At 66.2% G+C, this 53985-nt stretch carries 65 protein-coding genes (2 of these 65 running past the window's edge); 28 read left to right on the top strand and 37 right to left on the bottom strand.

Features of this window, described 5'->3' with window-relative positions; genetic code table 11:
• A protein-coding gene (locus C8E02_RS09250) for an ABC transporter substrate-binding protein (protein WP_047966859.1) crosses the window boundary here: on the bottom strand, positions 1-45 show its 5' portion. Its footprint begins 1548 nt before the window's first position; the window shows 45 of its 1593 coding nt (coding positions 1-45); its start codon is at positions 43-45; its stop codon lies off the left edge, out of view.
• Between the two features lie 382 nt (positions 46-427).
• On the opposite strand from C8E02_RS09250, the gene C8E02_RS09245 reads away from it, so the two are divergent.
• Complete coding sequence (locus tag C8E02_RS09245; RefSeq protein ID WP_047966860.1) at positions 428-1351, top strand: LysR substrate-binding domain-containing protein; 924 nt, start codon at positions 428-430, stop codon at positions 1349-1351.
• 62 nt (positions 1352-1413) lie between these two features.
• Here the strand turns inward: C8E02_RS09245 and C8E02_RS09240 are convergent, their stop codons facing one another.
• Positions 1414-2535 carry a beta-ketoacyl-ACP synthase III gene (locus C8E02_RS09240; protein ID WP_120810540.1) on the bottom strand — a complete coding sequence of 374 codons (1122 nt, stop codon included), beginning with the start codon at positions 2533-2535 and terminating at the stop codon, positions 1414-1416.
• 266 nt (positions 2536-2801) lie between these two features.
• Between C8E02_RS09240 and iscR the strand changes: the two genes are divergently transcribed.
• The 10 genes from iscR to udk all read left to right on the top strand — a co-directional run bounded on the left by iscR (position 2802) and on the right by udk (position 10176).
• Positions 2802-3287, top strand: coding sequence for a Fe-S cluster assembly transcriptional regulator IscR (gene iscR, locus C8E02_RS09235; RefSeq protein WP_047966862.1), 486 nt, complete (start codon positions 2802-2804; stop codon positions 3285-3287).
• A gap of 25 nt (positions 3288-3312) precedes the next feature.
• Positions 3313-4530: an IscS subfamily cysteine desulfurase gene (locus tag C8E02_RS09230; protein ID WP_047966863.1), complete on the top strand. Its 1218-nt coding sequence runs from the start codon at positions 3313-3315 to the stop codon at positions 4528-4530.
• A 58-nt stretch (positions 4531-4588) separates the two neighbouring features.
• On the top strand, positions 4589-4972 hold the full coding sequence (gene iscU, locus C8E02_RS09225; RefSeq protein ID WP_047966864.1) for a Fe-S cluster assembly scaffold IscU: 384 nt from the start codon (positions 4589-4591) through the stop codon (positions 4970-4972).
• Positions 4973-5019: 47 nt separating this feature from the next.
• A complete protein-coding gene (gene iscA / locus C8E02_RS09220; protein ID WP_047966865.1) occupies positions 5020-5343 on the top strand; it encodes an iron-sulfur cluster assembly protein IscA in 324 nt (107 codons plus the stop codon).
• An 87-nt stretch (positions 5344-5430) separates the two neighbouring features.
• Positions 5431-5976, top strand: coding sequence for a Fe-S protein assembly co-chaperone HscB (gene hscB / locus C8E02_RS09215; protein WP_120810539.1), 546 nt, complete (start codon positions 5431-5433; stop codon positions 5974-5976).
• Between the two features lie 67 nt (positions 5977-6043).
• Positions 6044-7903, top strand: coding sequence for a Fe-S protein assembly chaperone HscA (hscA, locus tag C8E02_RS09210; protein WP_120810538.1), 1860 nt, complete (start codon positions 6044-6046; stop codon positions 7901-7903).
• Positions 7904-7955: 52 nt separating this feature from the next.
• Positions 7956-8297, top strand: coding sequence for an ISC system 2Fe-2S type ferredoxin (gene fdx, locus C8E02_RS09205; RefSeq protein ID WP_047966868.1), 342 nt, complete (start codon positions 7956-7958; stop codon positions 8295-8297).
• A 27-nt stretch (positions 8298-8324) separates the two neighbouring features.
• On the top strand, positions 8325-8519 hold the full coding sequence (gene iscX, locus C8E02_RS09200) for a Fe-S cluster assembly protein IscX (RefSeq protein WP_047966869.1): 195 nt from the start codon (positions 8325-8327) through the stop codon (positions 8517-8519).
• A gap of 271 nt (positions 8520-8790) precedes the next feature.
• Positions 8791-9426, top strand: coding sequence for a glutathione S-transferase family protein (locus tag C8E02_RS09195; RefSeq protein ID WP_047966870.1), 636 nt, complete (start codon positions 8791-8793; stop codon positions 9424-9426).
• Between the two features lie 135 nt (positions 9427-9561).
• On the top strand, positions 9562-10176 hold the full coding sequence (gene udk / locus C8E02_RS09190; RefSeq protein WP_047966871.1) for a uridine kinase: 615 nt from the start codon (positions 9562-9564) through the stop codon (positions 10174-10176).
• Between the two features lie 227 nt (positions 10177-10403).
• Here udk and C8E02_RS09185 read toward each other — a convergent pair whose 3' ends face one another.
• The 12 genes from C8E02_RS09185 to flgB are packed head-to-tail and all read right to left on the bottom strand — an operon-like array spanning position 10404 to position 20128.
• Positions 10404-11441: a hypothetical protein gene (locus C8E02_RS09185; protein WP_120810537.1), complete on the bottom strand. Its 1038-nt coding sequence runs from the start codon at positions 11439-11441 to the stop codon at positions 10404-10406.
• Between the two features lie 13 nt (positions 11442-11454).
• Positions 11455-12366, bottom strand: coding sequence for a flagellar hook-associated protein FlgL (gene flgL, locus C8E02_RS09180; RefSeq protein WP_047966872.1), 912 nt, complete (start codon positions 12364-12366; stop codon positions 11455-11457).
• A 10-nt stretch (positions 12367-12376) separates the two neighbouring features.
• Entirely contained in the window at positions 12377-13750 is a 1374-nt protein-coding gene (flgK, locus tag C8E02_RS09175; protein ID WP_120810536.1) for a flagellar hook-associated protein FlgK, read from the bottom strand.
• A 9-nt stretch (positions 13751-13759) separates the two neighbouring features.
• On the bottom strand, positions 13760-14188 hold the full coding sequence (locus tag C8E02_RS09170) for a flagellar biosynthesis protein FlgJ (RefSeq protein ID WP_120810535.1): 429 nt from the start codon (positions 14186-14188) through the stop codon (positions 13760-13762).
• Positions 14188-15288: a flagellar basal body P-ring protein FlgI gene (locus C8E02_RS09165; RefSeq protein WP_120810534.1), complete on the bottom strand. Its 1101-nt coding sequence runs from the start codon at positions 15286-15288 to the stop codon at positions 14188-14190. The genes C8E02_RS09170 and C8E02_RS09165 overlap by 1 nt, the downstream gene beginning before the upstream one ends.
• A gap of 8 nt (positions 15289-15296) precedes the next feature.
• Complete coding sequence (flgH, locus tag C8E02_RS09160; RefSeq protein WP_120810533.1) at positions 15297-15941, bottom strand: flagellar basal body L-ring protein FlgH; 645 nt, start codon at positions 15939-15941, stop codon at positions 15297-15299.
• Positions 15938-16726, bottom strand: coding sequence for a flagellar basal-body rod protein FlgG (flgG, locus tag C8E02_RS09155; protein ID WP_120810532.1), 789 nt, complete (start codon positions 16724-16726; stop codon positions 15938-15940). Before flgG ends, flgH begins: the two co-directional genes overlap by 4 nt.
• 14 nt (positions 16727-16740) lie before the next feature.
• Positions 16741-17466, bottom strand: coding sequence for a flagellar basal body rod protein FlgF (locus C8E02_RS09150; protein WP_120810531.1), 726 nt, complete (start codon positions 17464-17466; stop codon positions 16741-16743).
• A gap of 2 nt (positions 17467-17468) precedes the next feature.
• Complete coding sequence (locus tag C8E02_RS09145) at positions 17469-18659, bottom strand: flagellar hook protein FlgE (RefSeq protein ID WP_120810530.1); 1191 nt, start codon at positions 18657-18659, stop codon at positions 17469-17471.
• A gap of 6 nt (positions 18660-18665) precedes the next feature.
• On the bottom strand, positions 18666-19352 hold the full coding sequence (locus C8E02_RS09140; RefSeq protein WP_120810529.1) for a flagellar hook capping FlgD N-terminal domain-containing protein: 687 nt from the start codon (positions 19350-19352) through the stop codon (positions 18666-18668).
• Positions 19352-19765: a flagellar basal body rod protein FlgC gene (flgC, locus tag C8E02_RS09135; protein WP_047966881.1), complete on the bottom strand. Its 414-nt coding sequence runs from the start codon at positions 19763-19765 to the stop codon at positions 19352-19354. The genes C8E02_RS09140 and flgC overlap by 1 nt, the downstream gene beginning before the upstream one ends.
• A gap of 3 nt (positions 19766-19768) precedes the next feature.
• A complete protein-coding gene (flgB, locus tag C8E02_RS09130) occupies positions 19769-20128 on the bottom strand; it encodes a flagellar basal body rod protein FlgB (RefSeq protein ID WP_047966882.1) in 360 nt (119 codons plus the stop codon).
• A gap of 130 nt (positions 20129-20258) precedes the next feature.
• Between flgB and flgA the strand changes: the two genes are divergently transcribed.
• The gene (gene flgA, locus C8E02_RS09125) at positions 20259-20984 is read left to right on the top strand and encodes a flagellar basal body P-ring formation chaperone FlgA (RefSeq protein ID WP_120810528.1); all 726 of its coding nucleotides are present in this window, start codon (positions 20259-20261) and stop codon (positions 20982-20984) included.
• Positions 20985-21047: 63 nt separating this feature from the next.
• Here flgA and C8E02_RS09120 read toward each other — a convergent pair whose 3' ends face one another.
• From C8E02_RS09120 to C8E02_RS17435, 9 genes are all read right to left on the bottom strand, one after another.
• Entirely contained in the window at positions 21048-21752 is a 705-nt protein-coding gene (locus tag C8E02_RS09120) for a glucosaminidase domain-containing protein (protein ID WP_120810527.1), read from the bottom strand.
• The gene (flgN, locus tag C8E02_RS09115) at positions 21739-22170 is read right to left on the bottom strand and encodes a flagellar export chaperone FlgN (RefSeq protein WP_120810526.1); all 432 of its coding nucleotides are present in this window, start codon (positions 22168-22170) and stop codon (positions 21739-21741) included. Before flgN ends, C8E02_RS09120 begins: the two co-directional genes overlap by 14 nt.
• A gap of 2 nt (positions 22171-22172) precedes the next feature.
• Positions 22173-22436 carry a flagellar biosynthesis anti-sigma factor FlgM gene (flgM, locus tag C8E02_RS09110; protein ID WP_120810525.1) on the bottom strand — a complete coding sequence of 88 codons (264 nt, stop codon included), beginning with the start codon at positions 22434-22436 and terminating at the stop codon, positions 22173-22175.
• Positions 22437-22520: 84 nt separating this feature from the next.
• Positions 22521-23204 (bottom strand): Crp/Fnr family transcriptional regulator, encoded by a 684-nt coding sequence (locus C8E02_RS09105; protein ID WP_120810524.1) that lies wholly within the window; start codon positions 23202-23204, stop codon positions 22521-22523.
• 239 nt (positions 23205-23443) lie between these two features.
• Entirely contained in the window at positions 23444-24433 is a 990-nt protein-coding gene (locus tag C8E02_RS09100; protein WP_120810523.1) for a flagellar motor protein MotB, read from the bottom strand.
• 13 nt (positions 24434-24446) lie between these two features.
• Positions 24447-25310, bottom strand: coding sequence for a flagellar motor stator protein MotA (gene motA, locus C8E02_RS09095; protein WP_047966889.1), 864 nt, complete (start codon positions 25308-25310; stop codon positions 24447-24449).
• Positions 25311-25349: 39 nt separating this feature from the next.
• The gene (locus C8E02_RS09090) at positions 25350-26048 is read right to left on the bottom strand and encodes a FliA/WhiG family RNA polymerase sigma factor (protein WP_120810522.1); all 699 of its coding nucleotides are present in this window, start codon (positions 26046-26048) and stop codon (positions 25350-25352) included.
• 3 nt (positions 26049-26051) lie between these two features.
• Positions 26052-26525, bottom strand: coding sequence for a flagellar basal body-associated FliL family protein (locus C8E02_RS09085; protein ID WP_047966891.1), 474 nt, complete (start codon positions 26523-26525; stop codon positions 26052-26054).
• Positions 26522-27196, bottom strand: a complete 675-nt coding sequence (locus C8E02_RS17435) for a flagellar hook-length control protein FliK (protein ID WP_170152133.1) — start codon at positions 27194-27196, stop codon at positions 26522-26524. Before C8E02_RS17435 ends, C8E02_RS09085 begins: the two co-directional genes overlap by 4 nt.
• Here C8E02_RS17435 and C8E02_RS17430 point away from each other — a divergent pair.
• Positions 27195-27653, top strand: a complete 459-nt coding sequence (locus C8E02_RS17430) for a hypothetical protein (protein ID WP_170152132.1) — start codon at positions 27195-27197, stop codon at positions 27651-27653. The genes C8E02_RS17435 and C8E02_RS17430 overlap by 2 nt on opposite strands.
• On the opposite strand, the gene C8E02_RS09075 is transcribed toward C8E02_RS17430, so the two are convergent.
• From C8E02_RS09075 to fliE, 9 genes are all read right to left on the bottom strand, one after another.
• On the bottom strand, positions 27628-27915 hold the full coding sequence (locus C8E02_RS09075) for a hypothetical protein (RefSeq protein ID WP_120810520.1): 288 nt from the start codon (positions 27913-27915) through the stop codon (positions 27628-27630). The genes C8E02_RS17430 and C8E02_RS09075 overlap by 26 nt on opposite strands.
• Positions 27902-28294 carry a flagellar export chaperone FliS gene (gene fliS / locus C8E02_RS09070; protein WP_047968392.1) on the bottom strand — a complete coding sequence of 131 codons (393 nt, stop codon included), beginning with the start codon at positions 28292-28294 and terminating at the stop codon, positions 27902-27904. Before fliS ends, C8E02_RS09075 begins: the two co-directional genes overlap by 14 nt.
• A 14-nt stretch (positions 28295-28308) precedes the next feature.
• A complete protein-coding gene (gene fliD / locus C8E02_RS09065) occupies positions 28309-29658 on the bottom strand; it encodes a flagellar filament capping protein FliD (RefSeq protein WP_342766774.1) in 1350 nt (449 codons plus the stop codon).
• 78 nt (positions 29659-29736) lie between these two features.
• Positions 29737-30183, bottom strand: coding sequence for a flagellar FliJ family protein (locus tag C8E02_RS09060; protein ID WP_120810518.1), 447 nt, complete (start codon positions 30181-30183; stop codon positions 29737-29739).
• On the bottom strand, positions 30180-31490 hold the full coding sequence (fliI, locus tag C8E02_RS09055; RefSeq protein ID WP_120810517.1) for a flagellar protein export ATPase FliI: 1311 nt from the start codon (positions 31488-31490) through the stop codon (positions 30180-30182). The genes C8E02_RS09060 and fliI overlap by 4 nt, the downstream gene beginning before the upstream one ends.
• 1 nt (position 31491) lies before the next feature.
• Positions 31492-32184 (bottom strand): flagellar assembly protein FliH, encoded by a 693-nt coding sequence (gene fliH, locus C8E02_RS09050; RefSeq protein ID WP_120810516.1) that lies wholly within the window; start codon positions 32182-32184, stop codon positions 31492-31494.
• Positions 32181-33242 (bottom strand): flagellar motor switch protein FliG, encoded by a 1062-nt coding sequence (locus C8E02_RS09045; RefSeq protein WP_047968388.1) that lies wholly within the window; start codon positions 33240-33242, stop codon positions 32181-32183. The genes fliH and C8E02_RS09045 overlap by 4 nt, the downstream gene beginning before the upstream one ends.
• Positions 33226-34920 carry a flagellar basal-body MS-ring/collar protein FliF gene (fliF, locus tag C8E02_RS09040; RefSeq protein WP_170152131.1) on the bottom strand — a complete coding sequence of 565 codons (1695 nt, stop codon included), beginning with the start codon at positions 34918-34920 and terminating at the stop codon, positions 33226-33228. Before fliF ends, C8E02_RS09045 begins: the two co-directional genes overlap by 17 nt.
• A gap of 13 nt (positions 34921-34933) precedes the next feature.
• Positions 34934-35272, bottom strand: coding sequence for a flagellar hook-basal body complex protein FliE (gene fliE, locus C8E02_RS09035; protein ID WP_047968386.1), 339 nt, complete (start codon positions 35270-35272; stop codon positions 34934-34936).
• A gap of 262 nt (positions 35273-35534) precedes the next feature.
• Here fliE and C8E02_RS09030 point away from each other — a divergent pair, with 262 nt between their 5' ends.
• Genes C8E02_RS09030 through C8E02_RS09000 form a run of 7 tightly spaced genes read left to right on the top strand, consistent with a single transcriptional unit; the run spans position 35535 to position 41780 of the window.
• Positions 35535-36389 (top strand): FliM/FliN family flagellar motor switch protein, encoded by an 855-nt coding sequence (locus C8E02_RS09030; protein ID WP_120810515.1) that lies wholly within the window; start codon positions 35535-35537, stop codon positions 36387-36389.
• 3 nt (positions 36390-36392) lie between these two features.
• The gene (gene fliN / locus C8E02_RS09025; protein WP_047968384.1) at positions 36393-36746 is read left to right on the top strand and encodes a flagellar motor switch protein FliN; all 354 of its coding nucleotides are present in this window, start codon (positions 36393-36395) and stop codon (positions 36744-36746) included.
• The gene (fliP, locus tag C8E02_RS09020) at positions 36743-37501 is read left to right on the top strand and encodes a flagellar type III secretion system pore protein FliP (protein ID WP_120810514.1); all 759 of its coding nucleotides are present in this window, start codon (positions 36743-36745) and stop codon (positions 37499-37501) included. Before fliN ends, fliP begins: the two co-directional genes overlap by 4 nt.
• Positions 37501-37773 (top strand): flagellar biosynthesis protein FliQ, encoded by a 273-nt coding sequence (gene fliQ / locus C8E02_RS09015; protein ID WP_120810513.1) that lies wholly within the window; start codon positions 37501-37503, stop codon positions 37771-37773. Before fliP ends, fliQ begins: the two co-directional genes overlap by 1 nt.
• 5 nt (positions 37774-37778) lie before the next feature.
• A complete protein-coding gene (gene fliR, locus C8E02_RS09010; RefSeq protein WP_120810512.1) occupies positions 37779-38558 on the top strand; it encodes a flagellar biosynthetic protein FliR in 780 nt (259 codons plus the stop codon).
• Positions 38551-39693, top strand: a complete 1143-nt coding sequence (gene flhB / locus C8E02_RS09005; RefSeq protein ID WP_120810511.1) for a flagellar type III secretion system protein FlhB — start codon at positions 38551-38553, stop codon at positions 39691-39693. The genes fliR and flhB overlap by 8 nt, the downstream gene beginning before the upstream one ends.
• Positions 39690-41780, top strand: coding sequence for a flagellar biosynthesis protein FlhA (locus tag C8E02_RS09000; RefSeq protein ID WP_120810510.1), 2091 nt, complete (start codon positions 39690-39692; stop codon positions 41778-41780). Before flhB ends, C8E02_RS09000 begins: the two co-directional genes overlap by 4 nt.
• On the opposite strand, the gene C8E02_RS08995 is transcribed toward C8E02_RS09000, so the two are convergent.
• From C8E02_RS08995 to C8E02_RS08985, 3 genes are all read right to left on the bottom strand, one after another.
• Positions 41755-42726 (bottom strand): hypothetical protein, encoded by a 972-nt coding sequence (locus C8E02_RS08995; RefSeq protein WP_120810509.1) that lies wholly within the window; start codon positions 42724-42726, stop codon positions 41755-41757. The two genes, C8E02_RS09000 and C8E02_RS08995, sit on opposite strands and share 26 nt — an antisense overlap.
• A gap of 90 nt (positions 42727-42816) precedes the next feature.
• Positions 42817-43647, bottom strand: a complete 831-nt coding sequence (locus tag C8E02_RS08990) for a flagellin N-terminal helical domain-containing protein (protein WP_047967765.1) — start codon at positions 43645-43647, stop codon at positions 42817-42819.
• A gap of 107 nt (positions 43648-43754) precedes the next feature.
• Positions 43755-43970 (bottom strand): hypothetical protein, encoded by a 216-nt coding sequence (locus tag C8E02_RS08985; protein WP_120810508.1) that lies wholly within the window; start codon positions 43968-43970, stop codon positions 43755-43757.
• 38 nt (positions 43971-44008) lie between these two features.
• Here C8E02_RS08985 and hmpA point away from each other — a divergent pair, with 38 nt between their 5' ends.
• From hmpA to C8E02_RS08950, 7 genes are all read left to right on the top strand, one after another.
• Positions 44009-45349, top strand: coding sequence for an NO-inducible flavohemoprotein (hmpA, locus tag C8E02_RS08980; RefSeq protein WP_342766775.1), 1341 nt, complete (start codon positions 44009-44011; stop codon positions 45347-45349).
• A 52-nt stretch (positions 45350-45401) separates the two neighbouring features.
• Complete coding sequence (locus tag C8E02_RS08975; RefSeq protein ID WP_047967768.1) at positions 45402-45851, top strand: RrF2 family transcriptional regulator; 450 nt, start codon at positions 45402-45404, stop codon at positions 45849-45851.
• 231 nt (positions 45852-46082) lie between these two features.
• On the top strand, positions 46083-46310 hold the full coding sequence (locus C8E02_RS08970) for a DUF2798 domain-containing protein (RefSeq protein ID WP_047967769.1): 228 nt from the start codon (positions 46083-46085) through the stop codon (positions 46308-46310).
• 311 nt (positions 46311-46621) lie between these two features.
• Positions 46622-48043 (top strand): alanine/glycine:cation symporter family protein, encoded by a 1422-nt coding sequence (locus C8E02_RS08965; RefSeq protein ID WP_120810506.1) that lies wholly within the window; start codon positions 46622-46624, stop codon positions 48041-48043.
• A 314-nt stretch (positions 48044-48357) separates the two neighbouring features.
• Positions 48358-48564 (top strand): helix-turn-helix domain-containing protein, encoded by a 207-nt coding sequence (locus C8E02_RS08960; protein ID WP_120810653.1) that lies wholly within the window; start codon positions 48358-48360, stop codon positions 48562-48564.
• Between the two features lie 182 nt (positions 48565-48746).
• Positions 48747-49826 (top strand): hypothetical protein, encoded by a 1080-nt coding sequence (locus tag C8E02_RS17525; protein ID WP_211329208.1) that lies wholly within the window; start codon positions 48747-48749, stop codon positions 49824-49826.
• Positions 49827-49904: 78 nt separating this feature from the next.
• On the top strand, positions 49905-50597 hold the full coding sequence (locus C8E02_RS08950; RefSeq protein WP_147424477.1) for a hypothetical protein: 693 nt from the start codon (positions 49905-49907) through the stop codon (positions 50595-50597).
• A gap of 152 nt (positions 50598-50749) precedes the next feature.
• Here the strand turns inward: C8E02_RS08950 and hemN are convergent, their stop codons facing one another.
• Positions 50750-52159: an oxygen-independent coproporphyrinogen III oxidase gene (gene hemN, locus C8E02_RS08945; protein WP_047967771.1), complete on the bottom strand. Its 1410-nt coding sequence runs from the start codon at positions 52157-52159 to the stop codon at positions 50750-50752.
• Between the two features lie 111 nt (positions 52160-52270).
• On the opposite strand from hemN, the gene fnr reads away from it, so the two are divergent.
• Positions 52271-53017, top strand: coding sequence for a fumarate/nitrate reduction transcriptional regulator Fnr (gene fnr / locus C8E02_RS08940; protein WP_047967772.1), 747 nt, complete (start codon positions 52271-52273; stop codon positions 53015-53017).
• Between the two features lie 89 nt (positions 53018-53106).
• Here fnr and C8E02_RS08935 read toward each other — a convergent pair whose 3' ends face one another.
• Positions 53107-53985, bottom strand: partial view of an efflux transporter outer membrane subunit gene (locus tag C8E02_RS08935; RefSeq protein ID WP_120810504.1) — the 3' portion only. 504 nt of this gene lie beyond the right edge of the window; 879 of the gene's 1383 nt are visible here — the last part of the coding sequence; the start codon falls outside the window, past its right edge; its stop codon occupies positions 53107-53109.

The following is a 53985-nucleotide window of genomic DNA, read 5'->3' as shown; positions in this document are numbered from 1 at the left end:
GGCAGTCAGACCGGCGGCCAGCAAAAGGTGTTTAGCAACTCGCATAGTTTCTCTATTCCTTATTGTGTTTTTAATGACGGCGTTGATACGCCTCCATGTTCCGGGCTGACGGGCCGCTCGTTTTCCGCTGCCATCCTGATGGACGACCGCGGCAAAGCCCTTCCCGATTACGACATGCAACTAACAAGCCGATAACGTTCTACGTGAATGGCTGGCAGCAGCATGTTTGAGTTGACTTTATACCGATCGCTGCAACGGAGCATCAGAAAAAGCACACCTCAGCCCAAGTAAAAAAACTGCGAACCGGGCAAAGTCTGCCGGCTGCGGCGCAGTATTTCACAGCCAACCTATCACATCCACTAAGTTATTATCATCATCAATGTGATTTTGTTATAGGATTTTGCTTTCACTTTTCCAGGGCCGCGGCATGATCCGTTTTCGCCAAATTGAGGCATTCCGCTCGTTAATGGACACCGGCACCACGGTGGGCGCGGCGCGGCGCATGCACATCACCCAGCCGGCGGTCAGCCGCCTGATCGCCGACCTGGAGGCCGACCTCGGCTTCCGCCTGTTCAACCGCACCAAGGGCCGCATGGAGCCGACCACCGCGGCGGTGCGCTTCCAGCTGGCGGTAGAGGAGAATTTCCTCGGCCTCGAACGCCTGCGCAAGGCCGCCGAAACCATCCGCAAGGACGAGACCCAGGCGCTGAGCGTCGCCTGCATGCCGGTACTGTCCACCACGCTTTTGCCGTTGATTTTAAAAGAGTTTTTCAGAATGCAGCCGGACGTACCGGTCAACATCGACTCGGTCGGCAATGCCGAGGTACTGGTGCGGCTGCAGGACCTGAAAGTGGACGTCGCACTCAGCCTCGCCTTCCCCGCGATCGCCGGTATCGAGGTGGAACCGATCCTGCAGGCGGAGGTGCTGTGCGCGCTGCCGGCCGGACACCGGCTGTGCGACAGGGACGTGATCACCCCGGCCGACCTCGCCGGCGAGAACGTGATCGGCTGGATACCCAACCGCCCGCTCAGTCAGGGCCAGGAAGACAAGTACTTCCCGCAAGGCATTGAAAAACCTAGGTTTCCGATCCGCACCCACACCTCGCACACCCGCTACGCGATGGTGGCACACGGTCTCGGCGTCTCCATTGTCGAGCCGTTCGGCGCCCAGGTATGGGAGAAACATGGCGTTGTCGTAAAGCCATTCCAGACCGAGGCGACCCACGATTACGTGCTGGCCTACCCCAGCACCGGCCGCCGCTCCACTCTGGTGCATGACTTCCGTACTGCCACCATGAAAGTGATTCAGGACCCGGCGCTGGTGCCGTGGCAACATGCCGCCAACCACTAAAAAAAGCCGCAAAAAATGCCACCATAAACTGTGGCATTTTAGTGACACTTAAATTTTGCCACTCAGCATTTGCGCAGGATCACGCTACCCACCGAGTAACCGGCACCGAACGACGACAGTACGCCAAGGTCGCCGGCGGCCATGTCTTCATGATGCAGGTGCAGCGCGATCACCGAGCCGGCGGAGCTGGTATTGGCGTAGCGATCCAGGATCACCGGCGCCTCGTCGGCAGCGGCGTCGCGCCCCAGCACGCGGCGCGCAATCAGCTGGTTCATGCTCAGGTTGGCCTGGTGCAACCAGAAGCGCTTCACGTCGCCAGGCTGGATGGCCTGGCTGTCCAGATGCGCGACGATGTGTTCGCCCACCATCGGACACACCTCTTTGAATACCTTGCGCCCCTGCTGCACAAACAGCTTGTCCAGTGCGCCGATGCCGCGCTCGTCACAACGATTGAGGAAGCCGAAGTTGTTGCGGATATTGTTGGAGAACAGCGTCGCCAGCTTGCAGTCCACCACCTCGAAGCGCTGTGCCGCCGTGGCCAGCTCGGCGCGCTCCAGCAGCACCGCGGTGCAGGCGTCGCCGAAGATGAAATGACTGTCACGGTCGCGGAAGTTGAGGTGCGCCGAGCAGATCTCCGGGTTCACCATCAGCACCGCGCGCGCCTGGCCGCTGGCAATGGCGCCCACCGCGGTCTGGATGCCGAAGGTGGCCGAGGAGCAGGCGACGTTCATGTCGAAGGCGTAGCCGCTGATGCCCAGTGCCTGCTGCACCTCGATCGACAGCGCCGGGTACGGCCGCGGCATATTGGAGCAGGCCACGATCACCATGTCGATGTCGGCCGCCGTGCGCCCGGCGCGTGCCAGTGCCTCGCGCGCGGCCGCCACCGCCATCTCCGCCTGCACCGACAGCGCGTCGTTGTCGCGCTCCGGCAGCGATGGCGCCATGCGCCGGCTGTCGAGCACGCCGGCGGCGTCCATCAGGTAGCGCTGCTTGATGCCGGAGGCCTTCTCGATGAATTCGGCGCTGGATTCGGTCAGCGCCGCGATCTCGCCGCCGGCGATCTGCGCCGCGTGGGCGGCGTTGAAGTCGGCGACGTACTGGTTGAAGGCCACCACCAGGGCCTCGTTGCTGACGGCGTGGGGCGGGGTAAACAGGCCGGTGCCGCTGATGACAACCTTATACATAGAGAATCCTTCGGCGTGTGCGCTATGACAGCTAAAATTCAAACAATTGTTTGTGCGAATCATACACCAGTCGCGGCGGAAAAATCCCGGCCACGCGCAGCAAAGCGCGTTATAATCACGCGCTAGCCTGCCCCGGCCCTTGCGGCCAACCCTTGCCAGACGGCACTCCCGATACCACAGTCCCGTGGAACCAAGACCCGTAATAGTTGACTAAATTACTCGGATTTAGGGTATAATCGCCACAACTATTCAGGGAGCCTTTCACCATGCGCTTGACCACCAAAGGCCGCTTTGCCGTAACAGCCATGCTGGACCTCGCCCTGCGCGAAGCAAACGGTCCGGTGACGCTGGCCGGCATCAGCGAGCGCCAGGGCATTTCCCTGTCGTATCTCGAGCAATTATTTGGCAAGCTGCGCCGCTCGCAGCTGGTAGACAGCGTGCGCGGCCCCGGTGGCGGCTACACGCTGGCGCGCACCGTGCAGGAAATCTCCGTCGCCGACATCATCGTCGCGGTCGACGAATCGGTGGATGCCACCCAGTGCGGTGGCCGCGAGAACTGTCACGACAACCACCGCTGCATGACACACGACCTGTGGACCAACCTGAACCTGACCATTTTCGACTACCTGTCAAAGGTCAGCCTGGCCAGCCTGGTCGACGCGCAGCGCGCCAAAGAAACCTGCGTAGTAATAGATCAACGCCCACAACGCCGTAATGGCACCTGTAGCGAGCCTCTCGCCGGCACCATCTGACCGTCGACCTCGTGGAGAACCCGTAATGAGCGAGCTGAAACACCCCATTTACCTCGATTACTCCGCGACCACGCCGGTCGACCCGCGTGTGGCGGAGGTAATGATCCCGTTCCTGACCGAAAACTTCGGCAACCCGGCATCGCGTAGCCACGCCTACGGCTGGACCGCCGAGGAAGCGGTGGAAAACGCCCGCGCCCAAGTCGCAGCCCTCGTGAACTGCGATCCGAAAGAAATCGTGTGGACCTCCGGCGCCACCGAATCGATCAACCTCGCGCTGAAAGGCGCCGCCCAGTTCTACAAGAGCAAGGGCAAGCACCTGATCACGCTGAAGACCGAACACAAGGCCACGCTGGACACCATGCGCGAGCTGGAACGCCAGGGCTTCGAGGTCACCTACCTCGACGTGCAGGACAACGGCCTGCTCGACCTCGCGGCACTGGAAGCGGCGCTGCGTCCGGACACCATCCTGGTCTCCGTGCTGTTCGTGAACAACGAAATCGGCGTGATCCAGGACATCCCGGCCATCGGCGAAATGCTGCGCAGCCGCGGCATCCTGCTGCACGTGGATTCGGCGCAGGCCACCGGCAAGATCGACATCGACCTGGACAAGCTCAAGGTCGACCTGATGAGCTTCTCCGCGCACAAGACCTACGGCCCGAAAGGCATCGGCGCGCTGTACATCCGCCGCAAGCCGCGCGTACGCCTGGAAGCGCAGATGCACGGCGGCGGCCACGAGCGCGGTTTCCGCTCCGGCACCCTGGCCACGCACCAGATCGCCGGCATGGGTGAGGCCTACCGCATCGCCCGCGAAAGCATGCACGCCGAGAACGAGCGCATCCGCATGCTGCGCGACCGCCTGTGGGCCGGCCTGCAAGGCATCGAGGAAACCTACCTCAACGGCGACATCGACGCCCGCGTGCCGCACAACCTGAACGTGAGCTTCAACTTCGTCGAAGGCGAAAGCCTGATCATGGCGATCAAGGACCTGGCGGTATCGTCCGGCTCCGCCTGTACCTCGGCCTCGCTGGAACCGTCCTACGTGCTGCGTGCACTGGGTCGCAACGACGAACTGGCGCACAGCTCGATCCGCTTCTCCATCGGCCGCTTCACCACCGAAGCCGATGTCGACTACGCGATCAAGCTGCTACAGGAAAAGATCGGCAAGCTGCGCGAAATGTCCCCGCTGTGGGAGATGTTCAAGGACGGCGTCGACCTCAACAGCATCGAATGGGCTGCACACTAACAGATGGCATGATGCGGCCAACCTTGCACCGGCCGGCCGCATCGACAAGGAGAAAATCATGGCATACAGCGACAAGGTAATGGACCACTACGAGAACCCGCGTAACGTGGGGGCTTTTGACAAGGGCGACGAATCGGTCGGCACCGGCATGGTCGGCGCCCCGGCCTGTGGCGACGTGATGAAGCTGCAGATCAAGGTCAACGAACAGGGCGTGATCGAAGACGCCAAGTTCAAGACCTACGGCTGTGGCTCCGCCATTGCCTCCAGCTCGCTGGTGACCGAATGGGTCAAGGGCAAGACGCTGGACCAGGCGATGGCGCTGAAGAACACCGAAATCGCCGAAGAACTGGCCTTGCCACCGGTCAAGATCCACTGCTCGATCCTGGCCGAAGACGCGATCAAGGCGGCCGTCGCCGACTACAAGCAAAAGCACGCTAAATGATTCCGGGCGGCCGTGGCCGCCCTCTTAATCCTGAAGGCAAACGCACTATGGCTATCACGCTTTCCGAAAACGCCGCCCGTCACGTCAGCAACTTTATCGCCAAGCGCGGCAAGGGTCTGGGCGTCCGCCTCGGCGTCAAGACTTCCGGCTGTTCCGGCATGGCCTACAAGCTGGAGTTCGTCGATGTCGCCAGCGATGACGACATCGCGTTCGAGAGCTTCGGCGTCAAGGTGTTCACCGACGCCAAGAGCCTCGCCTACCTTGACGGCACCGAGCTGGACTACACCAAGGAAGGCCTCAACGAAGGCTTCAAGTTCAACAACCCGAACGTGAAAAACGAATGCGGTTGTGGCGAGAGCTTCAACGTCTGATTTCCTTGCCGCGCTGACGGCCCCTGTCTGACAGGGGCCGCTGTCGCGTCCCGAGCCCGCCTCGGGTGTTGCCCGCAGAAAGCCTCCATGACCGCCGACCTGTTCTCCGACTTCCAGCAGGACCACTTTGCCCTGTTCGGCCTGCCGCGCCGCTTTGCGCTGGACGGCGCCGCGCTGGACACGCTGTGGCGTACCGCCGCGGCGCAGGTGCATCCGGACCGTTTCGCCAGCGCCGGCGATGCCGAAAAGCGCGTCGCACTGATGGCCGCCACCCGCGTCAACGAAGCCTACCAGACGCTGAAATCGCCGCTGGCGCGCGCGCGCTACCTGCTGCGACTGGCCGGTGTCGACACCGCCGAGGAAACCAACACCAGCATGCCGCCGGCGTTCCTGATGGCGCAGATGGAGTGGCGCGAAGCGATCGAGGACGCCCGCCACGGTCATGACGTCGACGCGCTGGAACGGCTATCGCGCCAGCTGCGCCAGGACGTGCGCGCGATGGAAGACGAACTGGGCATCGCGCTGGATGAGCAGCACAACCACGCCAGCGCCGCGCTCTTGGTGCGCAAGCTGCGCTTTCTGGAAAAGCTGGATCAGGAAATCGGCGACGCCATCGAGGCGTTGCTGTTTTGAGCATACCCAAGGTTGGCCGCAATACCGCGGCCAGCCCGGATCATTGAATAAAGAGTAGCTAGCAGCCATGGCCCTACTGCAAATCGCCGAACCCGGCTTATCCGCCGCCCCGCACCAGCACCGTCTGGCGGTCGGGATCGACCTTGGCACCACCAACTCGCTGGTCGCCACCGTGAAAAGCGGTGCCGCCACCGTGCTGCCAGACGAACACGGCCGCAGCCTGCTGCCGTCGGTGGTGCGCTACCGCGAAGACGGCCGCACCATCGTCGGTTTCGAGGCACAGGCGGAACAGAGCCGCGACCCGAACAACACCATCGTGTCGGTGAAACGCTTCATGGGCCGCGGCCTGGCCGACCTGCTGGACGTGGCGCGCAGCCCGTACCGCTTCGTCGACGCGCCGGGCATGGTGCAGCTGGTGACCCGCGCCGGCCACAAGAGCCCGGTGGAAGTGTCCGCCGATATCCTGCGCAGCCTGCGTGAACGCGCCGAGGCCAGCCTCGGCGGCGAGCTGATCGGCGCGGTGATCACCGTGCCGGCCTACTTCGACGACGCGCAGCGCCAGGCGACCAAGGACGCCGCGCGTCTGGCCGGCCTCAACGTGCTGCGCCTCCTGAACGAGCCGACCGCTGCCGCCATCGCCTACGGGCTGGATAACGGCGCCGAGGGCACCTATGTGGTGTACGACCTCGGCGGCGGCACCTTCGACGTGTCGGTGCTGGCGCTGACCCGCGGCGTGTTCGAGGTGCTGGCAACCAGCGGCGACTCCTCGCTCGGAGGCGACGACTTCGACCACCGCATCTACTGCTGGATCCTGGAACAGGCCGGCCTGCACGGCCTGTCCGCGCACGACACCCGCCTGCTGCTGACCCGCGCTCGCGAGGCGAAGGAAGCGCTGACCGAGCACGCCGACACCCGCATCACCGCGCTGTTGTCCGACGGCCAGACCATCGACCTGCAACTGTCGCAGGCCACCTTCCACGCCATCAGCAAGACGCTGATCGACAAGACGCTGCTGCCGGTACGCAAGGCGCTGCGCGACGCCAAGATCGGCGCCGAGGACGTCAAGGGCGTGGTGATGGTCGGCGGCGCCACCCGCATGCCGCAGGTACAAAAAGCCGTCGGTGATTTCTTCGGCACCCCGCCGCTGACCAACCTCGACCCGGACAAGGTGGTGGCGCTGGGCGCCGCCATCCAGGCCAACGTGCTGGCCGGCAACAAGGGCGACGACGAGTGGCTGCTGCTGGACGTGATCCCGCTGTCGCTGGGGCTGGAAACCATGGGCGGCCTCACCGAGAAGATCATCCCGCGCAACAGCACCATCCCGATCGCGCGGGCGCAGGAATTTACCACCTTCAAGGACGGCCAGACCGCCCTCTCCGTGCACATCCTGCAGGGCGAGCGCGAACTGGTGTCCGATTGCCGCAGCCTGGCCAAGTTCGTGCTGCGCGGCATTCCGCCGATGGTGGCCGGCGCCGCGCGCATCCGCGTTACCTTCCAGGTCGACGCCGACGGCCTGCTGGCGGTGACCGCACGCGAGATGATCTCCGGCGTCGAGGCCAGCATCGAGGTGAAACCGTCCTACGGCCTGTCCGATGACGAGATCACGCGCATGCTGAGCGACTCGATCGCCCACGTCGCCGACGACATCAACGCGCGCAAGCTGCGCGAGGCGATCGTCGACGCCGACAGCCTGCTGGACGCGCTGGACGCTGCACTGGCCAGCGACGCCGACCTGCTGGACGACGGCGAGCGCGCCACACTGGACGCCGCGATGCAGGCACTGCGCGACGCCATCGCCGCCGAGAGCACCAAGGACATCAACGCCTGCTCGCACAAGCTCAACCAGGCCAGTGAACCGTTTGCCGCGCGCCGCATGGATCGCAACATCCAGCGCGCGCTGACCGGCAAGAACATCGAAACCCTGTAAGCCTTGCGGCCAACGTTGGCCGCAACGCAGAACGACACCAGAAGGATTGACCATGCCGCGTATCATTGTGCTGCCACACGCCGACCTGTGCCCCGAGGGCGCCGTGCTCGACGATGTCGCCACCGGCACCACCGTGTGCGAAGCCCTGCTCGCCCATGACATCGAAATCGAACACGCTTGCGAGATGTCCTGCGCCTGCACCACCTGCCACGTCATCGTGCGCGAAGGCTTCAACTCGCTGCCGCCGTCCGACGACCTGGAAGACGACATGCTGGACAAGGCCTGGGGGCTGGAAGCGCAGTCGCGCCTGTCCTGTCAGGCCATCGTCACCAGCGAGGACCTGGTGGTGGAGATCCCGCGCTACACCATCAACCACGCCCGCGAACACCACTGAGCCACGCCGCATCCAAGGAGACGCGCCATGAAATGGACCGACATCAACGATATCGCCATCGAACTGTACGAGGCGCATCCGGACATCGACCCGACCACCATCCGCTTCGTCGAGCTGCACAACTGGGTGGTAGACCTGCCCGGTTTTGACGACGACCACAGCCGCGGTGGCGAAAAGGTGCTGGAAGCGATCCAGCAGGCCTGGATCAACGAAGCCGACTAGCGCCTGTTCAAAGTCTCGCGCGCTCACGCGAGACAAGGCGAAAACGGCAGAGGAAGCGCGTTTATCCAGATATAAACCCGCATGCCGAGGCCGTTTTCAACGCCGTATCGCCCCCTGTCGAGAGCAGTCGCTGCAGACATTGAACAGACCCTGACAACGTTGGCCGCAACAGCCGTCACGCCCTGCCCGCCCCGGCAGGGCGTTTTGCTTGTCCTGATGCCGGTGCTGGGCTGTAATGCAGCATGACCCTCAATCCTGCACTGGAGCCATCATGCTGACCCTCGTCATCGGCAACAAGAACTTCTCGTCGTGGTCGCTGCGGCCGTGGCTGGTACTGAAACAGCTGGGCGAGCCGTTCGCCGAGAAACACATCCACCTCTACCACCCGGACAGCAAGCAGCAGCTGCTGGCCGCCAATCCCGCCGGCAAGGTGCCGGTGCTGTTCGACGGCCTGCTGCGGGTGCACGACTCGCTGGCGATCTGCGAATACCTCGCCGAGCTGTTCCCGGCGGCGCGGCTGTGGCCGCAGGAACGCGCCGACCGCGCCGAGGCGCGCGCCATCAGCGCCGAGATGCACGCCGGTTTCACCGCGCTGCGCAGCGAGATGCCGATGAACGCCTGCCTGCGTACCCAGCTGCAACCGTCCGCCGACTGCGCCGCCGACATCGCGCGCATTACCGCCATCTGGCGCCAGCTGCGCCAGCGTTTCGTCGCCGACGGCGACTTCCTGTTCGGCCACTTCGGCATCGCCGACGCCATGTTCGCGCCGGTGGTGCTGCGCTTTGTCAGCTACGGCGTGACGCTGGACCCGGTATCGCAGGCCTACGCCGACAGCCTGCTGTCGCTGCCGGCCATGCAGCAATGGCTGGATGAGGCGGAACTGGAGCAGGCCGCCACCGACGCCTGACCATGCCGTTGCCAGAAAACAGCCGGCCACGGCGTTTTTCTGGCATATCCGGCCAGCAATGACGCATTGCCGATGGAGAAGTTGGCGGCAAGTCATTAGAATGGCCGGTTTTTCATTTCGATCGGGCACAGACAAATGACGACTCCGTTCATCATCGGCGTCGCTGGCGGCAGCGGCAGCGGCAAAACCACGGTGACCCGCAAGGTGCTGGAAACCATAGGCGCAGAGATGGCGGCGGTGATCGTGCAGGATGACTACTACCGCGACCAGAGCCACCTCAGTTTCGAGCAGCGCCTCGCCACCAACTACGACCACCCGCACGCCTTCGACTGGCCGCTGCTGATCGAGCACATCGACGAGCTGCGCTGCGGCCGCGCCATCGAGATGCCGAGCTACGACTTCACCAACCACACCCGCGCCAGCCGCACCGTGACCATCCAGCCGGCGCCGGTGATCGTGATCGAGGGCCTGTTTCCGCTGTACGACGCCGCACTGCGCGAGATGATGTCGCTGAAGATCTTCGTCGACACCGACGCCGACGTGCGTTTCATCCGCCGCCTGAAGCGCGACATCGCCGAGCGCGGTCGCACCACCGACAGCGTGATCGAGCAGTACCTGGCCACGGTGCGCCCGATGCACAACCAGTTCATCGAGCCGACCAAGCGCTTTGCCGACGTGATCCTGCCGCACGGCGCCAACGATCCGGCGGTGGATATCATCACCACCAAGGTGGCCAGCCTGATCGCCTGAGAACCTGTTCAATGTCTGCTGTGCTTCGGCGATACGGCGTTAAAAACGCCTTCGGAATGCTCATTTACTACTTGTAAACTCCGCTTCCTCAGTCGTTTTCGCCTTGTCTCGCTCTAGCTCGCGAGACTTTGAACAGGCTCTGATGCACCAGCGCACACGCGACAAGGGCGTGTCTCCGTCACGGAGGCACGCCCTTTTTTTGCGGCCAACCTTTGCCGCGCCGTCGGCTACGGCAACGCCAGCAGTGACAGCACGCGGTAACGGCTGACGCCCAGCAGCGCCGGCACCACCTCGTACAGCCCCGACTCGCTGTCCGGCGTGTTGAAGCGGGCATTGAAATCGTTGACGAAGCCGTCGGCCCACAGCTGTTCGCTCATCTGCGACAGCTGCGCGATGGCGTGGCGCACCTCGGCCATCGCACGACTGATGGCGGCGCGCGACAGCTGCAGCTGGTCCAGCGCGCGCAGTACCTTCTGCAGCGTCTGGCGGGTGCCGGCATGGTCGGCGCTTTGCCACTGCTGCGGCTGCAGCGCCTGCTCCGTCGGCTGCAGTTTCAGGTGCTGCGGCTGGCCGGCGGGGAAGCGGATGCCGCCGCCGCGCAGGCTGAAACGCTCGCGCACGCCCTGCCACGCCGTTTCCGCCACCGAAAACTGCAGCTGCCCCTGTTCGTCCAGCTGCGGCTGGATGCCGGACGGCGCCAGCGCGCGACCGAGCGCGGCCAGCAGCGCCGCTTCGCTCAGCGGCTCGCCGACCTTGACCGCCGCCGGGCCGCTGCCCGGCTCGCCGCTGAAGAACACCAGCGTTTCCGGTGCGCCCTGGGTCAGGTTGGCGATTTCCAGGCCGCGCACGGTGAAGGTCTGCCGCGCGTCGGCGGCGAGGCGGAACTGCAAACGGCTGTCGAGACTGCCGCCGCTGGCCGCGCCGCGCCGCGACCACTGCTGCGCCACCTGCTCGATGCCGCGCGCCAGCCGCGCGCTGTCCACCCGCCGCTGCGTCAGCTGGCCGCTGAGTTCGCCTTTCAGCGCCTCCAGCTGGCCGGCCAGGCCGTCGACAAAGCCGAGCGCGCGCTGCGCCGCGGTCAGTTGCTGGTTGAGCTGGCTGCTGTAGCGCCAGTGATCGCCGCCGCTGCGCGGCAGTGACGGCGACGGCGTGCTGGCGGGGGTGGCCGGCGCGGCGCCGGCGTTGCTGGCCGGGGCCGGACTGCCGGCGCCGGGACGTGCCAGCGGCTGGCGCGGGCTGTCCAGATGAAGCGAAGAGCGACTCATGGTGCGGCCAACCTTACAGCACGTCGAACAGCGTCAGGCTGCTGACGCGGCCGTAGGCCTTCTGGCTGGACTGCAGCGCCAGCATGTAGCTGTTCATGTTGATATTGGCCTGCGCGTAATCCAGGCTTTCCAGCTGGGTGATGCTCTGCTGGTTGGAAAGGCTGACGTTGCCGTGGTTATCGGCCATCATCTGCAGCGTGTTCTGGCTGCTGCCCAGTTGCGAGATCTTGCTGGTATTGCGGTTGTGCGCCACGTCCAGCGCCTGCAGCGTGGCGCTCAGCTGGCTGCCGGTGGCCGGGTCCTGCGGGTTCAGCGCCGGGTCCTGCAGCACGGCGATGGTCGCGTCCAGGCTGTTGAGGAAGTCCGGCAGGTGTTCCAGCGTCACGTTGGCGGCCTGGGTCACGCCGTGGCCGACCATCACCTGCTGCGGCAGGCTGTTGCCAGTGAAGCTGTAGCGGCTGCCGGCCGGCTGCGCCGCATCGAGGCTCAGCGCCGGCTGCGCGATGGCGGTGCCGGAGAACAGGTAGCGCCCCTCCTGGTCCTTGCTGTTGGCGGCGTAGAACAGGCTGTCGCGCAGGCTCTGCAGCGGCCCGGCCATGTCGCGCAGGTCCTGCGCGGTGTAACTGCCTTCCAGCGTCATCAGCAGCAGGTCGCGCACGTCGAGCATGTCGCGCCCCATGCCGGCCAGATAGGACTCGTTCACCGACAGCTTGCTGCGCACGCTGGCGATGTTGTCACGGTACTGCCCCAGCGCCGCCTCTTCCCGCCCCAGGCGCAGCAGGCGCACGCTGGCGATCGGGTCGTCGGACGGCAGCAGCAGGCGCTTGCCGGACGACATCTGCTGCAGCAGCTCGGCGGTCTTGGCGCTGGTCTGGTCCAGCGCCAGGCTCATGGCGGTGTGGTACTGGGTACTGGCGATGCGCATCGGCGGCTCCTTACAGCATGGCCAGCGTGCTGTCGAACAGCTCGTTGGCGACGGCGATCACTTTCATGTTCGCCTGGTACATTTTCTGGAATTCGATCAGGTTGACCGCTTCTTCGTCGTTGTTGACGCTGCTGGTCGACTTCCAGCTGCTCTCCGCCTCGGCGCGCACCACCTCGGCGGTGCTCAGCGCCGCCTTGTTCTGCTGGCTGTCGATGGCGAGGCGGCCGGTGAGCTGCGAGTAGGCGTCGCTCAGCGTCACGCTGCCAAGGCCGGGGATCACCACCGGCTGGTCCTTCACCGCGATCAGCGCCAGCAGGTTCTGGCTGTCGCCGGCGGCGGTGGCGTCGCCAGAAAAACCCAGCTGCGACGACTGGATCGCGGCCAGCTGCAGCATGCCGTCGGCGCTGGCGGCGTCAAACACGAACAGCGGTGCGCCAGGGTTGCCGGCCATGTCGAAACCGGCGGCCAGCTGGCCGTTGACGCGGTCGGCCAGTTCCTGCGCCAGCGTGCTCACCGCCGCCACCATCGGGCGCAGCACCGCGCGTTCGTAGTGGTTGAGGCCGCCGAGCTGGCCGCCGACATTGTCATTGGCCAGCACGAAGGTTTCCTGCGCGAAAGCCAGCGTCACCCGCTGCGAGCCGTCCGGCTGCGTGCTGCTGGCGAGCAGAGCGGCGGTGTCGCCCATCACCAGCGGCTGGCCGCTGCGCAGGGTCAGGCTCTTGCTGCCGTCCGGCTGCGACATCACCCGCACGTCGACCAGCGCCGCCAGCTGGTCGATCTGGCGGTCGCGCTCGTCGAGCAGGCCGGAGGTGTTGACTTGCGACGACTGCGCCGCGGCGATCTTGGCGTTGAGGGCCGCGATATTGCCGGACAGGCTGTTGATCTGGGTCAGCGTGGCGCCGCGCTGTTCGTTGACCGACGCCTGCTGCGTGGCATAGACGCGGTTGAGGTGGTTGACGCGCTGCGCCAGCGCACCGGCCTCGCTGATCACCTGGTCGCGCAGCGGGCTGGAGCCGACATCGGCGCTGACCGCGTTCAGCGCGGCGTAAAACTTGTCGAGGCCCACCGACAGGCTGCTGCCGCTGTTGCCCATCACCTGTTCCAGCTGGGTGTAGTACGGACGCGCTGCGCCCAGCTCGCCGCGGCTGGCCGCCGCCTGCCACAGCTGCAGGTTCTTGTAGTCGTCGCTGAAGCGGCGGATGGCGCTGACATCGACGCCGGAGCCGGCACTGTGCGGATCGCCGGCATTGGGCACCAGCGTGGCCAGCACCACGCCCTGGCGCGAGTAGCCGGGGGTCATCACGTTGGCGATGTTCTGGCTGACGGTATTGAGCGCGGCCTGGGCGGCGGCGGTACCGGACAGCGCGTTGTGCACCATGCGCATAGCGTAACCTTACTGACGGAATGGGAGATTCACCGGCATCGCAAAGGCAGCAAGTTCGCTGCCGGCGCCGGCCTGTACTGGGGAATAAGCGACCGCCGCCGGCGATTCCTTAAGTGGCGGCGCCGCATTTTGCGGCAGCAGCTGCGCGATCAGCACCTCGCTGATGCCGAAGCGGCGCTCGCGCGCCAGCTGCTCGGCAATCGCCATGTCGGCAAAATCGAGCATGTCGCTGTTGATGCTGTCGGCAAAGATGCTGTCCGGCCCAGCCATGCTGCGCGTCGCCTTGCGCATCTGCGCCAGCATCTCCTTGATGAACAGCGCCTCGAAGCCTTCCGCCGCGCGCTCGACCTGCTGCCGCTGCGCCGGGGCGATTGCCGTCGCGCTGTCGGCCGTTGCGGCCAACGTTGCGCCGCTGTCAGGGGAAAAAACCGTTTCCATCAGATCACCACCAGTTCGCCGTCGATGGCGCCAGCCTGGTCCAGCGCCTGCAGGATGGCCATGATGTCGTCCGGGGTGGCGCCGGTGCTGTTGACGGTGTCGATGATGCTCTGCAGCCGCGCGCCGGCCGGCCACTGGAACATGCGGCCCTCGCCCTGCTCCACCCGCAATTGCGATTCTGGCACCGTGGTCGTGGTGCCGTTGCTGAAGGCGCCGGGCTGGCTGACCTGCTGCCGCTCGGAAATCACCACCTTCAGGCTGCCGTGCGATACCGCCGCCGGGCGTACCGTCACCCCCTGGCTGACCACCACGGTGCCGGTGCGCGAATTGAATACCACCCTGGGCAGCTCGCCGCCGACGTTGATGTTCAGCGCCTGCAGCCGTGCGACGAAGGCGACGCGCGCGGTCGGGTCCGCCGGTGCCTGCACCTCGATGGCGGTGGCGTTGCGGGTGCTGGCGATGCGGCCGAAGCGCTGGTTGATGGCGTTGACCACGTTGGTGGCGGTCTCGAAATTGGGTTTCTTCAGGCTGAAGTGGACGCTGGGGCCGCTGTCGAAATCGCTGGCGATCTCGCGCTCCACCGAGGCGCCGTTGGGAATGCGGCCGGAGGTCGGGGTGTTGACGGTGATGCTGGAGCCGCTCTTGCCCTGCGCCGACAGCCCGGCGATCACCACATTGCCCTGCGCCAGCGCGTAGATTTCGCCGTCGGCGGCGCGCAGCTGCGTCAGCAACAGGGTGCCGCCGCGCAGGCTCTTGGCGTCGCCCAGCGACGACACCGTGACGTCGATGGTCTGGCCGCGGCGGTAGCCGGGCGGCAGCACCGCGCTGACCGTCACCGCCGCCACGTTCTTCACTTTCGGATCGGCCTGCTCGCCCTGCTGCAGGCCCAGCTGTTTCAGCAGGTTGGCCACCGCCTGGCCGGTGAACTTGACCTGCGAATTGTCGCCGCTGCCGTCGAGGCCGACCACGATGCCGTAGCCGATCAGCTGGTTGTCGCGGATGCCCTCGACGTGCACCAGGTTGCGCAAGGGTTGCGCCTGCGCCGGGAGGAGGCTGCCGCACAGCAGCAGCGCGAACAGCACGGAAAGAAGTTTCGGCATGATTTCTCTTAGAACGGCATCCACGGACTGGTAAAGAAGCGCGTCAGCCAGCCGGGGGCGTTGGCGTCGCTGAGCGCGCCGCGGCCGGAATAGGCGATGCGGGCATTGGCGATGCGCAGCGAGGACACGCGGTTGCGCGCGTCGATGTCGTCGCTGCGCACGTAGCCGGCCAGACGCAGGAATTCCTCGCCCTGGTTCAGCGTCAGCTGCTTCTCGCCCTTGATCAGCAGCAGGCCGTTGGGCAGCACCTGCTGCACCACCACGGTCAGCGCACCGGACAGGCTGTTCTGCTGCGATGAGCTGGCGTTGCCGTCAAACTCGCGGCCGGCGGAGATGCCGACCCGGGTGTCGAACTCGCGGGTGCCGATGATGGACGGCGTGATGCTGACGCCGGACTGCTTGTCGAAGCTGGTGCCGGCGCTCTTGCTGGCCTGGGTGGTTTCTTCCAGCAGCACCGTCAGCACGTCGCCGCTGCGAAAGGCGCGCCGGTCGGACAGCAGCGACCAGCCGGCGGCCGGATTGAACACGCCGCCGGCCACGCCCCGCGCCGCCACCTCCGGTACCGGCGGCAGCGGCAGCTCCGCGCTGTCCTGTGCCAGCGGCAGCTGCGCGCAGGCCGACAGCAGCAGCAACAGCGGCAGCAGCGCCTTCATCGCACCGCCTGCGCCAGGTTCTGCATCATGTTGTCGGCGGCGGACAGCACCTTGGTGTTCATCTCGTAGGTGCGCTGCGCGGCGATCATGTCCACCATTTCTTCCACCACCTGCACGTTGGAGCCTTCCAGCGCGCGCTGGCGCAGCTTGCCCAGCGCGTCGCTGCCGGGGTTGCCGACCACCGCCTCGCCGCTGGCGGTGGTCTGCTGGAACAGGTTGTCGCCCAGCGCCAACAGGCCGGTGGGGTTGACGAAGTTGGCCAGCGTCAGCTGCCCGACCTCGGTGGTGGCGGTGCCGCCGGACAGCGTCACCGACACCATGCCGCTGTCGCTGATGTTGACCGCGGTGGTGTCCGCCGGCAGCGTGATCGCCGGCAGCAGCGGCAGGCCCTGCGCGTTGACCAGGCGGCCCTCGGCGTTGACCTGCAGCTGGCCGGCGCGGGTGTAGCCGGTTTCGCCGTTGGCCATCTGCACCTGCAAAAAGCCCTGGCCGACGATGGCCACGTCCAGCGCCTGGCCGGTGGTGTTGATGCTGCCGGTGGTAAAGATCTTCTGGGTGCCGACCAGGCGGGTGCCGTTGCCCAGCTGCACGCCGGACGGCGACAGGTTGTTGTCGTCCACCTGCGCGCCGGGCTGGCGTTCCACCTGGTAGAACAGGTCTTCGAACACCATGCGGTCGCGCTTGAAGCCGACGGTATTGGCGTTGGCGAGGTTGTTGGCGATGGCGCCCAGGCGCGCGTCCTGCGCCTGGATGCCGGTCTTGCTGATCCACAGTGCTGGATTCATGGTGGTTTCTCCTGTCAGCCGCGCACCAGGCGGTTGCCGGCCTCGACCATGTCATTGGCGGCATTGAACATCTTCAACTGCATCTCGAAGCTGCGGTTCAGCGTCATCGAGGCAATCATCTCTTCCACCGCCGATACGTTGCTGCGCTCCAGATGGCCGCCCTGCACCCGTACCGTGTCGTCTGCGGCCAACGTTGGCTCCAGCCGGCTGACGATCAGGCCGTCGCTGGTCTTGCTCAGCTCTTCCGGCGCCGGTTTCACCAGCTTGAGACGGCCGACCGCCTGCATCGCTTCCGAGCCCGGCGGCAGCACCGACACCGTACCGTCGGCGGCTACCTGCACCTGGCGGTGTTCCGGCAGCACGATGGCGCCGCCGTCGCCCAGCACCTGGCGGCCGCCCAGCATCAGCGTGCCGTCGGCGGCAACATCGAACTGGCCGCCCCGGGTGTAGGCCTCGCCGGTGGCGGTGGCGACGGTGAAGAAGCCCTCGCCCTGGATCGCCACGTCCAGCTCGCGGCCGGTCTGCGCGATCACGCCCTGCTTCACCGACACCGCGCTGGGCTGCAGTACCGTCATGTGGCGCGCGTCGTAGCCGTAGCCGGGCACCACCTGGCTGCTGGCGACCTCGATGTCGGCGCGAAAGCCGGGGGTGTCGGCGTTGGCCAGGTTGTTGGCGCGCACCTGCTGCGCCTTGAGGGTGCGGTTGGCACCGCTCATGATGGTGTAGATCAGCGCATCCATGCTCAGACGGCCTGCATCAGGGCCTGGATCACCTGGTTCTCGGTGGAGATCACCTTGGTGTTGGCCTGGTAGTTGCGCTGCGCGGTCATCAGGTTGACCAGCTCGGCGGTAAGGTCGACGTTGGATTGTTCCAGCGCGTTGACCGCCAGCGTGCCGACGTTGCCGCTGCCCGGCGCCGACAGCAGCGCGGTGCCGGAGGCGCCGGATTCGGTCCAGCTGGTATCGGACACCGCCACCAGGCCGTTCTCGTTGGGGAAGGTCGCCAGCGCGATGGTGCCGACGGCGCGTTTCTCGCCGTTGCTGTAGGTGGCGGTGACGGTGCCGTCCTCTTCCAGCCGCAGACCGGTACGGGTGCCGGCGGCGTAGCCGTCGCTGCTGTTCACCGCCGAGGTGGTCTCGCCGGCAAACTGCGAGGTGCCGCTGTAGTCGACGTTGACGCTCAGCGCCGCGGCGCCGGCCGGGGTGCCCAGCGGCAGCGCCACCGGGGCCGCCGGGGCGGTCAGCGGGCCGTCGGTGCCGAAGGTCATCACCGCGGTGGTCGGCAGCAGCGCGCCGTTCATCGCGTAGTGCACGGTCACTTCGTTGGGATTGGTCTTCACGAAGTACTGCGTGACGCTGTGCTTCTGGCCCAGCGAATCGAACACCGTCGACACGCTGGAGCCGTTGAAGGTGGCCGGATTGTCCTTGTCGAACGCCACCGCCGGCGCTACCCAGCCGGAGGACAGGTTGCCGCTGTACGCCAGCGTGCTGCTGGCCTTGGCCGCGACCTGGCCGGTCGGCACCTGGATGTCGCCCAGTGCGCCCAGCGTCCCCGCCGGTGCGCCCTCTACCGCGGCATAGCCCTGCACCTTGCGGCCGAAGGCATCGACCAGCACGCCGTCCTTGTCGGTATTGAAGATGCCGACGCGGGTGTAGGCAACGCTGCCGTTGTTGTCCTTGGTAACGAAGAAGCCGCCGCCCTGGATCGCCGCGTCCAGCGCACGGCCGGTGGCGACCACGCTGCCGCCGCGGCCGATGTTCTGGGTGGTGGAGCCGACCTCGACGCCGGTGGCCTGGCTGCCGGCGTACATCGAGGCGAAGTTGTCGCGGCTGGACTTGAAGCCGTAGGTCCCGGAGTTGGCGATGTTGTTGCTGATGTTGCCAAGCTGGCTATTGACGGCGTTGATGCCGGAAAGCGCGATTTCGAAACTCATGCTGAGTTAGCTCCTGGTAGACGAGGTGCTGCTGGCAGCCCCCAACAGTCGGGTGATCGACGACGCCGGGTACTCACCCAGCCCGGCAAGGGAAAGAATCGGTTCGCCGCCCTGCACCGGCAGCCGCACCGCCTGCACCTCGGCGGCAAACTCCAGCCGCGCGGCAGACTTGGCGGCGGTGATCACCTGCGCCTGGTACTGGCCGGCCGGCAGGCCGTGGGCGGCCGGGTCCAGCGTGAAGGCAAATTCGCCGGCGGCCTGTCGCCCCAGCGTGATCAGCTTGCTGCTGCCATCGGCGCCGGTGAGCTGCAGCTGCACCTCGTCGCTGCCGTCCAGCGTGATGCGGCCGCCGACCGGCTTGCCGTCCAGCAGCAGCTGGTCGGTCTGCACCAGCACCTGCTTGCCGACCTGCTCGCCCAGCGCCAGGCCCTGCAGCTCGCGCATCATCAGCGCATTGCTTTTCAGCTCCGACAGCATGCCCAGCGTGCTCTGCATCTGGTTCATCTGCACCAGCTGGCTGACGAACTGCGCCGGGTCGGTCGGCTCCAGCGGGTTCTGGTTCTTGATCTGCGCCATCAGCAGCGTCATGAACATGTCGCCATCGGCGCCCAGCTGCTGGCCGGCCACCGCGGTGGCCTGCGTGCTGCTGCCGTTCTGGCTGCGCTGGTTGAGCGCGCTTGCGTCGATGGCCATCAGCCTTCTCCCAGTTTCAGCAGGTCCTGCTGCATCACCTTCACCCGCGCCATCACCTCGACGTTGGTCTGGAACGCGCGCGAGGCGGCCATCATGTCGGTCATCTCTTCCACCGCGTTGACGTTGCCGAAGTAGACGTTGCCGTCCTGGTCGGCCAGCGGATTGGACGGATCGTTCACCTTGCGCACCGGCTTGTCGCTTTTCACCACGTCCAGCACGCGCACGCCGACGCCCTGCCACTCGCCGCTGCCCTGCATCTGGCTGGCGAATACCGGCTTGCGGCCACGAAAGGCGGCGGCCTCGGAGCCGGCGGCGGAATCGGCGTTGGCCAGGTTGCTGGCCACGGTATTGAGGCGCACCGTCTGCGCGGTCATCGCCGAGCCGGCGATACGGGAAATATCTCGGAAGGACATGGTTTATTGCCCGGCAATCACTTTTGCCAGCCCCTTGTATTTCATGTTGAGAAAAGTCAGGCTGACCTGGAAATCGGCGACGTTCTGCGCGAACTCGGCCTGCTCCACGCCCAGCTCCACGGTATTGCCGTCCCGCGACGGATGATTGGGCGTGCGGTACGCCAGCTCGCCACCGTCGGTTTGCAGCAGCAGGCCGCCGCCGGTGTCGGATTCGGCAAGGGCGCTGCGGAAATCGAAATCCCGCGCCTGGTAGCCGGGGGTGCTTTCGTTGGCGATATTGGATGCCAGTACCTTGGTACGCTCGGCACGCAGTTTCAGCGCCTCCGGATGCACGCTCAGCGCCTGACTCAGACTGAAGCCCATTGCCACACCTCTTGCGGTTCTCTTAAGATGGATATGGTGGCAATGATTGACAATCCGGCCACCAGTTATAAGGCGATACTAATTAATCGTCCTGCCGCAAGTACACGTAATAATTACCAAGACCGAGCCAATGGCAATATTCACAAACCGCCCGCCTGCCGCGCTGTGGCGCACGGCAGGCCTGCTGCTGGCCAGCGCCGGCAGCCTGCTGTCGCCGGCCGCGCTGGCCGCCACAGCGGCCGAGCTGGCGCAGCAGAGCGCGCAGCAATGGCTGCTGCAACAGGCCGCCGCCAGCGGCCTGCGCGCACCGCAAGTAAGGCTGCAGGCGCTGCCCGCCCGCCTGGCGCCGGGCAGCTGCCTCGGCAAGCCCGTGGCCGAGATCGGCAGCGACAGCCAGCTTGGCCGCGTGCGGGTACGGGTGCGCTGCCAGGGCGCGGGCGAGATCGGCTACCTGTTCCGCGCCGAAGTCAGCGGCCTGGCACTGGCCGCGACCAGGGACATCGCCCCCGGCCAGGCGCTGAGCACGGCCGACGTCAGCGAGCAGCGCGTGCTGCTGCGCAGCCCGCAGCCGCTGCTGGCTGCGGACGCGGCGCTGGACGGCCTGCGCAGCAAGACGCAAATCCGCCAGGGCACGCCGCTGCGCGGCCTGCTGCTGGAAACGGCGCCGCTGGTGAAACGCGGCATGGCGGTGGCGATCGTCGCCGAACAGGAAGGTATCCGCGTCGAGGTGGCGGGCACGGCGCTGGAAACCGCCGGCAAGGACGAGTGGGTACGGGTGAAGAACGGCAACAGCGGCAAGGTCATCCGCGCCCGCGTCATCGATAGCGGCGTGGTCAGCCCGGAAATCAGCCAGTAATACGCAAGGCCGGCAACGCGGCCGGCATTGCCACGCCGCCGCCATCGCGGCGGCGAGCCGGGTTCAGGCCGGGCCGCGCAGGCGGCTGACGGTCTGCTGCAGCTTGCTGGCGTAGGCAGGATCGGTGGCGTAACCGCCGCGGGCCAGCACCGCGGCAAAGGCGGCGGCATCGCTGCCCACGCCCTGCACCGCCTTGAAGCGCGGCGACGACGACAGCAGGCTGACGTAGTCGGCAAAGGCGCCGTCGTAGTCGGCGTAGGCGCGGAACGGCGCCACCTGCTTCACGTCCACCCCGTCCTGGTGTTCGGTGGTCAGCGCGGCGATGCGCTCGCCGCGCCAGCCCTGGCCGGCCTTGATGCCGAACAGGTTGTGACTGCTGGAGCCGTCGGCACGGCGCAGCGGCGCCTGCCCCCAGCCGGATTCCAGTGCCGCGTGCGCGGCGATGATGTCGGGCGACACCCCCAGCGCGCGCGCCGCCTTCTGCGCGTGCGGCAGGATGTCGCCGAGAAACGCCTGCTGCTGCGCGTCAAGATGACTGCCATCCACCGCCAGCGGCGCCGCGGCCGCCTGCGCCCGCTGCCGCAGCAGCAGCCCTTGCGGCGTCAGCGCCTCGTCGCCGGCCGGAAAGCCCTGGTCGATCAGCGCCACGATCTCCTGCCGCGTGTCGCGGAACACGGCGGCGAACTGGCCGCCGTCCGCCGCCGGCGCGATGCTGCTGGCGGAGGGCGTCATGACCGGGGAGTTGATACGGAAATCAGGGTGCAGCATAGGTATCGCTTTCGCCGAACAGGACGCGCTGGTAGCACTCGTGCTGGTTGAGCAGCAGCTGGCCGTTGCGCTCGTTGAGCTGCTTGCAGTCGGCCGCCAGCGCCTGCAGCGCCTGCCACTGTTGCTGGCAGCGCTGGCGTGCCGGCTCCGGCAGCAGCGCGAACAGCGCCATCAGCGACGGCTTGCGGCCAACGTTGCCGGCCAGCAGCGCCCGCGCCAGCTGTTCGCGGCGCAGGCGGCGTTGCTGCAGCTGCGTCACCAGCTGGCCGATGCGATCGGCGTAGCAGGACAGCGCCGCCGCGTCGTGCCCCAGCGCGGCGGAAAACTGCTGCTCCAGCGCCAGCTGCAGCTGCCGGTAATCGTCCAGATCGCTGTGGATGTCCTGCAGCAACTGTCGCCACTGCGCCTTCGCCGTCATGCTCAGCCCCGGTGATAGGCGGCGATGGTGGCCGCCAGCTTGTTTGCGTCGAGGCTGATTTCGCCGCGCGCCAGCGCGGCACGCACCGCGGCCACCTTGTCGAGGTCGACCTCCGGCAGCGCCTGCAGCACGCCGGCTGCCTGGCTCAGTGGCTGGGCAGCCGGCAGCGGCGCGACCGCGGCCTTGCCGCTGGCGGCCGGCGCCTGGCTGCGGTCGGACTGGATCGCGTTGTCACGCAGTTCGGGACGGAGTGGGGTGATGCGCATGTCGGCCTCGGACAGGAAATAAGACGGTTATCCAGTAAAGGACGACCGTCGCGGCGGAAAACTTAAATCGGCGCCGGCGCCGGCTCAGAAGTTCTCCGGCAGCATCTTCAGCAGCACGATGCGGCGGTTTTCCATGATGATGTAGCGGCCGAACACCAGCTCCTTGAGGATGCGCGCCACCATCTCGCGCGAGGAGCCGATCAGATCGGCGATTTCCTGCTGGGTAAAGGTTTTTTGCAGCTGCATCACGCCGTCACGGGTCACGGTGTAGTCATTGAACAGCAGGCGGATGCGACCGTAGACATCGAGCAGCGCCAGGCTTTTGGCCGACGCCGAGATGCGGCGCACCATGCCGGCCAGCCGCATCAGGATCTGGTTGCGCACCGTGTCGCTGGGCAGGCCGTCGGCGGTGCCGAAAATGCTGATCAGGTCGTTGCGGTTGAACTTGAACAGCAGGCAGTCCTCCTCCGCCATCGCGCTCCAGGCACAGGGGCCGCCGTCAAGGTAGGACACCTCGCCCATCAGCTCGCCGGGGTTGTTGAACATCAGCACGTACTTGCGATTGGCGCTATCGGAGACGTGCGCCTGCAGGCGGCCGCTGACCACCAGGTAGATGGCGGACACGGTCTGCCCTTCCTGGAACACGTACTCGCCCTTGCGCACGCGCAGGGAAATGGCATGGTCGATCACTCTGTCCAAAACCACGGGGGGCTGGTCGGCAAAAAAATCGGTTGCGGCCAACTGCGCCTTGATATCGTCCAGGTTCATTTCTTCACTTCTTCCTACAGTGTGCATTACGGGGTTGCGTTCCCGGCCGGGATCTTCCGGCGGGGTCGTTTTTGATATTGTGATTTGATTGTAAATATTACCAATCAACCCGTCAATTAGATACACAATGTTTACAATCTCGATAAATGCCGCGATCGCGCCACGACAATGTGTTAGCCGCAATAAATAAACCCGGCACGGGGCCGGGTTTTTTCTTGCTGCAACAAGGGCTTGCGTCGTCAGCCTGGGTTGTTCATCTTGGCGCGCAGCATGTCCAGATCGGGGTTGGGCGTCACGCTGATTTCGCTGCGTTTTTCGGCGGCACCCGCCGCTTGCGGCGAGCCGAACATGGCACTGATGCTGTCCGCCTGCGCCGGTGTCAGCACCAGCAGCTCGATGCGGCGGTTGTGCGCCGCGGTCGGTTGCCGCTTGTCCAGCGGCGCGCGGTCGGCCATGCCCACCACCTGCAGCACGCTCTCCTTGCGCAGGCCGCCATCGAGCAGATGCAGCCGCGCGCTCATCGCGCGGTTGGCGGACAGGCTCCAGTTCGACAGCGCGGTATTGCCGGCGCTGCGGTACTGCATGGAGTCGGTGTGGCCGATCACCAGCAGCTGGTTGTCGAGCGAGGACAGCAGCTGCCCCATCTCCTGCAGCAGGCCCTTGAAGCGGCGGTTGATGATGGCGCTGCCGCGCTCGAACATGCCCTCGCGCTCGGTGTCGTGCAGCATCACGCGCAGCCCCTGCGGCGTCACCACCAGCTGCAGGTTGCTCTCCAGCCCGGCCTGTTTCGACATCGACGCCAGCATCTGCGCCAGCTGGTTCAGCGCCGCCGGCGATTCCAGCTTCTGCCGCACGCGGCGGCCGTCGCCGTCCAGCACCGTCGGGAAGCCGGTGGTCTTCAGCCGGCTGTCCGCGCTCGGCTGCGTGCTGCTCAGCCCCGGCACCAGTTCGCGCGGGATCAGGCTGCCCGGCGGCGTGCCCTGGTGCTCGATGCGGTAGTTGGTGCCTTCCGCGGTCGGCTTGCCGCCCCCGTCGCGCAGCAGCTGTTCCAGGTTTTCCTGTTCGCGCGCCGCCAGCACCCACAGCACCAGGAACAGGCACATCAGCGCCAGCACGAAGTCGGCAAACGCCACCTTCCACGCACCACCGTGGCCGCCGTCCTCCTCGCGCCGCGCCACCTTCTTGATGACCGTGCCCTCGTGCTGCTCGCGGTGTTTCAGTGCACTCATTGCGCGCTATGCCTCACACGCCTTCCAGCGCATTGATCCACGACTCCAGCTGCGAAAAGCTGGGCTTGGTATTGAGCTGCACCAGGCGGCGGCCGGCGTCGATCGCCAAGAGCGGCGGCTTGCCGGCGGCGTGGGTGGTCAGCACCACCTTCACCGATTCGAAGTTGGACAGTTCTTCCTTCACCTGCTGGTGCATCACGTTGCTCAAGGGGTCGAGCACGCCGTAGCAGAAGAAAATGCCGATGAAGGTGCCCACCATCGCCGCCGCCACCTTCTGGCTGATCTCGCCGGCGCTGGCGCCCTCGCTGACGCTGTTCATCGCCATCACGATGCCGAGCACCGCCGCCAGGATGCCGAAGCCGGGCATCGCCTCGCCGATCTTGTGCAGCGATTTCGACGGCTGGTTCAGCTCCTCGTGGATGGCGTCGATCTCCTGGTCCAGCACGCCTTCCAGCTCGTGGGCGTTGATCTTGCCCATCGCCATCAGCCGGAAGTTGTCGACGATGAAGGCCAGCAGTTTCGGCTGCTGCAGCACCAGCGGGTAGCGGTTGAACAGCGGGCTCTGCCGTGGCGATTCCACGTGCTCGTCCAGCGCCTTCAGCCCCTGGCTGGCGGTGATCAGCAGCTCGTACATCAGCAGCAGCAGCTGGCGCTGGAATTCGGCGCCATGTTTCTTGCGCATCACGATACGCCTGATCTGGCCCAGCATCTCCACCAGCACGTGCTTGGGGTTGCCCAGCACCAGAGCCCCCAGCGCCGCGCCGCAGATGATCAGCAGCTCCACCGGCTGCCAGATCACCGCCATCGAGCCGCCATGCAGCATGAAGCCGCCAAATACACACACCAGCACGATGCCGATGCCCAGGATGAGCTGCATGTTGATCCTTCCCTGTTAAGCAAGACCCGGCGCTGCCCCTCAGTCGGGCGCTGCCGCCAGGCAGTTTTTCATCTTCTTCAGTGCCGCCTTGTTGATCTGGCACACCCGCGCCTCGGTCAGCTCCAGCACCAGCGCGATTTCCTTCAGGCTCAGCTCGTGCTCGTAGTACAGCTGGATCACCTGCTGCTCGCGCGGCGCCAGGTGCTGCAGTGCCGACGCCAGCGCGATGCGCAGCTGCATCTGCTGCTCCGGCACGCGCTCGTCGCCGACATCGCCGCCGTTGGCGACGATCTCGTCAAAGCTGTGCATCGCCTCGGCGTTTTCCGCCAGCAGCAGCGCCTGCACCTCGTCCAGGCCAATGCCCAGCGCCGCGGCCGCCTCACGCTCCGACGGCTCGCGCCCCAGCTGCCGCGTCAGCGCGCGCCAGCCGTCGCGCAGGCGGTGCGCATCCTGGCGCACGCTGCGCGGCCGCCAGTCCAGGCGCCGCAATTCGTCGAGAATCGCGCCGCGGATGCGTAGCATGGCAAAGCCGGTGAACTGCTCGTCCGGCTCGCCGTAACGCCGCGCCGCCTCCAGCAGCGCCAGCAGGCCGACCTGCTCCATGTCCTCGCGCTCCAGCACCGCGCCGACCTGCGACGACAGCTGCCGTACCGCGCGCTTCACCAGCGGCGCATGGCGGGCGATGATGGCGCCCTCGTCCAGCGCCGGCGTCTCGAACAAGGCGTAGGCCGCGCTCATCGCTTACTCGACGATCAGCTTGCTGACCATCACGTCGCTGAACGGCTGCGGCTGCTGGTCCTTGCGGTAGGCCGCGCTGTAGTGCTGCAGCAGCAGGGCCTGGAATTCGTCCACGCTCATCGCCGCCGCCTGCGTGCGCGTCAGCTGCGACAGCGCGCGTACCGCGATGCTCTTCAGCAGCGGCAGCTGTTCCTTCACCTGCGCCTGCTGCTCGTTGTCGGTACGGAACACCAGGTCGATCGACATGTAGTGCAGCTCGTCCTGCCCCGCCTCGCGCAGCATCACGATGATCTTGTCGAGGGTGAGGTAGCGCTTCGGCGTCGCCGGCTCCGCCGCCTCCGTGGCCACCGGCTCGCGCAGCGGGCTGCTCAGGGCCGCGCCGCCCTGCTGCTGCAGCCACCAGTAGGTGCCACCCCCGCCCAGCAACAGCGTCAGCAGCATGCTGACCAGGAAAATCACCACCGTTTTGCTTTTCATGCCTCTGCTCCTGCCTGATAACCTGCCAGGCCAAATCCGTCATCTTCTGCCGCCAGCTGCAGCGCGCGCCCCGGGCTCGCCTGCTGCTCCGGCTCGCGCCGCCCCTGTTGCTGTCCACCGTGGCCGTCACCGGCGCCGTGGCGCACCTCCAGCTGCACCGACTGGAACTGGCGGTTGCCCAGCTCCTGGCGCAGCAGCTCGCCGATGCCCTGCAGCTGGCGCGCCATGTCGCCGTTGCTGGCGGTCAGCTGTACCGTCAGGTGGCCACCCTCGTGCCGCAGCGCGATTTCCAGCGAGCCGAACGACGGCGGGTCGAGGCGGATCAGCGCGCGGTCGATGCCGTGGCTGGACTGTACCGCCAGCCGCTGCGCCAGCAGCTGGTGCAAGGCACCGCCCTGAGCGCCCGCGCTGCCGTCATCGACCGGTAGCGGCGCCCACTCCGGCAGCGCCGCCGCGGCCGCCGGTGGCTTACCCAGTTCGTGCGCCGGTACTGGCAACGCGGGCACGCCACCAGCCAGCAACCGCGGTTCGGCCGGCAGTGGCGTACTGGCCGCCGCGTCGGTCGCAAGCGGCGCGGCCGCCTCGCCGCTGCTGCCTGCGGGCGGGGTATTGCTGTCGCTGCTCGTGCCGCCGTTGCGGCCAACGTTGGCCGCAAGCAGATTGCCCACCATGACCGGTAATGCCGTTGCCGCCAATGCCACGGCCGGTGCCGCGCCACGCGCCAGCGGGGCAAGTGCGACCGGCGCAGCCGGTTCCGTACCCAGCGGCGGCAAGCCGGCGACAGGCGCCGGCCCGGCGCTAGCGCCGCCCAGCGTGGCCGCCGTGTCGGTAGCCGGTGCCGGTGTGCTCGCCGCCGGCAATGGCAGCGGGCCGAATGGCAACGCGGTGGCCGCAAGCGGCGCCGGCGCAGCGGCCGTCGCCACCTCGGGCGCAGCCGTGTCGGGCGCGGGTTCGCCGTCGGTGGCCGGCAGGCCGCCCATCAGCAGCGCAAACAGCGACGGGCCGCTGCTGCCGGCAGCGGCAAACGGCAAGGCCGCGGCCACCACCGCGGTCGCGGGGGCGCTGGCAGAAACGGGGGCGGCAGGCGCCAAAAGAGTGCTGTTCATGGTTGTTCCGCAAATTCGCTGACGTGGGCGTAGGCAAGACTCTGCTCGCGCTGCTGCAGGCAGCGCGCCATGTCCTGTTCCGATTGCTGCAGCGCGCTGCCGATCTCGCACAGCAGCGCCTGGTAGAACTGCTGCAGCTGCGCCACCTCGTCCGGGCGCAGCCTTGGCGACTGCGGCAGCGCTGCGGCCAGTTCGCGGTCGAGGCGCTGCAGCGCGTCCCAGTCGCGGCTGGCCACCGCCTGCTGCAGCTGCTGGCCGAAGGCGGTGACGTCAAAGCGCGGCATGCTGTTCCTGTACGCCCATCCAGCCGCCCTTCAGCGTGTTCAGCAGCTGCACCACCTCGTCCAGCGCCGCCAGATCCAGCTCGATGCTGGCGTGGTAGAGGCGGAACACGCAGTAGTCGTACAGCCGCGCCAGATTGGTCACCACCTCGCCGCCGTGGTCGCTGTCCAGCGCGCTGGACAGGCCACCCAGGATGTTGATGCACTTGCTGATGCTGTCGCCCTTCTGCTCGTAGCGCTGCTGCTCCAGGTGGCCACGCGCCCGCGCCAGCTCTTCCAGCAGGCCGTCAAACAGCACCAGCACCAGCTGCACCGGCGAGGCGGTGGCGGTTTGCGATTCCAGGTTGACAGCGTGATAGCTGCGGTAAGCGTCGTAGTCCACGATGGCGGCGGTCCTTATTGGTTCTGGGCGAAGTAGTTGTTGAGGCTGTCCAGCGTGCTGCTCATCTGGCTCTGCATCGCCTGCAGGCGCGAGTACTGCCCCAGATAGCGCTGGTACACCTGCTGGTATTCGGCTTCGAGGCGGATCTGACGCTTGTCCAGATCGTTCTGCGTGCGGGAGATGGAGTCGCGGCGCTGCGTGATCACGCCCTTGGTGCTGCTCAGCCACTGGTCGAGGTAGCCGCGCACCGACTTGATCAGGCCGTCGCCGTTGCTGTCGCTGAAGAAGCTGTCCAGCGCCGCCGGCTTGTCCTGCAGCAGGCGGGTCAGCTTGGTCCGGTCCAGCGTCAGGCTACCGTCGCGGCTGGCGCTGACGCCCATCTCCGCCAGGCGCACGCCGCCGATGTTCTGCCGCACCATGTTGTTGAGCTGGTCGCGCAGGGTGCGCACCCCGGAATCGGTGGCGAAGATGCCGGCTGCGGTCTTGCCGTCGCCGCTGCTGGTCAGCGTGCCCAGCGATTTCAACAGCGTGTTGTAGCTGTCGACGAAGCTTTGCAGGTTGGCCGCGGTGTCGCCGTCGTTACGCGCCACCGTCAGCTGCAGCAGCGCGTCGCCGTCGCTCATCGCGCGGCTGAGTGTCAGCGTCACGCCCTGGATCGCGGTAAAGGTATTCGAGGCCTGCTTCACCAGCACCCCGGTGGTCTTGCCCCCCAGCCACACTTCCGCGTCCTGTGCCGCGCTCAGCTGCGTCGGCGCGTCCAGCGCCGCCTTCAGCGCGGCATTGCCGATATTGCTGGTATTAAGGCTGATCTGGCCGGCGGCGCCGGTGGCGGCGGACGACAGCACCAGCCGGCTCTGGCCGTCGGCGGTCAGCACCATCGCGTTGACCTTGCCCTGGTTGTCGGCGGCCTGGTTGATGGCGCGCGCGATCTCGCTGGCCGACAGGCTGAGGTCGCCGTCGACGTCGGCGCTGGCGAGGCTGACATTGAAGGTGGCGCCGCCCTGCAGCGTGACGCTGAAGCTGCCGCCCTCGGCCGCCGGCACGCCGCCGATATTGCCGAACGCCAGCTGGTGCGCGGAGGCGACCTTGTCCACGAACAGCGAGTAGCTGCCGGCCTGCGCGGTGGCACCGGCGCTGGCGGTGGCGATGCCGTCGCGGCTCAGGCTGGCGCTCATCGCCAGCATGCTTTTCTTGCCGGCCAGGGTGGCAAGGCTGCTGCGGAAGTCCTGCAGCGCCTTCTGCAGCTGGCTGAGGCCGTCGCTGCGCGCCTTGCTGGTCTTGTTCTGTGCCGCCAGCTGCTGCTCGGCGCTCTGCATGTAGATCGATGCCATCTGCGATGCCATCTGTGACGGATTAATGTCCACTTTCCTGTTCCTCCGAACGCGTCGCGAATACCTGACAAGGCGACGCGGCGCGCTGTTTGCTTGAAAAAGTGTGAATAATCACATCGGCCCCTGCTGTCGCAGCCACGCCAGGCTGGCCTGGTCGTCGCTGCGCTTCTGTTCCTGACGTTGCTGCTGCTGCGCGAGATCAGCGGCGGTGCGCTGCTGCAGGCTCATCAGCACCTCGCGCCGCAGGCTTGCCGCCAGCAGCGCCTGCTGGCTGACCGCGGTATCGGCCTCGGCCAGCTGCAGGTCCAGCTGCTGCGACTGTTTCAGCTGCAGCAGCGCGTCCTTGTAACCGGCGCAATTGAGCGCCAGCGCCGGCAGCGTGCGGCTGCCGCTGGCGCCGCTGTGGCGGCACAGCTCGTCCATGCGCTGGATGTTGCGCTGGTAGCGTTCCTGCAGTTGCCGCTTGTCGGCGACTTCGCGCTGCAGCCGCGCCACGTCGGCGTCCTTCAGCGTCAGCAGTTGCTGCAGGTTTTGCAGCGTGGTGCGGGCCTTGATCATGCGAGCAGTGCCTCCAGTTGGGCGATCACCTGCGGCAGCGTGACGGCGTCGTCGGCGCGCTGACACAGCAGCTGTTCGATCTGCGGCATCAGCCGTACCGCGCGGTCGGCCTGGGCGTCGGCGCCCGGCACGTAGCCGCCGAGCGGGATCAGACCACGGATTTCCTGGTAGCGGCCCCACAGCGCCTTCAGCGTGCGCGCCGCGTCCAGGTGCCCCCGGCTGCCGATCTGGCTCATGCAGCGGCTGACCGAGGCGCCGATGTCGATCGCCGGGTAGTGGCCCTGCTCCGCCAGCGCCCGCGACAGCACGATGTGGCCGTCGAGAATGGCGCGCGCGGTATCGACCACCGGGTCCTGCTGGTCGTCGCCTTCCGCCAGCACGGTGTAGATCGCGGTCATGCTGCCGCTGCTGCCCTCGCCGTTGCCGGCGCTCTCCGCCAGCGCCGGCAGCATGCCGAACACCGACGGCGGGTAGCCGCGCGTCGCCGGCGGCTCGCCCAGCGCCAGCGCCACCTCGCGCTGCGCCATCGCGTAGCGGGTCAGCGAATCGACCAGCAGCAGCACGTTGCGGCCCTGATCGCGGAAATGGGCGGCGATGGTGTGGCACAGCTCGGTGGCCTTCAGCCGCATCAGCGGCGATTCGTCGGCCGGCGCCACCACCAGCACCGCCTTGGCGAGGCCGTCCTTGCCCAGCGCGTGCTCGACGAATTCGCGCACCTCGCGACCGCGCTCGCCGATCAGGCCGACCACGACCACCTCGGCCTCGGTGTGGCGGGTGATCATGCCCAACAGCACGCTCTTGCCGACGCCGCTGCCGGCGAACAGGCCGACACGTTGGCCGCGGCCCAGCGTCAACAGGCCGTTGATGGCGGCGACGCCGACATCCAGCGGCTGCGCCACCGGCTGCTTGCGCAGCGGGTTGATCTGCGGCGGATGCGCCGCCAGCGGCATGTCGCCGCCGAGGCGGCCGCGCTCGTCCAGCGGCTCGCCGAGGCCGTTGACGATGCGCCCCAGCCAGCTGTTGCCGATCATCAGCCCGGCACTGTCGGCGGCGGGAATCACCCGCGCGCCGGTGCTGAGCCCGACCGGCTTCTTGAACGGCATCAGGTAGGACACCTCGCGGCGGAAACCGACCACCTGCGCTTCCAGGTAATGGCCGCTGGCGGTTTCGATCAGGCAGCGCTGCCCGGTTTCCAGCGGACAGCCGATGCTCTCCAGCAGCAGGCCGGAGGCGCCGACCAGCTTGCCGGTGACGGTGGCCAGCGGCACGTCGGACAGGTCCAGCCGCGCCAGCGCGTCGCGCAGCATCTCAGTCGTCTCCCGCCGGCAGCGGCAGCGCGCTGTCGGCACTCAATTGTTCGCGCAGGCGCTCGACGCAGGCGCCCAGGCGCTGCTCGCAGCCGGCGTCGATGTCGCTGTCGGCGCTGCGGATGCGGCACTCGCCCTGCGCCAGCGTGCTGTCCGGGCGCAACGCCCAGCGGCTGGCACGTTCCGGCGCCAGCTCGCGGATGCGCTGGTATTCCTCGCTGTTGAGCAGGATTTCCACCTCGCCGGCGCGCGGCGGCAGTGCGGCCAACGTTTCCTCCACCAGGTCGAGGATCTGCGCCGGTTTCAGCGTCAGCTCGCAGCGGATCACCTGCCGCGCCACCTTGGCCACCAGGTTGATCACGTCCTCGCGCAGCGCGCTCTGGTAGTCGACGCGGCAGCGCTCCATGGCGGCGGTGGCGGCGTCCAGCGGCCGCGCCGCGCCGTCGAACTGCGCCAGCACCTGCTGCATCGCCTCGCGACGGCCCTGTTCGCGTCCGGCGGCGAGGCCGGCGTCAAAGCCGGCCTGCTTGCCGGCGCTCTCGCCGCTGGCGTAGCCCTCGCCGTAGCCGAGGTCCATGCCCTGGCGGAAGCCGTCGGCGGCGGAGGCCTGCGCCGAGCCGGGCTCGGCCGCCGCCAGGGCACCGAGCTGGGCCGCCATGAGCGGCGGAAAGCGGTAGGGACACCACGGGTTCACTCGACGACTTCCTCGGCGAACAGCTGCAGGTCGATCTCGCCGGCCTCGGCCAGCGCCTTGACCTGCGCCATGATGTCACGGCGCACTTCCTCGACGCGACTGAGCGGCACCGGGCCGGAGCGGCGCATCATCGCCTCGAACGCCTGCGCCTGGCGGCGCGGCATGGTCTGGGTGATGGCCTGGCTGACCGCCGGCTCGGCGCCCTTCAGCGCGATCGCCCACATTTCCAGCGGCACTTCCTCGGTCAGGCGCAGCAGCACGGTCTCGGTCTGCCGCGACAGGATGAAGAAGTCGTACATGCGCGCCTCGATCTCGTTGACGATCTCCGGATCGTGGCCGCGCAGCAGCTCGATCATGCGCGCGCGGTCGCCCGGCAGGCGGTTGATGATATCGGCGGTCTGCTGCATGCCTTCCACCAGCGTGCTTTGCGTGTGCAGGCTGTCCAGGCAGCTGTTGACCAGCTCTTCCAGCTCCTGCAGCAGTTCGCGGTCGATGTCCTTCAGCCGCGCGATGTTGACCAGCACCAGGTCGCGGCTGTCCTGCGGCAGCGCGTCGACCACCTGCCCGGCCAGCGCCGGCGGCAGGAAGGCGAGGAACACCGCCTGCATGCGCACGTGTTCGCCGGCGATGCGGTCGGCCAGCCACTTCGGCGACACCCACTGCAGGCGCGCCATTTTCGGGCGGATGGCGTCGCCGTAGATATTGTTGAGCACGCTGTTGGCGATGTCGCTGCCCAGCGCCAGATCCAGCGAGCGCTTGAGGAAGGCGCGGCTGGCGCCGTGCACCCCGCTCTGCTCACGGTATTCGTCGAAGAACTTCTGGATGCTGGTCTTCACCGCGTCGACCTTGATGCCGCTCAGCGACGACATTTCCTGCGTCACCGCCAGCAGCTCCTCGCGCGACAGGCAGCGCAGCACCGCCGACGCCGGCTCCTCGCCCATGCACAGCAGCAGGATGGCGGCCTGTTCCAGCGGCGTCATGCCTTCCGCGTTACCCAGCGCGACACCGGCACTGGCCGCCGCGTTGTGCAGCAGGTCGGACTTATTGAGTTCGTCCATTTTTCTGTACCCATTGTTTGACGACTTCGGCGACGCGCTCCGGCTCTTTCGCCGCCAGATGCTTCAGGTGATCGACCAGCACGTCGACGCTGGAACCGGCCGGCGGCAGATCGTAGTTCTCCAGCAGCGGCACCACGGTGCTGCCGCTGCGCGCCGCCGTCGGGTCGGGCAGCGCCGCCATCGCGGCGCGCTCGTCGGCCGGGGCCGGCTGCGGCGTGTCGTCCGGGGTCAGCAGCAGCGGCTCGGGGCTGGCAAACGCCACCGGCAGTGCCGCCGGCAACGGTGCGGCCAACCTTTGCCGCAGCAGCTTCAGCAGCGGCCGCGCCAGCAGCAGGTACAGCAGCAGGCCGCTGATGGCGTAACCGGCCCACGACAGCGCGGTCGGCAGCCACACGCCGCCCTCCTCCCACCACGGCAGCGGCGCCGCCTGTGCCGGGAAGGCCAGTGCCGACAGCACCAGCGCGTCGCCGCGTTCGGCCTTGATGCCGAGGCCGCCGCGCAGCAGCTTGTCGATGCCGGCCAGCTGCGCCGGCGTCCACGCCCGGCCGTTCGGCGCCGCGTCCTCGTTCAGCACCACCGCCACGCTGAGGCGGGACAATTCGCCGCGCGCATGCTGGATCTGCATGATGCTGCGGTCGTAGGCGTACTGGCGGGTGACCGCGTTCTTGCTGACCGCGGAGCCCTCGGCCGCCGGCATCGAGGCGTCGGTGTCGATCGGCAGGTTGGACAGCGAGCCGGGGATGCCCAGCGCCGCCTTTTCGTTGCTCTTTTCCTCGCGCGAGGCCTCGTTGGTCACCTTCGGTGCCTCGCCGTACTTCTCGCGCGTTTCGTTGATGCGGTCGTTGTCGACTTCGGCGGCGATGCTGACGCGGAAGTTGTCGGCGCCGACCACCGGCGCCAGCAGCGCGCGCACGTTTTCCAGCGCCTGCTCGCGGTGGCGGCGCTCGTTGTCGCTCTCGTTCAGCGCGATGCCGCCCTCGGCCAGCGTCAGCCGCGCCGACAGCAGGTTGCCGGCCTGGTCGACCAGCGTCACCCGTGCCGGGGCCAGCGTGGACACGCTGCCGGACACCAGCTTGACGATGGCGGACACCTGTTCGTTGCTCAGGCTCTGCCCCGCCTTCAGCGTCACCACCACCGAGGCCGAGCCCTTGTCCTCGTTGGCGCCGACGAAGGCGCTGCTTTTCGGCAGCGACAGGTGCACACGCGCGGCGCGCACCGGCTCCAGCGCCAGGATGCTCTGTACCAGCTCGCCCTCCAGGCCGCGGCGGAAGCGCACGTCCTGCACGAACTGGCTGACGCCCAGCGGATCATTGTTGTCCAGCAGCTCCAGCCCGGCCGGCAGCTGCGCCACCACGCCCTTGCCGGCCAGCTGCATGCGCACGCGGCCCAGCTGCGCCTCCGGCACCAGCACCTGGCCGCTCTGCGGATGCAGGCGATAGGGGATTTTCTCGGCGTCGAGCACCGCCATCATGTCGGCGGCGGACACCTTTTCCTGCTCGCCGAACACCGGCTTGTAGCTGGCGTCGTCGTGCCACAGGTAGACCACCACCAGCACGGTCAAGGCCAGCGCCAGCATCAGCAGCGGCAACAGGTAACGCCAGGTGGCGGCGGGCAGCGCCGCCGGGGGCAGGCCTTTGGCCCGCAGGCCGGAAAAGCCGTTTTTGAGTTGAGTCAGCACGGGGAACCGCCAGTCAGATTGGCATCTTGATCAGGTCGTCGACGGCGGCGACGACCTTGTTACGGACCTGCATCAGCATGGAGAAGGACAGGCTGGCTTCCTGGCTCAGCATCATGGCGCCGACCAGATCGTCACTGCGGCCGCTGTCGACATCGGCCATCTTGTCGCTGGCGACGCGGTTCTGGGTATCGACCTCGCTGACCGCGTTCATCATCGCGCCGGAGAAACTGACCGCGGTATCGGCGCTGCCCGTCTCCAGCGGCGAGGCCGCCGCGATGTGCGACAGCGCGCCCATGTCTTTGGCGATCTGCTGCTGATCGGCAGCGATCAGCAGATCAAGGTTAATTGCCATGCTCTCTCTCACCAGAAGCGTTTGCCTGCGCCGTGGCGGCAGCGGGCGGAAAGCCCTGTCCGGGCCGGCAGCAGGAAGGATTGGAACGTGGCGCAGTTTAAACGTGCACTTACCAATGAACCGTGTAAATTTTCACAGATCGTTATGTGAATTTTCACCCTTCCGCCCGGAGGGCATTCAGTAAGATGCGGCTTCCATCAGTGCGTCGCGGCGACAACAGCCCGCCGGCCAGCCCGATACCGCCACCTGAAACCGACCCGCCATGCCCAAGTCCAGAATTCTTGCTCCAGCCGACGGCGCGCGACTGCCCCCCGTTGCCACCGCAACCCTGGGCCGCCCGTTCCACCTGCTGCCCGTGTACTTGCGCACCCTGCAGCAGGCGCTAGCCGATTTCGTGCAGCGCGAACTGAACGCGCGCTACCACGCCCGCTTCGTGCTCAGCCAGCTCGTCGCCGGCGACGCATCGCAGGATGAGCCGCGCCGCACCTGGCACCGCTGGGGCGGCGGCGCCTTTGCCGTGCATATCGAACGCCAGCTGCTGCTGCAGATCCTCGACTACCGCTACGGCGGCAACGGCAGCAGCGCCGGCACGGCCGACAGTAGCCGCGAAACCGAAACCGAACACCGCCTGGCGCGCCTGCTCGGCAACCGCCTGTCGCAGCTGCTGCTGGCCAGCATGCAGCGCGGCGGCCATGCGCTCGCCGCCGGCGACGGCATCGACAACCTGTCGTTCGCACTGCGCGACAGGCCCAGCTGGGAGGCGGTGCTGACACTGGCCGACCACAGCGGCGTGGCGCAGGGCCGCATCGCGCTGGGGCTGGACGACGACAGCGTCGGCTACCTGCTGCAACAGCTGGCCGGCGACCGGCTGCCGGAAGCGGTGGCCAGCAGCGAGCCGCTGCCGTTCACCGAACAGCTGCGCCTGCGCCTGCGCGCACAGCTGCTGGAAAAGCGGCTGCCGCTGGGCGAGGTGCTCGACCTGCAGGTCGGCAGCGTGCTGCCGATCCGGCTGCCGCCGCAGACCGATGTCTACGTTGGCCGCAAGCGCCTGTTCGCCGCCAGCGTGGTCGACCGCGGCGGCAAGCTGTGCCTTACCTCATTTCAGGATGTGGAGTAAACGATGCAATCACCCGACGATTTCGACCTCGACGGCATGCTGGACGGCATGCCCGCCGCCGACGCCAGCCACGAGGCGCCGCTGCCGGCACGCCCGGCGCGCGACATGCAGGGCTTCCTGCGCAAGATCCCGGTGTCGCTGACGCTGGAAGTCGGCACCGCCGAGATCTCGCTCGCCGACCTCGCCAGCATCGATCCCGGCTCGGTGATCGAGCTGGACAAGCTGGCCGGCGCGCCGCTGGACATCAAGATCAACGGCACCGCCATCGGCAAGGCCGAAGTGGTGGTCGCCGGCGAGAACTACGGCCTGCGCGTGATCGCGCTGGACAATCTCGACCTCGACGCGCTGACCTCATGATGCCAATGCTGTGGCGCCGCCTGCGGCCGCTGCTGCCGGCGCTGTTGCTGCTGGCGGCGCCGCTGGCGCAGGCCGACGACACGCTGAAGCTGCTGTCCGCCAGCGGCCAGGGCGGCGCGGTGGACTTCACCGTCAAGACCCAGATCCTGGTGCTGATGACCCTGCTCGGTCTGCTGCCGGTGCTGGTGCTGATGATGACCAGCTTCACCCGCTTCGTGATCGTGCTGTCGCTGCTGCGCCAGGCGCTGGGCCTGCAGCAGGGCCTGCCCAACCGCATCGTCACCGGCGTGGCGCTGATCCTGACCCTGCTGGTGATGCGCCCGGTCGGCGTCGAGGTGTGGAACAAGGCGATGCTGCCCTACGACCAGGACCAGATCAGCATGCCGGAGGCGCTGCTGCGCGCCGAGGCGCCGCTGTCGCGCTTCATGCTGGCGCAGACCGGCAAGAGCGCGCTGGCGCAGATCGCCAAGCTGTCCGGCGAGAGCCACATCCGCGACCCGCGCCAGCACGCGTTTGCGGTGAAGCTGGCCGCCTTCGTGCTGTCCGAGCTGAAAACCGCGTTCCAGATCGGCTGCATGCTGTTCATCCCCTTCCTGGTGATTGACCTGGTGGTGTCCAGCGTGCTGATGGCGATGGGCATGATGATGCTGTCGCCGCTGGTGATCTCGCTGCCGCTGAAGCTCCTGCTGTTCGTGCTGGTGGACGGCTGGTCGCTGACCGTCAACACCCTGGTTACCTCGATACAGGCCTACTGATGCTGACTCCCGATATTGCCGTCGACCTCGTCAACGACAGCCTGCACGTGGTGATCGTGCTGGTGGTGCTGCTGGTGCTGCCCAGCCTGATCGTCGGCGTCATCGTCAGCCTGGTGCAGGCGGCGACGCAGATCAACGAACAGACGCTGTCCTTTTTGCCGCGCCTGCTGGTGACGCTGGCCACCATCGCGCTGGCCGGACACTGGATCACCGGCCTGCTGATGGATTTCTGCATCGACATCTTCCAGCGCGCCGCCACGCTGGTCGGCTGAGCGACATGAACGCCGTACTCGCCGAACTGCTGGTACTGCTGCCGGCGCTGTGGTGGCCGTTCTGCCGCTACGCCGCGGCGATCAGCATCGCGCCCTTCCTCGGCGAAAGCGTGGTGCCGGTGCGCGCCCGCCTCGGCCTTGCGCTGGCGCTGGCGGTGGCGACGCTGCCGGCGATGCGCGGCGTGGCGCCGATCGACCCGTTCTCGCTCTACGGCGTGGTGACCGCCATCGAGCAGGCCGTCATCGGCCTCTTGTTCGGCCTCGCCTTCCAACTGGTGATGACCATCCTGTCGCTGCTGGGCTTTCTGGTGTCGTCGCAGATGGGGCTGTCGATGGCGGTGATGAACGACCCCGGCAACGGCAGCTCTTCCGACGTGATCTCCAACCTCTTGTACCTGCTGGCGGCGCTGCTGTTCTTCGCCATGGACGGCCATCTGGTGCTGACCCAGGTGCTGTTCGACAGTTTCAAGGTGTGGCCGGTCGGCGGCGGCCTGCTGCCGCAGTCGCTGGCAAGGTTGGCCGCAAGCCTGGGCTGGGTGTTTGCCGCCGCCATCGTGCTGGCGCTGCCGGCGGTGTTCGCCACCTTCGTGGTGCAGGTCGGCTTCGGCCTGATCAACCGCGTGGCGCCGGCGCTGAACCTGTTCTCGCTCGGCTTTCCGGTGGTGACGCTGTTCGGGCTGCTGACGCTGGGGCTGGTGCTGCACTACCTGCCGCAGCACTACCTGCGCCTGAGCGGCCAGATGCTCAACCTGCTGCAGGGCATGATGGGAGCGCGCGGTGGCTGAGGCGCACAACGGCGACAAGACGGAAAAGGCCTCGCCGCACAAGCTGCGCGAGGCGCGCAAGCAGGGCCAGGTGCCGCGCTCCAAGGACGTCGCCACCGCGGTCGGCATCGTGGTGGCGGTGTGGCTCAGCTTCTGGCAGATGCCGGACTGGCTGGCCGATTTCCGCCGCCTGTTCGCGCTGGCCTTCGCCTCGCTCGGCGGCCGCGGCACGCTGGAGAACGTGTGGTCGATGCTGTTCGCCGGCAGCCTGACGCTCTTGGTGAAGATGCTGCTGCCGCTCCTGGTGATCCCGCTGCTGGTGGTGGTGTTCTCGCTGCTGCCCGGCGGCTGGATCTTCGTCGGCCAGCACTTCTTCCCGCAGCTCAAGCGCCTCAACCCGCTGAGCCACCTGGGACGGGTGGTGTCGGCCAAGCACGCCAGCGAGGTCGGCAAGTCCATCCTCAAGGCGCTGCTGCTCGGCGGCGTGCTGTACGGCGTGGCACGCTCCGCGATGCAGGATTTCTTCGCGCTGCAGGACCTGCCGCTGGACGAGGCGCTGGCCGCCGCCGGCGCGCGGCTGCTGCAGGCGCTCTTGGCGCTGGCGGCGGTGTTCGTGTTGTTCGCGGTGATCGACCTGCCGCTGCAGTGGCTGCTGTTCCAGCGCGAGCAGCGCATGAGCAAGCAGGACCTGAAGGACGAGTACAAGAAGACCGAGGGCAGCCCGCAGATCAAGCAGCGCATTCGCCAGGTGCAGCAGCAGCTGGCGCAGCGCGGGCTGCGCAAGTCGGTGCCGACCGCCGACGTGATCATCGTCAACCCGACCCACTACGCGGTGGCGCTGAAGTACGACGAGGACCGCGCCGAGGCGCCGTTCATCATCGCCAAGGGCGTCGACGAGATGGCGCTGTGCATCGGGCGCATCGCCGCCGAACACGATATTGCCGTGCTCACCATCCCGCCCTTGGCGCGGGCGGTGTACCACACCACCCAGGTCAACCAGCAGATCCCGGCGCCGCTGTACCGCGCCGTGGCGCAGGTGCTGACCTATGTCTTGCAGCTGAAAGCCTTCCGCAGCGGCAAACGCCGCCTGCGGCCAACCTTGCCGGATGATTTGCCGGTGCCAGCCCATCTCGCCAATCCGAAAACGACAACATGACCGCCCTCAACCGCCTGCTTGCCCTCATGGCGCGCCACAAGGTCGCCACCCCGCTGTACCTGCTCGCCATCCTGGCGATGGTGATCCTGCCGCTGCCGCCCCTGGTGCTGGACCTGCTGTTCACCTTCAACATCGTGCTGGCGATCATCATCATCCTGGTCAGCGTGTCGGCGCGGCGGCCGCTGGACTTCTCCATCTTCCCCACCATCATCCTCGGCGCCACGCTCTTGCGGCTGACGCTGAACGTGGCCTCGACGCGGGTGGTGCTGCTCGACGGCCACCAGGGCACCGACGCCGCCGGCCGCGTGATCGAGGCCTTCGGCCACGTGGTGATCGGCGGCAACTTCGTGGTCGGGCTGGTGGTGTTCGTGATCCTGATGATCATCAACTTCATGGTGGTGACCAAGGGCGCCGAGCGCATCTCCGAGGTGTCGGCGCGCTTCACGCTGGATGCGCTGCCGGGCAAGCAGATGGCGATCGACGCCGACCTCAACGCCGGGGTGATCACCCAGGAAGCGGCGCAGCAGCGCCGCCGCGACATCAGCACCGAGGCCGACTTCTACGGCGCGATGGACGGCGCCTCCAAGTTCGTGCGCGGCGACGCCATCGCCGGCATCCTGATCCTGCTGATCAACCTGATCGGCGGTGTCGCCATCGGCACGCTGATGCACGACATGGCGCTGGGCGACGCCTTCCGCCAGTACGCGCTGATGACCATCGGCGACGGCCTGGTGGCGCAGATTCCGGCGCTGCTGCTGTCCTCCGCCGCCGCCATCATCGTCACCCGCGTCAGCGATTCCGGCGACATGCAGGAACAGGTCAGCAGCCAGATGCTGGCGTCGCCGGTGGTGCTGTACTCCGCGGCCGGCATGATGTTCATGCTCGCCATCATCCCCGGCATGCCGTGGCCGACCTTCATCGGCTTTGCCGCGCTGCTGGCCTTTGTCGGCTGGCGGCTGCAGCAGGCGCCGGCCAAACCCGGCGCGCCGCTGGATCACGGCGCGCTGCAGCAGGTGCTGCAGGGCGACGGCGAGCCGGAGCTGGACTGGCACAGCCTGCCGTACAGCGAGACGCTGACGCTGTCGCTGGGCTACAAGCTGGTGACGCTGATCGACAAGGCGCAGGGCGCGCCGCTGAGCAAGCGCCTGAAAGGGGTGCGCCAGACGCTGAGCGAAAGCATGGGCGTGCTGCTGCCGGCGGTGGCGGTGCGCGACGACCTGAAGCTGAAGCCGGCGCAGTACGCGATCCTGCTGGCCGGCAGCACCATCGCCGAGGCCGAGGTGCACGCCGACCGCCTGATGGCGATCCCGTCGCCGCAGGTGTACGGCACGCTGGACGGCATACCCGGCGTCGACCCGGCGTTCGCGATGCCGGTGACCTGGATCGAGATGCAGGACAAGGCGCGCGCGCTGGGGCTGGGCTACCAGGTGGTCGATTGCGCCAGCGTGATCGCCACCCACGTCAACAAGGTGATGCGCGACTATCTCGCCGAGCTGTTCCGCCACGACGACGTCGCCGCGCTGGGCGAAAGGTTGGCCGCACAGGCGCCGAAGCTCGCGCAGGCGCTGGCGCAGGCGCTCACCGCCAACCAGCAGCTGAAGGTGTACCGCGCGCTGCTGGCCGACGGCGTGTCGCTGAAGCCGGTGGAGGCGATCGCCACCACGCTGGTGGAAGCCGCCGACAACAGCAAGGAGCCGATCATGCTGGCAGCGGAGGTGCGCGCCGCGCTGAAGCGGCAGATCGTGCAGGCCATCCTCGGCCCGCGCGGCGAGATGAAGGCGTTCAACCTCGGCGCCGATCTGGAAAACCTGCTGCTGGGCGCGCTGGGCCAGGCGCAGCAGAGCGGCAAGGCGGCGCTGGACAGCTTCCCGATCGACCCCAACGTGCTACAGCAGCTGCAGCAGAACATGCCCATCATCCGCGACCAGATGAAACAGATGGCGACGCCGCCGCTGTTGCTGGTGATGCCGCAGCTGCGTCCGCTGCTGGCGCGCTACGGCCGCCTGTTCGCCCCCGGCCTGCACATCCTGTCCTACAACGAGGTGCCGGAAAACCGCGAGGTCAGCCTGGTGGGGACGCTGGGCTAGCCGGCAGCAACACTTCCAGAATCAGCGCCGCGGCGACAAACAGCGACGCCGGCAGCCGCGACGCCTCGAACAGGCTGATGCCGTGCCGCCCCAGCGCCAGTCCGGACAGCGCCGGCCGGCTGCCGATGTGGCAGGCCGCGACCTCGAAACCGGCGCCGTTCAGCGCCGCCAGCAGGCTGCCGCGCCGCGACCGCAGCCAGTCGCACAGCGCGTCCTCGCCGTGAAAACACAGCAGCAGCCCCGCACCGTCCAGCCGCAAGCGCAAACGCAGCCGCCCCAGCGGCAGCATGCACTCCAGCAGCAGGTCCAGCGCCGGTGGTGGCGCGGCGGCGTCTTCCGCCTCCGGCTGGTCTTCCACCTGCCAGCCCAGCAGCGGCCCGCCCCACAGCCACATCGGCAACCACAAGGGCAGCGGCAATGCGCTCTGCCCGCGCAGTGACGCCAGCGCGAGATCGGGCAAGACACCGAGCAGCGCGCCGGGCAGGTGGCTGCCGGCCTCGCGGTGAAACTGCGCCGCCGCCGCGGCCAAGGTGCCCACCAGCGCCTCGCGCCAGGCACTGGCCAGCTGCGCCGGCGGCAAAACCGCCTGGCGGAATGCCGGCGCCGGCAGCGTCGCCGCCAGCGGCGGGCCGTCGTCCGGCGGCGACACCTGCGGCGGCGCGGCGGACGGCAGCAGCGGTGTCAGTTGCGGCGGCGGCCCGGCGGCCAGTACCCGGAACGGCAGCACACTGCCCGGCACTGGTGGCGGCAGGCTCGCCGGCCATTGCCGCAGCAGCCAGTGCAGCGCGTCGCCTTCCAGCTGCACGCTGCCGTCGGCCAGCAGCGCCGCCACGCGCAGGTTGAGGATGTCGCCCGGCTGCAGCCTGTGCTGCGACGTCGCCGTCGCCACCGGCTGCACCACGCCGGGCGCACTGGGCGCACCGACCGCCCGTATCGCTTCCGCCATCCTGCCCTCCCCCGGCGCCAGCGCGGCACCAATGACAACAGCCGCCTCGCGGCGGCTGCAGACTGATTAAAGGTACAACGGGTAAAACTCTTACTGCATCAGCGACATGGCCAGCTGACCGATGGAACCGGACTGCTTCAGCATCGAGGTGCCGGCCTGCATCAGCATCTGACGCGAAGTCATGTTGGCGGTTTCGTTGGCGTAGTCGGTGTCCATGATGCGCGACTTGGCGATCTGGGTATTGTTGTTGACGTTGGCCAGGTTGTTGCTGATGTGGTTCAGGCGGTTGGCGCCGGCACCGATGGACGAACGCAGGGTGCCAACGGCGGCAACGGCGGTGTCAGCCAGTGCGATCACGGCGCTTGGGTCGGCAATCGACAGGTCGCCGGCGATCAGCGCGGTGTTGGCGGTACCGATGGCGGTCAGGTCGGCGGAGGCGTTGAAGGTGTAGGCTTCGGCCGCAGTGGCACCCACCTGGAACTTCATCGCCGCGGCCAGCTTGCCGCCAGTCAGCAGCGCTTCGCCACCGAACTTGGTGTTGGTCATGATGTTGGTGATTTCGGCGCCCAGCGCATCGAATTCAGCCTTCATTGCGGTCTTGTCGGCAGCGGTGGCGGTAGCGGTAGACGCTTCGGTGGCCAGGTCTTTCATACGCAGCATGATGTTGGACACTTCGGACAGCGCGCCGTCGGCAGTCTGCAACAGGCTGATACCGTTCTGCGCGTTCTTCATCGCCACGGTCATGCCACGGCTTTGCGCTTCCAGACGGGTCGCGATCTGCAAGCCGGCGGCATCGTCCTGCGACGAGTTGATGCGATAACCGGTACCCAGCCGGGTCATCGAGGTCGTCAGCGAGTTCTGGCTGGTATTCAGGTTGCTTTTGGTGAACAGGGATGCGGCGTTGGTGTGAAGGCTCAGCATGATCTATCGCTCCGTATTGAGGAAGTTTGGAACAGCGCTTGTTGCGCCATCACCAGTACAAGACGGCAGCACGGTGTCGCGGCTTAAATGCGGCAGAGTGTGAAAAATCACATTGCATGGCGGCGGCCGTGACGGCAGGCCATCACCACCACCACCGACAGCTTGAACACCCCGGCCGACAGCGTCAGCAGCAGGTGGGCGGCGATGACCCAGCCCAGCGCCAGCGGCACGCTTTCCTGGTAGGCCAGATACAGGCAACCGCCGAACAGCAACAGGGCGGTGACGGCGGCGCGGCGGGCGGTGGTTTCGATGGTGTGCGACATGAGTGGCTCCGGGGCTGACACGAGAAAATTAAACATGTATTATTTGTACATGTTTTAAGCCAGCCTGTCCCGCCGCGTTCGCCACCGTCCATCCCCGGCCCGAACGTTGGCCGCGTATCGCCGCTGGCGCACAAAAACATGTATTTTTTACACAACAAAAGGAAAGCACGATGCTGGATCAGCACACCCGTCAACTGGTCAAGGCCACCGCCCCCATCCTGAAACAACACGGCGTCACCCTCACCCGCCATTTCTACGCGCGCATGTTCCAGCACAATCCGGAACTGAAGCAGATCTTCAACCAGGGCCACCAGCAGGCCGGCAGCCAGCAACAGGCGCTGGCGATGGCGGTGGCCGCCTACGCCGAGCACATCGACGATCCGTCGGTACTGGCACCGGTGCTGACGCTGGTGGCCAACAAGCACGCCAGCCTCGGCATCCGCGCCGAGCACTATCCGATCGTCGGCGGTCACCTGCTGGCCTCGATCCGCGAGGTGCTGGGCGACGCCGCCAGCGACGAGCTGATCGCCGCCTGGGCCGCCGCCTACGGCCAGCTGGCCGACATCCTGATCGCCGAGGAAAGCAAGCTGTACCAGCAGGCGGCCACCCAGCGCGGCGGCTGGAGCGGCTGGCGCGCGTTCAAGGTTGGCCGCAAAGTGGCGGAGAGTGCGGAAATCACCTCCTTCTATCTGCAGCCGGCCGACGGCGGCGCGCTGCCGGACTACCTGCCGGGGCAGTACGTGTCGGTGCGGCTGGCGGTGCCGGCGCTGGGCATGATGCAGCCGCGGCAGTACAGCCTGTCGGCGGCACCCGGCGGCACGGCGCTGCGCATCTCGGTGAAGCGTGAGGGCGGCAGCGCCAGCACCCCGGCGGGCATGGTGTCCAATGTGCTGCACGACACAATCGAGGCCGGCGCACTGCTGGACCTGGCGCCGCCGATGGGCGACTTTTTCCTGCACCAGGAACGCAGCACGCCGGTGGTGCTGATCAGCGGCGGCGTCGGCATCACGCCGCTGCTGGCAATGCTGGAACAGCTGCTGCAGCAGGACAGCCCGCGCCAGATCCGCTTCCTGCACGCCTGCCGCGACGGTAGCGTGCACGCCTTCCGCCAGCACGTCGCCAATCTGGCAGCCGAGTATCCGCAGCTACACAGCGCCATCTACTATGAAGCGCCGCGCGCCGAGGACCAGCCGGGCGTGCACTACCATCACGCCGGCCGCATCACGCTGACGGCGGACATGATCGTCGCCGACGCCGACTACTACCTGTGCGGCCCGCTGCCGTTCATGCAGGCGCAGCAGCAGGCACTGCTGGCGCTGGGCGTCGACGCCGCGCGCATTCACGCCGAGGCCTTCGGCACCGGTGGCACCGCGCTATAATCGCGCACAGCGGGCCGCAGCGGCGGCCCGCTTTTACCCGGATACTGCCTGCATGCAACTGACCCACTTCACCGACCTTGGCCTGCGCGTCCTGATGTACCTCACCGACGAGCCGCGCGCGACGCCGGTCACCATCGGCGAGATCGCCGAGCGCTTTGCCGTGTCGCGCAACCATCTGGTCAAGGTGGTGCACTTCATGTCGCAGCAGGGCTGGCTGGTCACCACCCGTGGCAAGGGCGGCGGCCTGGCGCTGGCGCGTGCGGCCAACCTTTACCCGCTGGGGCAGGTGATCCGCCAGCTGGAAGGCATCACCGAGCTGATCGACTGCGCCGAGCCCCCGTGCCAGCTGCGCGGCAGCTGCCAGCTGAAAGGGATGCTGGACGAGGCGCTGCAGGCCTTTTTCAGCGCGCTGGACCGCTACACGCTGGCCGATGCGGTACGCACGCCGACCAGCCAGGCCATCGCCATCCTGCACCGCATGTCGCCGCGCGCGCTGTCCTGAGCGGCGCCTCAAGGTCTGCGGCGACGGCTCGCCATGCGGCGCGACGGCCTTAAGCACGCGCCCGGCCTGCGTCTTTACCCCGTGTCAACGCCGCTTCCGCCGTCGTTGTCGTTCTGTCGCGCATGAGCGCACGACCCGGCAGCGCTTGCGGGCGCGTGTCGCACACCGGACATTGGTCAAGTCGCTTTACATTATATAAAATGCGCTACCCACCACCGTAGCGAGACCACCATGTCCCCTCCTTCCCGCAAACACACCCTGCTATTCGCGCTGCTGATGTCCTGCTACATGGCCTTCCTGATGTCGGGCATCCTCACCGCGGTCAACACCGGCCTCGACGCCGGCTTTGTCGGCCGCTGGCTGCGCGCCTGGCTGCTGGCGTGGAGCTGCGCCTTCCCGCTGGTGCTGATCGGGGCGCCGCGCCTGCGCCGCCTGCTGCTGCGCTACGTCGGCCCCTGACAGCGTTGCCACCCGGCGGCCGCCCGGCCGCCGTTCGTTTCGGTTCACTTTCAATCAAATCGAATCGAAACAACCGGAAACCCGCCGCCAAACAGGGTTTTTCCCGCCCAGAATCACCACAAACGAACACACCCCCGTCGCAATTTACGCTATCATGCCGCCCCTTCAGCGGCGATCACCGCTGAAAACCTGGCACCACAAGACCGCTGAAGCGGCAATTGACCATAACAACACCCTGAGCCCGTTGATGTTGCCGGCACCGCCACAAGTGCTGCCGGCGACGTTGCGCTCGACACGCATTAGGAGCACATATGGAATTACTTCACGGCTGGATCAATGCCGGCAATGACCTGATCTGGGGTCAGCTACTGATCTACCTGTTACTGGGCATCGGCCTGTTCTTCACCCTGCGCATGGGTTTCATGCAGATCCGCCTGCTGCCGCGCGGCGTGAAGGAAATGCTGGGTGGCCGCAACCACGTCGCCGGCAGTAACGACATCTCCTCGTTCCAGGCCTTCGCCACCGGCCTCGCCAGCCGCGTCGGTACCGGCAACGTCGCCGGTGTCGCCACCGCCATCGCGCTGGGCGGCCCCGGCGCCGTGTTCTGGATGTGGATGACCGCGCTGCTGGGCATGGCCAGCGCCTTCGCCGAATCCAGCCTGGCACAGCTGTTCAAGGTCAACCACCACGACAACACCTTCCGTGGCGGTCCGGCCTACTACATCCAGAAGGGCCTGAACATGCGCTGGCTGGGCATGGCGTTCTCGATCTCGCTGATCGTCGCCTTCGGCCTGGTGTTCAACGCGGTACAGGCCAACTCCATCGTCGCCGCGACCGAAGGCGCGCTGGGCTGGGACAAGAACCTGGTCGCCATCGGCCTGGTGCTACTGACCGCGCCGATCATTTTCGGCGGCATGCGCAAGGTCGGCCAGGTGGCGGAATGGATGGTGCCGGTGATGGCCGCGCTGTATCTGGGCATGACCGTGTACGTGATCATCACCCACGCCAGTGAAGTACCGGGCGTGCTGGCGCTGATCGTGAAGAGCGCCTTCGGCATGCAGCAGGCTGCCGGCGGCTTTGCCGGCTACGCACTGAGCCAGGCGATGATGCTGGGTATCAAGCGCGGCCTGTTCTCCAACGAGGCCGGCATGGGCTCGGCACCAAACGCGGCCGCCGCCGCCACTACCCGTCATCCGGCATCGCAGGGCCTGATCCAGATGTTCGGCGTATTCATCGACACCATGATCGTGTGCACCTGCACCGCGCTGATCGTGCTGCTGTCCGGCGCCTTCGTGCCCGGCGCCGAGCTGAAGGGCGTGCAACTGACCCAGGCGGCGATGAGCGCCACGCTGGGCAGCTGGGGCGGCACGCTGCTGGCGGTGATCATGTTCCTGTTCTGCTTCAGCACCATTATCGGCAACTACGCCTACGCCGAAGGCAACGTCGAGTTCATCAAGAACAACAAGACCGTGATCTTCGTGTTCCGTCTGGCGGTACTGGGCATGGTGGTCTTCGGCTGCTTGGGCAGCTCGATGCTGGTCTGGGACATGGCCGACCTGGCGATGGGGGTGATGGCACTGATCAACCTGTTCGCCATCGTGATGCTGTCCAAGTACGTGTTCGTGCTGCTGAAGGACTACCAGCAACAGCTGAAGGCCGGCGTGAAGCAGCCGGTGTTCGACGTGAAAAAGTATCCGGAGATCGAAGCCAAAATCCACAAGGACGTGTGGTAAGCCTTGCGGCCAACCCTGTCCCGAGCAAGCCCGCCACCGGCGGGCTTTTTTTGCGCGCGGGCGCGGCGCACGATGGCAACGCAACCAAGGCCAAGTCTGCCCTTGCCCCACCGCCAGCACCATCCATCCTAGGTGTCGGTCCTCGCCGGAGGCGATGACGCACCGCGACCAATGTCGCCATGGCAGAGGAAAGGCAAGTGGCGACCATAGGTAGTTTTGCTGATAGAGGCCGGATAATGACTAATGTATGATTTCTTATGCCATGTTGAGGGCCGAGAAATATGTCTGAACAAACCGTAGCCGATGGACGAGTCATGCTTGATCCTGCCAAGCTCAAGAAGTTGAGACGTGACAAGTGTTTTAGCCAGGACGATCTGGCGGAACACGCCCGAATCAACCGCTGTCCCGTTTCTACCGCCTCGATCAAAAGGGCCGAACTGGGGACACCGGTACGTTACCGGACGGCAAAAAACCTGGCACAGGCCTTGGGGGTTGAGGTCAATCTATTATTTTCCGAATAGTCCTGCCGCGAGCGGCTATAAAAATATCCAGCTAAATAATGTCAGAATGCTTACACATCATTTTGATGCCAAACTGATACCAACTTGACCGGCAACAGATCCATTTTTCTTTTTATGCAATGGTTATAGTGAGTTAGCTGATTCGTCAGCGACATCACATCTAACTGATTGGAGAATTGGAAATGGCTGAAAAGTACAATATCTACCTGGTCAACAAATCGGGCAGCACCCGTAACTTCTGGCTGTTCCTGCAGCCGCCCGAGCAGATGAAAGCCGACCCCGGCGTTTTCGCGAATTCGAGCGCATGCCTGAGCATTATCAACAATGCCCAAGGTTACAACCTGTTCACCGTGCCGGTGCAATATTCGGTTGCGGCAGGGGCCAGCAACGAGGCCGTTGGTCTCGACGTAGCCATTACTTCCAACGTGCCGATGCTTGCCACTCTGGGCAAGCAGTACGAGGCGGACTATGTCACCTGCCCACCGCGCCAGGGACCACAGCTCAAGGAAGTGGGTGCCGGCTCCAGCGGCCTCGTCGACATCGTCACCAACAACTTCAACAAACCCAGCAATGAAGATCATGGCTGGTTTGCCAACCAGAGCTTCGGCATTCAGACCGCAGCCGGCTATATCGGCATGACCTGGTCCCCGGACCCGGGCGTTACCCGCCACATCCAGCCCAAGTTCTCGTTCTACGTAAGCACCGGCGATTTCGACTACAACACCCTGGCGCAATGGACCGATGTGTCGACCAAGGCGGCCGAAATCACCCTGGACAAATTCAGCCAGTTCAACTGCACCGTGACGCTGACCGAAACCGGCGACTGGACCGTGACTCCCGGCAAGCCCGCCGTCAGCGTGGCTGACGACGTGGTGCATGCACTGGTGAACAGCCACCTGTCGCTCTGCAAGGCACACGAGAACCTGCTTGCCCTGACGCAATCCGCACCACTGCAGCAGCTGCAGCTGGAAGGCGATCCAACCTTCCTCGACTCCGTATCCAGCGTGGTGTGGCAAGACAATGCCGTGGACGGCGTGGTGCGATCCGACATGGCCAATACCTTCCTCAAGGGCCGGCTGTCGGTGGGCAGCGCGCTGATGGCCGGGTTCACCTTCTTCCTGCTTAGCGGCGTGCGCTTCAACATCAAGGGCTCGACGCAGCAGGGATCCTTCCAGTGCGAATTTGATTACGCCGGCGATCGCTCCGCCAAGGCCGTGCAGGACTTGTTCCAGCCCGGCGCACCACTGGAATTCCACAAGTAATCCGTTCATTACTTGACTCGGGACACAAGCGTTTACCGGTTAAACGTTTGTGTCCTGTTATTGAAAGCAATATCCCGCATGGAATCCGCTGACAATACAATTATCTTTCCTCCCATAAAAAGTGTTGGGGTATTACTGACGTCTACGCCAGATACAGCCATCACGATTACTTCCGTTAGTGACCTTAATATAAAACTTGGTTTGACTTTTTATGCCACCAGCTCTCCGATGGCCGATTATATTCTCGCTGGAATTCAGTCTGTACATACCAAGGTAATTATCGATTTTAACAATCAATTGCCACTATCCTGGGTTGCCTCGGTGCTGGCCGCGGGAGAAATCAGCCCGAATCAGCTTGCTTATCCATTCAGCGCCAATGCAGATCAATTCTCGATGCGGTTTAATAATGAAATTACCCTGACACACGACGAGAGTGGCTGGCGAATACCGCCCTATGACAATAAAGAATATCGCGTCTGTATTGGCTTGGGGATGGGGTTGGAAGAAATAGACTGGGGCTGTAGTGTAACGGTGGCCCCCAATAGCAGCGTGTTGCTGGAAGCCAGCGCCTATGAGGTGTTTCGCCTGGATATGGCAATGCCGATAGGTAGTCCGGTGACGCCCACGCCACCCAATGCCTGGCAGATTCCCCTTGGCAGCAAGGCGCTACTCTCGTTCTCAGCCTCGGGTATCGGAACGCTGACGTTCGGAACCGGCAACCAGGCACAACAAGCCAATCCAGAGCATGACCAACACGCCGCCAAGTCTTGAAAAACAAGCCAGGCGCACTTCCCTGCCCCCATCCGGCTCAAATGGATGACAGGCTCTAGCGCCCGCGCCGCCGCCGGCATCAACAAAAAGGTTGGCCGCATCGCTGCGGCCAACCTTGTGTGCCTGTCGTCCCGCCGCCCGTGCGGCGCGCGTCAGATGGTTTTCGAATAGCGCGCGCCGGTTTCGCGCTCGCGCAGGTGGCGGTCGAATGCCATCGCGATATTGCGAATCAGGAAGCGGCCCTTCGGCTCCACCATCAGGAAGTCGCCGTCGAAATGCAGCAGACCCATCTGCTGGAATTCACGGATCTTCGGCAGCTCGTCGGCGAAGTAGTCGGCAAAATTGATGGCGAAGGTCTGCTCGATCGCCTCCACCGACAGCGAGAAGCGGCACATCAGCGCCTGGATCACGCTGCGGCGCAGGATGTCGTCCTGGGTCAGAGTCATGCCGCGCATCACCGGCAGGTGGCCGGCATCCAGCGCCGCATAGTAGGCGTCGATGTCCTTTTCGTTCTGCGAGTAACAGGGGCCGACTTTGCCGATCGACGACACGCCGAAGCCGATCATGTCGCAATCGGCGTGGGTGGAGTAGCCCTGGAAGTTGCGCTGCAGGCGGCCCTGCTCCAGTGCGCGGGTCAGCTCGTCACCGGGCTTGGCGAAGTGGTCCATGCCGATGAACACGTAACCGGCGTCGCTCAGCTGCTGTACCGAGTTCTGCAGGATGTCGAGCTTGGTGGCGCTGGACGGCAGATCGGCCTCGTTGATGCGGCGCTGCGGCTTGAACACGGTCGGCAGGTGCGCGTAGTTGTACAGCGCGATGCGGTCCGGCGACATCGCGATCACCTTGTTGACGGTGCTTTCCAGCGAGTGCGCGCTCTGCAGCGGCAGGCCGTAGATCAGGTCCACGCTCACCGACTTGAAGCCGGCCTCGCGTGCGGCGTCGATCACCAGCCGGGTTTCCGCCTCGCTCTGGATGCGGTTCACCGCCTGCTGCACCGCCGGATCGAAATCCTGGATGCCGACGCTCATGCGGTTAAAACCGAGACGGCCCAGGTGCAGCACGGTGTCGCGGCCAACCTTGCGCGGGTCGATCTCGATGGAAAACTCGCCTTCCGGCAGCAGTTCGAAGTAGCGGTTGATGACGCCCATCACCCGGTCCAGCTGCGCATCGGACAGGAAGGTCGGTGTGCCGCCGCCAAAATGCAGCTGGATCACCTTCTCGCGACAGCCGAGTTTTTCCGCCACCAGCGCGATTTCCTTTTCCAGGTAGTCGAGGTAGGCGTCGGCGCGGCTCTTGTCCTTGGTGATGATCTTGTTGCAGCCGCAGTAGTAGCAGATGGTGTTGCAGAACGGGATGTGCACGTACAGCGAAATGCCGCGATGGTTTGCCCCAATGGCGCGCTGCGCCAGGCAATGTTCATAATCATTCACCCCGAAACCGGCGTGAAAACGGTCGGCGGTCGGATAGGAGGTGTAACGCGGACCGGACCCTTCCAGTGTTTCGATCAGGGTCCGGTCGAAAACACATTGGGTCGGGATAAATGCAGAATGAGCAGCCATCATATATTTTGATTGGAAATCTGGTGGGGGACTGGTAAATTTGCGCAATTACGCCTTGATCTGCATTGACGCTCATCAAGCAAGCTCATCTGTCCCTGGAAATCGACTCTCGGTATGAACGATCTGTCCTCCCCCCTGCATTCGCTGAAAGTCACTTGTTCCAACTGCAGCCTGCGTGAATTGTGCCTGCCGGTGGGGCTAAACCGTGACGAGATGGCCCAGCTGGATGCCGTTATCCGTCAGAGCCGCCGTTTCAAGCGCGGTGAGTACCTGTTCCGCAGCGGAGAAGGTTTCCGTTCTTTATACGCGGTGCGCACCGGCTATTTCAAGACCTGCGTTTCCAGCCAGGACGGTCGCGAACAGGTCACCGGTTTCCACATGTCCGGCGAGCTGATGGGGCTGGACGGCATTTCCTCCAACACCCACGGTTGCGACGCCATCGCGCTGGAGGACAGCGAGGTGTGCGAGCTGCCGTTCAGCCGCATGGAAAGCCTGGGACGCGACATCCCCAGCCTGCAACACCACTTCTTCCGCCTGATGAGCCGCGAGATCGTGCGCGACCAGTCGGTGATGCTGCTGCTGGGCAATATGAAGGCGGAAGAACGCCTCGCCGCCTTCCTGCTCAACCTGTCGCAGCGCCTGGCCAGCCGCGGCTTTGCCGCCAACGATTTCATCCTGCGCATGAGCCGCGAGGAAATCGGCAGCTTCCTCGGCCTGAAACTGGAAACCGTCAGCCGCACGCTGTCGAAATTCCAGCAGCAGGGCTGGATCCTGGTCGATCACAAGCACATCCAGCTGGTCCGCCCGGAAGAGCTGAAGGCCCTAGTGGCCGGCTGCTCGCAGGCCAACAGCGCCGGCTAAGCCCATCCCATCGTGCCGCCCGCCGGCGCGCTGCCAACAAAAAAGCCCGGATCGACTGATCCGGGCTTTTTGCATCGTGCGTTGCGGGCTCAGCCGGCCTGCCAGCCGCCACCCAGTGCCGCGTACAGCGACACCACTGCCGACAGCCGCGCGAGGCGGGCGCTGGACAGCGCCTGCTCCACCTGGAACACGCCGCGCTCGGCATCCAGCACGTCCAGATAGCTGGAGTAGCCGTTGTCGTAGCGCAACCGCGCCAGGCGCAGCGCCTCGCGCAGCGATGCCAGCTGCTGCAGCTGCGCCTGTTCGGTGGCGCGCGTGGTGCTGACCGCCGACATCGCGTCCAGGGTGTCGGCAAACGCCTGCTGCACCGTCTTCTCGTACACCGCCAGCGCCTGTTTCTGGCGCGCGTTGGCGGCATCGACACCGGCGGCGATACGGCCGGCGTTGAAGATCGGCGCGGCCAGGTTGGCCGCGAAGTTCCAGGTCTGCGCCGGGCCGCTGAACAGGTCGGTCAGCGCGGTGCTGGCGCTGCCGATGCCGGCCGACAGGCTGATGCTCGGGAAGTAGGCGGCGCGGGCGACGCCGATGCGGGCGTTGGCCGCGACCAGGCTGGCTTCCGCCGCCGCCACGTCGGCACGGCGCAGCAGCAGGTCAGACGGCAGCCCGGACGGGATCTGCTCCGGCTCGGCCAGCGCCGACAAGGCCTTGCCGCGGCCAAGGTTGGCCGCAATGTCACGCGGCGAACGGCCCAGCAGCACCGCCAGCGCGTGTTCGGTCTGCGTCACCGCCTGTGCCAGCTGCGGCACGGTGGCGCGCGCGCTGGCGGCCTCGGCCTCGGCCTGGCGCAGCTCCAGCTCGGAGGTCATGCCACCGTTGAAGCGTTTCTGGCGTAGCTGCAGCGATTGCTCGCGGCTTTGCAGCGTGGCGCGGGCGCTGGCGAGCTGGGCGTCGTAGCTGGCGAGCTGGAA

Origin of the sequence: Vogesella indigofera (genome assembly GCF_003633895.1) — a bacterium.
Taxonomy (GTDB): domain Bacteria; phylum Pseudomonadota; class Gammaproteobacteria; order Burkholderiales; family Chromobacteriaceae; genus Vogesella; species Vogesella indigofera.
Note: the sequence above shows the minus strand (reverse complement) of the source record. Positions and strands in the feature narration are given on the sequence as shown.

Coding starts and splice junctions, on each gene's coding strand:
- C8E02_RS09245 (WP_047966860.1), top strand. CDS start 428: ATGATCCGTTTTCGCCAAATTGAGGCATTCCGCTCGTTAATGGACACC.
- C8E02_RS09240 (WP_120810540.1), bottom strand. CDS start 2,535: ATGTATAAGGTTGTCATCAGCGGCACCGGCCTGTTTACCCCGCCCCAC.
- iscR (WP_047966862.1), top strand. CDS start 2,802: ATGCGCTTGACCACCAAAGGCCGCTTTGCCGTAACAGCCATGCTGGAC.
- C8E02_RS09230 (WP_047966863.1), top strand. CDS start 3,313: ATGAGCGAGCTGAAACACCCCATTTACCTCGATTACTCCGCGACCACG.
- iscU (WP_047966864.1), top strand. CDS start 4,589: ATGGCATACAGCGACAAGGTAATGGACCACTACGAGAACCCGCGTAAC.
- iscA (WP_047966865.1), top strand. CDS start 5,020: ATGGCTATCACGCTTTCCGAAAACGCCGCCCGTCACGTCAGCAACTTT.
- hscB (WP_120810539.1), top strand. CDS start 5,431: ATGACCGCCGACCTGTTCTCCGACTTCCAGCAGGACCACTTTGCCCTG.
- hscA (WP_120810538.1), top strand. CDS start 6,044: ATGGCCCTACTGCAAATCGCCGAACCCGGCTTATCCGCCGCCCCGCAC.
- fdx (WP_047966868.1), top strand. CDS start 7,956: ATGCCGCGTATCATTGTGCTGCCACACGCCGACCTGTGCCCCGAGGGC.
- iscX (WP_047966869.1), top strand. CDS start 8,325: ATGAAATGGACCGACATCAACGATATCGCCATCGAACTGTACGAGGCG.
- C8E02_RS09195 (WP_047966870.1), top strand. CDS start 8,791: ATGCTGACCCTCGTCATCGGCAACAAGAACTTCTCGTCGTGGTCGCTG.
- udk (WP_047966871.1), top strand. CDS start 9,562: ATGACGACTCCGTTCATCATCGGCGTCGCTGGCGGCAGCGGCAGCGGC.
- C8E02_RS09185 (WP_120810537.1), bottom strand. CDS start 11,441: ATGAGTCGCTCTTCGCTTCATCTGGACAGCCCGCGCCAGCCGCTGGCA.
- flgL (WP_047966872.1), bottom strand. CDS start 12,366: ATGCGCATCGCCAGTACCCAGTACCACACCGCCATGAGCCTGGCGCTG.
- flgK (WP_120810536.1), bottom strand. CDS start 13,750: ATGCGCATGGTGCACAACGCGCTGTCCGGTACCGCCGCCGCCCAGGCC.
- C8E02_RS09170 (WP_120810535.1), bottom strand. CDS start 14,188: ATGGAAACGGTTTTTTCCCCTGACAGCGGCGCAACGTTGGCCGCAACG.
- C8E02_RS09165 (WP_120810534.1), bottom strand. CDS start 15,288: ATGCCGAAACTTCTTTCCGTGCTGTTCGCGCTGCTGCTGTGCGGCAGC.
- flgH (WP_120810533.1), bottom strand. CDS start 15,941: ATGAAGGCGCTGCTGCCGCTGTTGCTGCTGCTGTCGGCCTGCGCGCAG.
- flgG (WP_120810532.1), bottom strand. CDS start 16,726: ATGAATCCAGCACTGTGGATCAGCAAGACCGGCATCCAGGCGCAGGAC.
- C8E02_RS09150 (WP_120810531.1), bottom strand. CDS start 17,466: ATGGATGCGCTGATCTACACCATCATGAGCGGTGCCAACCGCACCCTC.
- C8E02_RS09145 (WP_120810530.1), bottom strand. CDS start 18,659: ATGAGTTTCGAAATCGCGCTTTCCGGCATCAACGCCGTCAATAGCCAG.
- C8E02_RS09140 (WP_120810529.1), bottom strand. CDS start 19,352: ATGGCCATCGACGCAAGCGCGCTCAACCAGCGCAGCCAGAACGGCAGC.
- flgC (WP_047966881.1), bottom strand. CDS start 19,765: ATGTCCTTCCGAGATATTTCCCGTATCGCCGGCTCGGCGATGACCGCG.
- flgB (WP_047966882.1), bottom strand. CDS start 20,128: ATGGGCTTCAGTCTGAGTCAGGCGCTGAGCGTGCATCCGGAGGCGCTG.
- flgA (WP_120810528.1), top strand. CDS start 20,259: ATGGCAATATTCACAAACCGCCCGCCTGCCGCGCTGTGGCGCACGGCA.
- C8E02_RS09120 (WP_120810527.1), bottom strand. CDS start 21,752: ATGCTGCACCCTGATTTCCGTATCAACTCCCCGGTCATGACGCCCTCC.
- flgN (WP_120810526.1), bottom strand. CDS start 22,170: ATGACGGCGAAGGCGCAGTGGCGACAGTTGCTGCAGGACATCCACAGC.
- flgM (WP_120810525.1), bottom strand. CDS start 22,436: ATGCGCATCACCCCACTCCGTCCCGAACTGCGTGACAACGCGATCCAG.
- C8E02_RS09105 (WP_120810524.1), bottom strand. CDS start 23,204: ATGAACCTGGACGATATCAAGGCGCAGTTGGCCGCAACCGATTTTTTT.
- C8E02_RS09100 (WP_120810523.1), bottom strand. CDS start 24,433: ATGAGTGCACTGAAACACCGCGAGCAGCACGAGGGCACGGTCATCAAG.
- motA (WP_047966889.1), bottom strand. CDS start 25,310: ATGCAGCTCATCCTGGGCATCGGCATCGTGCTGGTGTGTGTATTTGGC.
- C8E02_RS09090 (WP_120810522.1), bottom strand. CDS start 26,048: ATGAGCGCGGCCTACGCCTTGTTCGAGACGCCGGCGCTGGACGAGGGC.
- C8E02_RS09085 (WP_047966891.1), bottom strand. CDS start 26,525: ATGAAAAGCAAAACGGTGGTGATTTTCCTGGTCAGCATGCTGCTGACG.
- C8E02_RS17430 (WP_170152132.1), top strand. CDS start 27,195: ATGACCGGTAATGCCGTTGCCGCCAATGCCACGGCCGGTGCCGCGCCA.
- C8E02_RS17435 (WP_170152133.1), bottom strand. CDS start 27,196: ATGGTGGGCAATCTGCTTGCGGCCAACGTTGGCCGCAACGGCGGCACG.
- C8E02_RS09075 (WP_120810520.1), bottom strand. CDS start 27,915: ATGCCGCGCTTTGACGTCACCGCCTTCGGCCAGCAGCTGCAGCAGGCG.
- C8E02_RS09060 (WP_120810518.1), bottom strand. CDS start 30,183: ATGATCAAGGCCCGCACCACGCTGCAAAACCTGCAGCAACTGCTGACG.
- fliI (WP_120810517.1), bottom strand. CDS start 31,490: ATGCTGCGCGACGCGCTGGCGCGGCTGGACCTGTCCGACGTGCCGCTG.
- C8E02_RS09045 (WP_047968388.1), bottom strand. CDS start 33,242: ATGGACGAACTCAATAAGTCCGACCTGCTGCACAACGCGGCGGCCAGT.
- fliE (WP_047968386.1), bottom strand. CDS start 35,272: ATGGCAATTAACCTTGATCTGCTGATCGCTGCCGATCAGCAGCAGATC.
- C8E02_RS09030 (WP_120810515.1), top strand. CDS start 35,535: ATGCCCAAGTCCAGAATTCTTGCTCCAGCCGACGGCGCGCGACTGCCC.
- fliN (WP_047968384.1), top strand. CDS start 36,393: ATGCAATCACCCGACGATTTCGACCTCGACGGCATGCTGGACGGCATG.
- fliP (WP_120810514.1), top strand. CDS start 36,743: ATGATGCCAATGCTGTGGCGCCGCCTGCGGCCGCTGCTGCCGGCGCTG.
- fliQ (WP_120810513.1), top strand. CDS start 37,501: ATGCTGACTCCCGATATTGCCGTCGACCTCGTCAACGACAGCCTGCAC.
- fliR (WP_120810512.1), top strand. CDS start 37,779: ATGAACGCCGTACTCGCCGAACTGCTGGTACTGCTGCCGGCGCTGTGG.
- C8E02_RS09000 (WP_120810510.1), top strand. CDS start 39,690: ATGACCGCCCTCAACCGCCTGCTTGCCCTCATGGCGCGCCACAAGGTC.
- C8E02_RS08995 (WP_120810509.1), bottom strand. CDS start 42,726: ATGGCGGAAGCGATACGGGCGGTCGGTGCGCCCAGTGCGCCCGGCGTG.
- C8E02_RS08990 (WP_047967765.1), bottom strand. CDS start 43,647: ATGCTGAGCCTTCACACCAACGCCGCATCCCTGTTCACCAAAAGCAAC.
- C8E02_RS08985 (WP_120810508.1), bottom strand. CDS start 43,970: ATGTCGCACACCATCGAAACCACCGCCCGCCGCGCCGCCGTCACCGCC.
- C8E02_RS08975 (WP_047967768.1), top strand. CDS start 45,402: ATGCAACTGACCCACTTCACCGACCTTGGCCTGCGCGTCCTGATGTAC.
- C8E02_RS08970 (WP_047967769.1), top strand. CDS start 46,083: ATGTCCCCTCCTTCCCGCAAACACACCCTGCTATTCGCGCTGCTGATG.
- C8E02_RS08965 (WP_120810506.1), top strand. CDS start 46,622: ATGGAATTACTTCACGGCTGGATCAATGCCGGCAATGACCTGATCTGG.
- C8E02_RS08960 (WP_120810653.1), top strand. CDS start 48,358: ATGCTTGATCCTGCCAAGCTCAAGAAGTTGAGACGTGACAAGTGTTTT.
- C8E02_RS17525 (WP_211329208.1), top strand. CDS start 48,747: ATGGCTGAAAAGTACAATATCTACCTGGTCAACAAATCGGGCAGCACC.
- C8E02_RS08950 (WP_147424477.1), top strand. CDS start 49,905: ATGGAATCCGCTGACAATACAATTATCTTTCCTCCCATAAAAAGTGTT.
- hemN (WP_047967771.1), bottom strand. CDS start 52,159: ATGATGGCTGCTCATTCTGCATTTATCCCGACCCAATGTGTTTTCGAC.
- fnr (WP_047967772.1), top strand. CDS start 52,271: ATGAACGATCTGTCCTCCCCCCTGCATTCGCTGAAAGTCACTTGTTCC.